Origin of the sequence: Echinicola marina, assembly GCF_020463795.1 — a bacterium.
GTDB lineage: Bacteria > Bacteroidota > Bacteroidia > Cytophagales > Cyclobacteriaceae > Echinicola > Echinicola marina.
In genome coordinates this window covers 3,724,630-3,782,300 of the sequence record NZ_CP080025.1, presented here as the reverse complement: position 1 = coordinate 3,782,300, position 57,671 = coordinate 3,724,630, and the positions used below count along the sequence as shown (strand labels likewise).

General features: G+C 39.0%; 40 protein-coding genes (2 of these 40 only partly in view). 6 read left to right on the top strand and 34 right to left on the bottom strand.

Going from position 1 to position 57,671, the window contains the following annotated elements; all coding sequences use genetic code 11:
* The 8 genes from KZP23_RS15255 to KZP23_RS15220 form a co-directional block, all read right to left on the bottom strand.
* Positions 1-642, bottom strand: partial view of a DUF4982 domain-containing protein gene (locus KZP23_RS15255; protein WP_226332652.1) — the start only. 1,797 nt of this gene lie to the left of the window's left edge; only the first 642 of its 2,439 coding nucleotides appear in the window; it begins with the start codon at positions 640-642; the stop codon falls past the left edge of the window.
* A 274-nt stretch (positions 643-916) separates the two neighbouring features.
* Complete coding sequence (locus KZP23_RS15250; protein ID WP_226332651.1) at positions 917-2,083, bottom strand: AGE family epimerase/isomerase; 1,167 nt, start codon at positions 2,081-2,083, stop codon at positions 917-919.
* Positions 2,084-2,273: 190 nt separating this feature from the next.
* Positions 2,274-3,809, bottom strand: coding sequence for a sulfatase family protein (locus tag KZP23_RS15245; protein WP_226332650.1), 1,536 nt, complete (start codon positions 3,807-3,809; stop codon positions 2,274-2,276).
* Positions 3,806-5,374 carry a sialidase family protein gene (locus KZP23_RS15240; RefSeq protein ID WP_226332649.1) on the bottom strand — a complete coding sequence of 523 codons (1,569 nt, stop codon included), beginning with the start codon at positions 5,372-5,374 and terminating at the stop codon, positions 3,806-3,808. Before KZP23_RS15240 ends, KZP23_RS15245 begins: the two co-directional genes overlap by 4 nt.
* A 24-nt stretch (positions 5,375-5,398) precedes the next feature.
* Positions 5,399-8,107: a sodium:solute symporter family transporter gene (locus KZP23_RS15235; RefSeq protein ID WP_226332648.1), complete on the bottom strand. Its 2,709-nt coding sequence runs from the start codon at positions 8,105-8,107 to the stop codon at positions 5,399-5,401.
* A gap of 45 nt (positions 8,108-8,152) precedes the next feature.
* A complete protein-coding gene (locus KZP23_RS15230) occupies positions 8,153-9,073 on the bottom strand; it encodes a dihydrodipicolinate synthase family protein (protein WP_226332647.1) in 921 nt (306 codons plus the stop codon).
* A 198-nt stretch (positions 9,074-9,271) separates the two neighbouring features.
* Complete coding sequence (locus KZP23_RS15225) at positions 9,272-10,741, bottom strand: RagB/SusD family nutrient uptake outer membrane protein (RefSeq protein WP_226332646.1); 1,470 nt, start codon at positions 10,739-10,741, stop codon at positions 9,272-9,274.
* Positions 10,742-10,781: 40 nt separating this feature from the next.
* Entirely contained in the window at positions 10,782-13,913 is a 3,132-nt protein-coding gene (locus tag KZP23_RS15220) for a SusC/RagA family TonB-linked outer membrane protein (protein ID WP_226332645.1), read from the bottom strand.
* Positions 13,914-14,310: 397 nt separating this feature from the next.
* Between KZP23_RS15220 and KZP23_RS15215 the strand changes: the two genes are divergently transcribed.
* Positions 14,311-18,546: a hybrid sensor histidine kinase/response regulator transcription factor gene (locus tag KZP23_RS15215; protein ID WP_226332644.1), complete on the top strand. Its 4,236-nt coding sequence runs from the start codon at positions 14,311-14,313 to the stop codon at positions 18,544-18,546.
* Between the two features lie 67 nt (positions 18,547-18,613).
* Here the strand turns inward: KZP23_RS15215 and KZP23_RS15210 are convergent, their stop codons facing one another.
* The gene (locus tag KZP23_RS15210) at positions 18,614-20,992 is read right to left on the bottom strand and encodes a TonB-dependent receptor (protein ID WP_226332643.1); all 2,379 of its coding nucleotides are present in this window, start codon (positions 20,990-20,992) and stop codon (positions 18,614-18,616) included.
* Between the two features lie 372 nt (positions 20,993-21,364).
* Between KZP23_RS15210 and KZP23_RS15205 the strand changes: the two genes are divergently transcribed.
* On the top strand, positions 21,365-22,009 hold the full coding sequence (locus KZP23_RS15205; protein ID WP_226332642.1) for a carbonic anhydrase: 645 nt from the start codon (positions 21,365-21,367) through the stop codon (positions 22,007-22,009).
* Positions 22,010-23,080: 1,071 nt separating this feature from the next.
* On the opposite strand, the gene KZP23_RS15200 is transcribed toward KZP23_RS15205, so the two are convergent.
* The 9 genes from KZP23_RS15200 to KZP23_RS15160 all read right to left on the bottom strand — a co-directional run bounded on the left by KZP23_RS15200 (position 23,081) and on the right by KZP23_RS15160 (position 37,527).
* Positions 23,081-24,463, bottom strand: coding sequence for a glycoside hydrolase family 88/105 protein (locus KZP23_RS15200; protein ID WP_226332641.1), 1,383 nt, complete (start codon positions 24,461-24,463; stop codon positions 23,081-23,083).
* Between the two features lie 72 nt (positions 24,464-24,535).
* Positions 24,536-25,825 (bottom strand): DUF4861 domain-containing protein, encoded by a 1,290-nt coding sequence (locus KZP23_RS15195; RefSeq protein WP_226332640.1) that lies wholly within the window; start codon positions 25,823-25,825, stop codon positions 24,536-24,538.
* Between the two features lie 5 nt (positions 25,826-25,830).
* Positions 25,831-27,609, bottom strand: coding sequence for a hypothetical protein (locus tag KZP23_RS15190; protein ID WP_226332639.1), 1,779 nt, complete (start codon positions 27,607-27,609; stop codon positions 25,831-25,833).
* 106 nt (positions 27,610-27,715) lie between these two features.
* Complete coding sequence (locus KZP23_RS15185; protein WP_226332638.1) at positions 27,716-29,317, bottom strand: RagB/SusD family nutrient uptake outer membrane protein; 1,602 nt, start codon at positions 29,315-29,317, stop codon at positions 27,716-27,718.
* Positions 29,318-29,329: 12 nt separating this feature from the next.
* Complete coding sequence (locus KZP23_RS15180) at positions 29,330-32,449, bottom strand: SusC/RagA family TonB-linked outer membrane protein (RefSeq protein WP_226332637.1); 3,120 nt, start codon at positions 32,447-32,449, stop codon at positions 29,330-29,332.
* Between the two features lie 449 nt (positions 32,450-32,898).
* Positions 32,899-34,479 carry a solute:sodium symporter family transporter gene (locus KZP23_RS15175; RefSeq protein WP_226332636.1) on the bottom strand — a complete coding sequence of 527 codons (1,581 nt, stop codon included), beginning with the start codon at positions 34,477-34,479 and terminating at the stop codon, positions 32,899-32,901.
* Between the two features lie 281 nt (positions 34,480-34,760).
* On the bottom strand, positions 34,761-35,804 hold the full coding sequence (locus KZP23_RS15170; protein WP_226332635.1) for a LacI family DNA-binding transcriptional regulator: 1,044 nt from the start codon (positions 35,802-35,804) through the stop codon (positions 34,761-34,763).
* A gap of 301 nt (positions 35,805-36,105) precedes the next feature.
* Positions 36,106-36,810 (bottom strand): hypothetical protein, encoded by a 705-nt coding sequence (locus KZP23_RS15165; RefSeq protein WP_226332634.1) that lies wholly within the window; start codon positions 36,808-36,810, stop codon positions 36,106-36,108.
* 129 nt (positions 36,811-36,939) lie between these two features.
* The gene (locus tag KZP23_RS15160; RefSeq protein ID WP_226332633.1) at positions 36,940-37,527 is read right to left on the bottom strand and encodes a hypothetical protein; all 588 of its coding nucleotides are present in this window, start codon (positions 37,525-37,527) and stop codon (positions 36,940-36,942) included.
* Positions 37,528-38,019: 492 nt separating this feature from the next.
* Here KZP23_RS15160 and KZP23_RS15155 point away from each other — a divergent pair, with 492 nt between their 5' ends.
* Positions 38,020-38,199 (top strand): histone H1, encoded by a 180-nt coding sequence (locus tag KZP23_RS15155; RefSeq protein WP_226332632.1) that lies wholly within the window; start codon positions 38,020-38,022, stop codon positions 38,197-38,199.
* A 353-nt stretch (positions 38,200-38,552) separates the two neighbouring features.
* Here the strand turns inward: KZP23_RS15155 and KZP23_RS15150 are convergent, their stop codons facing one another.
* Both KZP23_RS15150 and KZP23_RS15145 read right to left on the bottom strand, forming a co-directional pair.
* Positions 38,553-39,032, bottom strand: a complete 480-nt coding sequence (locus KZP23_RS15150) for a YbhB/YbcL family Raf kinase inhibitor-like protein (RefSeq protein ID WP_226332631.1) — start codon at positions 39,030-39,032, stop codon at positions 38,553-38,555.
* Between the two features lie 431 nt (positions 39,033-39,463).
* Positions 39,464-40,474: a hypothetical protein gene (locus KZP23_RS15145; protein ID WP_226332630.1), complete on the bottom strand. Its 1,011-nt coding sequence runs from the start codon at positions 40,472-40,474 to the stop codon at positions 39,464-39,466.
* A 214-nt stretch (positions 40,475-40,688) separates the two neighbouring features.
* On the opposite strand from KZP23_RS15145, the gene KZP23_RS15140 reads away from it, so the two are divergent.
* Positions 40,689-41,147, top strand: a complete 459-nt coding sequence (locus KZP23_RS15140; RefSeq protein WP_226332629.1) for a hypothetical protein — start codon at positions 40,689-40,691, stop codon at positions 41,145-41,147.
* 13 nt (positions 41,148-41,160) lie between these two features.
* Entirely contained in the window at positions 41,161-41,622 is a 462-nt protein-coding gene (locus KZP23_RS15135) for a pyridoxamine 5'-phosphate oxidase family protein (protein WP_226332628.1), read from the top strand.
* A 19-nt stretch (positions 41,623-41,641) separates the two neighbouring features.
* Here the strand turns inward: KZP23_RS15135 and KZP23_RS15130 are convergent, their stop codons facing one another.
* From KZP23_RS15130 to KZP23_RS15095, 8 genes are all read right to left on the bottom strand, one after another.
* Complete coding sequence (locus KZP23_RS15130; protein ID WP_226332627.1) at positions 41,642-42,706, bottom strand: response regulator; 1,065 nt, start codon at positions 42,704-42,706, stop codon at positions 41,642-41,644.
* Positions 42,707-42,984: 278 nt separating this feature from the next.
* Positions 42,985-43,212 (bottom strand): BON domain-containing protein, encoded by a 228-nt coding sequence (locus KZP23_RS15125; RefSeq protein ID WP_226332626.1) that lies wholly within the window; start codon positions 43,210-43,212, stop codon positions 42,985-42,987.
* Positions 43,213-43,330: 118 nt separating this feature from the next.
* Positions 43,331-43,789, bottom strand: a complete 459-nt coding sequence (locus KZP23_RS15120; protein WP_226332625.1) for an Hsp20/alpha crystallin family protein — start codon at positions 43,787-43,789, stop codon at positions 43,331-43,333.
* 79 nt (positions 43,790-43,868) lie between these two features.
* Positions 43,869-44,087 (bottom strand): YgaP family membrane protein, encoded by a 219-nt coding sequence (locus KZP23_RS15115; protein WP_226332624.1) that lies wholly within the window; start codon positions 44,085-44,087, stop codon positions 43,869-43,871.
* A gap of 126 nt (positions 44,088-44,213) precedes the next feature.
* Positions 44,214-45,782, bottom strand: a complete 1,569-nt coding sequence (locus KZP23_RS15110) for a sensor histidine kinase (protein ID WP_226332623.1) — start codon at positions 45,780-45,782, stop codon at positions 44,214-44,216.
* A 130-nt stretch (positions 45,783-45,912) separates the two neighbouring features.
* Positions 45,913-46,770, bottom strand: a complete 858-nt coding sequence (locus KZP23_RS15105) for a glycerophosphodiester phosphodiesterase family protein (RefSeq protein WP_226332622.1) — start codon at positions 46,768-46,770, stop codon at positions 45,913-45,915.
* A 7-nt stretch (positions 46,771-46,777) separates the two neighbouring features.
* Positions 46,778-46,996 carry a hypothetical protein gene (locus KZP23_RS15100; RefSeq protein WP_226332621.1) on the bottom strand — a complete coding sequence of 73 codons (219 nt, stop codon included), beginning with the start codon at positions 46,994-46,996 and terminating at the stop codon, positions 46,778-46,780.
* 49 nt (positions 46,997-47,045) lie between these two features.
* Positions 47,046-47,312 (bottom strand): hypothetical protein, encoded by a 267-nt coding sequence (locus tag KZP23_RS15095; protein WP_226332620.1) that lies wholly within the window; start codon positions 47,310-47,312, stop codon positions 47,046-47,048.
* A 107-nt stretch (positions 47,313-47,419) separates the two neighbouring features.
* On the opposite strand from KZP23_RS15095, the gene KZP23_RS15090 reads away from it, so the two are divergent.
* Positions 47,420-48,760 carry a PhoPQ-activated pathogenicity-related family protein gene (locus KZP23_RS15090; protein WP_226332619.1) on the top strand — a complete coding sequence of 447 codons (1,341 nt, stop codon included), beginning with the start codon at positions 47,420-47,422 and terminating at the stop codon, positions 48,758-48,760.
* 162 nt (positions 48,761-48,922) lie between these two features.
* Here the strand turns inward: KZP23_RS15090 and KZP23_RS15085 are convergent, their stop codons facing one another.
* The 6 genes from KZP23_RS15085 to KZP23_RS15060 all read right to left on the bottom strand — a co-directional run.
* Complete coding sequence (locus KZP23_RS15085) at positions 48,923-51,640, bottom strand: cation-translocating P-type ATPase (protein ID WP_226332618.1); 2,718 nt, start codon at positions 51,638-51,640, stop codon at positions 48,923-48,925.
* A gap of 71 nt (positions 51,641-51,711) precedes the next feature.
* The gene (locus KZP23_RS15080) at positions 51,712-52,539 is read right to left on the bottom strand and encodes a universal stress protein (RefSeq protein WP_226332617.1); all 828 of its coding nucleotides are present in this window, start codon (positions 52,537-52,539) and stop codon (positions 51,712-51,714) included.
* Positions 52,540-53,133: 594 nt separating this feature from the next.
* Positions 53,134-54,591 (bottom strand): sulfatase family protein, encoded by a 1,458-nt coding sequence (locus KZP23_RS15075; protein ID WP_226332616.1) that lies wholly within the window; start codon positions 54,589-54,591, stop codon positions 53,134-53,136.
* A gap of 250 nt (positions 54,592-54,841) precedes the next feature.
* Positions 54,842-55,525: a RagB/SusD family nutrient uptake outer membrane protein gene (locus KZP23_RS15070; RefSeq protein WP_226332615.1), complete on the bottom strand. Its 684-nt coding sequence runs from the start codon at positions 55,523-55,525 to the stop codon at positions 54,842-54,844.
* Positions 55,494-56,504 carry a RagB/SusD family nutrient uptake outer membrane protein gene (locus KZP23_RS15065; protein ID WP_226332614.1) on the bottom strand — a complete coding sequence of 337 codons (1,011 nt, stop codon included), beginning with the start codon at positions 56,502-56,504 and terminating at the stop codon, positions 55,494-55,496. Before KZP23_RS15065 ends, KZP23_RS15070 begins: the two co-directional genes overlap by 32 nt.
* 11 nt (positions 56,505-56,515) lie before the next feature.
* Positions 56,516-57,671 carry the end of a SusC/RagA family TonB-linked outer membrane protein gene (locus tag KZP23_RS15060; RefSeq protein ID WP_226332613.1) on the bottom strand. The gene runs 2,225 nt beyond the window's last position, so only the last 1,156 of its 3,381 coding nucleotides appear in the window; its start codon lies off the right edge, out of view; it ends in the stop codon at positions 56,516-56,518.

The following is a 57,671-nucleotide window of genomic DNA, read 5'->3' as shown; positions in this document are numbered from 1 at the left end:
AGCCAAATCATCACTGATATAAGGCGTGGTGATAGAGTGCCCCCAATGCTGGAAACTTGTCTGATCTTTTAGGATCAGTTGAACTTTTCTGTACAGACCAGCTCCTGGATACCAACGGGAAGAAAATTCCTGGTTTTTAAGCCTAACTGCTACAATATTTTCTCTAGCAGGTCTTATATAATCTGATATGTCAAAATAGAAATAACTGTAACCATAGGGCCTATTTCCTATCTGTTTTCCATTCACAAAAACTTCTGCATTGCTCATGGCACCATCAAAAGTCAGCAACACTTGCTTGCCCAAATCCTCCTCAGAAAGCTCCAACATCGTCCTGTACCAACCTACGCCTGTAAAGGGTAATGCTCCCGTCCTTCCGGTTTTTTCTGTTGCTTCTTTTTCATTGTTCTGCTCAATCCTAACGGTCTGCTTGTCCACTTCCTTGTCAAATGGACCATAAATTGCCCAGTCGTGTGGAACGGTGACAGTTTCCCATTTAGAATCATCAAAGTCAGTCTTGAAAGCATTTATGTTTTCACCCTTGAAAAATCTCCAAGATTCAAGTTGCCTGATTTCTCTTGTTTGGGCATTTGAATAATGGAAACAAAACATAAACAGTAACAGAGCTAAACTATTATATTTCATAGATTTTCACGTATCAGGTTTATAAGCTAGTAAATGTATTTTTATACAGTTAATGCCAAAATAAATCAATTGTGGATTGTTAACAGCTTTCGAAGACATCTTCGAGTCTATTAAATATAAATACTTCCAATTTATTATTTGGTCGGGTGCATACTGGTCGGGCGATCCTTGATATGATATCCGTTCCACCCTTCCCAAGCACCACAACAATAACCAGCTGAAAAACAAATTTTTACATCTTAAAATTAGGACTGAATACTGTTTCCTATTTTTGCTACTTTTCCAAGGTCTTCCATACTTGTAACAAGGCCCTTGGAACATGAAAACATCCTTTCCATTTGCCACCTTTAAGGTCTAGCAACACTTCTCCTCTCCGGTTCAAATAGCCAAACCACTCGCCGTTTTCCTTGTCATAAAACCGGTTCCATGCATATTCATGAACCTTTACAAACCATTTGGCACAGCGCGTATCACCGGTCATTTTATAGCCCTTGGCCAAAGCCACCAAGGTTTCCAAATGTACCCACCAAAGCTTTTGATCCCATTCCAGTTGTTGGAGAGGGTGCCCTTTTGCATCCAAGAAGTAATATATCCCACCAAATTCCCCATCCCATCCATATTCCAATTGCTTAAGCATAACTTCAACTGCTTTGACTGCAAGCTGTTGGCTGCTCCTTCTCTTGGCTATGTCCATCATAAACCACATGGCCTCAATGGCATGACCAGGATTCAACAGTCTCCCTTCAAAACTATCCGAAAAACCATTTTCCATGGTCCTGTTTTCATATACCAGTAAAGTATCATTGTCAAGGAAATTTTCCATTACTTCATTGATACAATGATCTAAAGTTTCTTCTACTTGACTTTTGTTCAGCAGAGATTCGAGCTCCAAGCAAAGATTGCTTAAGATCATGGGCAAAGCAAAATTCTTCAAAGGTCTCGTTCCTGGAAATGCTTTATTATAAATCCCCTTGGGGTTTTCTTGTCGAGAAAGAATCTGATTAAAAATATCCACTGCTCTTTCAGTACATTGCAAATCACCAGAAACCAAACCATATTTCCCAAAAGCCATAGCAGCAAAACAGTCTGAGAAGATATTGTACGGTTGCACTAAAGGTTTACCTTCCCTGGTCAAAGAAAAGTAAAACTGACCATTATGATCACTACCATATCTATCGAGAAAATCAATCCCCAATCGGGAAAGCTCTAACCAATCTTCCCTTGGTTCAACTTTCTGATAAAGAGAAGCAAACATCCAAGCTTGTCTTCCCTGAAGCCAGACAAACTTGTCTGTATCAAAAACCTTTCCCCTCCTGTCCAAACAAGTAAAATACCCACCATTTTTCCTGTCTGGAGAATTTTGCTCCCAAAATGGAATGATATTTTCCAAAAGTGCCTCTTGATAAAACTGACTATAGTGTTCTAATTTATCCTGATCCATTTTATATAATTTTGTTTCGATTGATGATTGAAGGGGTCGTAAAGAAATCCTAAACTTAGGACATAGGAATTCCCCCAGATGTTTTTAACCCAAACACTGGTCAAGAGACTTCCTGCCTTTTTCCCAATCCCCTTGAATAAGGGAAGGTGCTAGCCAATAACTAATTTTAGAAAGTTGGTTTACTTTAGTGCTATTTGAAATATTTCAGGTAATTCCACTTGAAGCCCTTAACTTTTGTGTAGGAATGATTCGGATAGTTGGCGTTTACCGAATCCATTTCTGCTACAAATCGCTGTAAAACTTCGGGTTTTGCCAAAGGGTCATTTGTTTCGATTTGCCAATTCTTCAAAGCCGCTATTAATTCTTCTTTTACCATTTGAAAATCACCTTCATCAATCAAGTTGTTAAACTCATAGGGATCGTTTTGAAGATCATATAACTCAAATTCCGGAGGTTGTTTCCAAGTTGCGTAGGCTGCTTTCACCCTTGGAATTGCATTTTCAAGCTCTGTTTCTTCCACTCCACCAGCAAAATGTTCATTGAGATGATTGGCATAAAATAAATATTTCGGGTTTTCCCTAGTATACAATAAGTTTTGAATCAATTTATACCGCTGATTTCTCACACTTCTCCTCGGATAAAAAAACATAGAGGTAGAACCATTTCCGCCTGCAAATACATAATCTCTCCATTCCCCCTTTATATCAGCTTGCAATAAGGGCATAATAGATTTGCCCGATAGCCCATCAGGCTGTTTCACGCCAGCTATATCCAGAATGGTCGGAAATATATCCACAGAAGAAATCAACTCCTTCCTAACCAAACCAGCGGATTTGGGGGTGAATGGATTTTTTATGATCAAAGGAACTCGCAAACCAGCTTCATAATTGGAACATTTGGCCCTTGAAAACTGAGGACCATGGTCCCCCATGTAGATGATAATGGTATTATCCAATAAATTTTTCTCTGCCATCTTATCCATAAGCATTCCCACGCCTATATCCAATCTGTTCATGCTGTTATAATAATTGGCCGTAAACTCTCTCAACCTTGGACTTTCCAAGCCCATAAAAGGCAAAACCCCATCAATATCATCTGCATCCAAGGGATTTTCTGGAAGCCCATCAACTTGCCTTTGCAAAGGAAAATGAGCATCAGGAAAATTCACCATAAGGAAAAACGGCTTGTCAGGACCTGCTTCTATAAACTCCAGTGCTTTAGAGGTATAATCACCAAGGTTTTTCTTTTCAAAATTTGAGCCCTTTATTTCCTCATAGTCCCAGAAAAAACTAGCGGCGGGGTTCACATGTAGTTTTCCGATAATTCCCGTCTTATAGCCTACCTCCTTCAAATAAGTAGGCAAGGTTTTGAGTGAATCATACATACTGAATTTATGTGTGGCTAGTCCGATCTGTCCATTCTGATGACTATATAAGCCGGTAAACAATGTAGCCCTGGAAGGACTACATACAGAATAAGTGACAAAAGCATGCTCAAATTTCACCCCTTCCTTTGCCAACCGATCAATATGAGGGGTGCTTACATTGGTGTTTCCATAGCAACCCAGTTCAGGCCCATTATCCTCCGATACAATGAATAGAATATTGGGCTTACTGGCCTGAGCAGTGGTCTGTCCATTTTTTCTCTCCTTTGAACATGAAAAAAAGACCAAGGCAATACATAACCATCCACAAGGGATCAACTTACTAAAATTAAAAGGTATCATAAGCCTAACTCTTTAATGGGAATTATCTGAAAGGTCATATGCGCCTGACTACTTTCATAAAGAATTCCTAAATGATCTTCATCAATCACGGTAAGGCAAGAGTAGCCCCAGCCCTTTCCAGCATCCAGCAATAAGCCTTTTGACCAAGTCAAGCCTTGATCACTGCTCTCTTTAATGGTCATATTGTACCTACCATCAGTAACAGCAGGATTAGAAAAGAATAATTTGGGGGCATCTTTCTCTACCCTATTTTCCGGAAAAGTGATCAAACTGGCCATACAAACGGGTTCAGGCAAGGCAGACCTGCTGGAACCATGCTCTTCCCATGTCTTCCCCATATCTTTGGTAATGGATACAGAACGCGCCCCTCCACGGTTATCCCGCATATTAAGCATCAAACTACCATCATTTAATTCCACTACCTGAGCCTCAGTAGTATTGGACTTGGCACCAGTTCCAATCTGCCAGGTTTCTCCTTTATCCTTGCTGTAAATAATGGTGCTGTGGGGCATATCATTTTCATCCTTAAACTGGCCTGCAAAAACCAAAGTACCATCCCTCATGGTGATCCCTTTTCCAGGACCGTTAAACATCAGTTTCCATTCCTTTTTCTTAATCTGCGAGGTTATATTGATAGGCGGGGACCAAGTCTGCCCATCATCTTCGCTTTTCACCAATATCAACTGGCCAGTTTCTTCTGGACTAAAGCCTTCTCCAGAACTGAACCACGCTCTTTCCCCCGGTTTTCCATGTGCCCACAAGGCTGCCACATAGATGGTATTGTCACTATGGTCCACCAATACAGCCGGATCGCCTATTCCGTTTTCTATTTGAGGCTTTCCACCCCATTCCCCCATATCCATAATGATTTTCATAGGCTCCCAGCTTTTTCCACCATCTGTACTTCTACTCATCCCCACATCTATATCTTCCTGAAGATCCACAGAACTATTATATCTAGCATCATAAACAGCGATCAAAGAACCCTTGACCGTAGTTGCCAGTCCTGGAATACGATAAGCAGCTATACCATCATCCCCTGCAGTCCTCAGACTAGTTGCCAATCTAAAAGATCGATTTTCTTCAAAGGGCTGAAGAATAGTCTCGGCCTTCTCAAATGCTACCTTGCTTGGGCTTATATGAAATTGTTCCAATAAAGAAGCTTCCTCTTTGGGCTGAACATTGATCAAGAGCTTGTGGGATCCTGCTGCAAAAACATTGTCCAACTTTATTTTTGCATTCTTGCCCACCTCTACCAATGCAGCCACTGGTGACCGCTGAACAGCTTTCCCTTCACCCGTGACTTCATAAACCAGCAAAGATTCCAAAACATGAGCCCCTTCGATATGGAATGTTAATTCCTTTAACCGCTGTTCTTCCTGCAGGTCAAATGTCAAAGAAACCACATCGTTATTTCTCCCTTTGAGCACTGGGATATAGTGCTGCTCTGCCTGTACCCTAATTTCATTTTCTTGACTTGGATACAAACCGGCGCAGCCTGTCAAAAACATGAACAATAAAAAACCAGCCAATAGGGCACTGTTAATTTCCTTGTGTTTAATCATTATTTTGAATAGTTAATTTCAACTTCACACTTTTTCTAGTTCCTCTTTATGTGACAATTTTTCCTTGCCTAATGTATGAATAGTCAAACCTGTCAAATCCTTCTGATCATCAAATAAATAACTGCATAAATAACTGCATAACATGGCACTTATTAAACCCGTAAGGGCATATAAATGGATACTCAAATCACTTGAATATTTCACCGTAACTTGCACCACCGCACTTAACAAAAGTCCCAACAAAGCCCCTTTTCCATTTACCTTTTTGGAAAGCATCCCAATCAAAAATATACCGCCCAAGCCCCCAGCAAAGAGACCTATGATCATATTAAACTGATCCCAAAGCGATGGCAGACCCAAACTGGCCATAATCAATGCAAAGCCTGTCCCAAACACTCCTACAATAACGGTCACCCATCTCGCAAATCCCAAAGTATTTTTTCCTTGGTTATCTTTTGGGAAAAGCTGCTTATAAAAATCCGTGGTCACCACCGTGGCCACGGAATTCATGCTACTGTCCAAACTGGACATGGCCGCAGCAAAAACCGCCGCGATCAACAACCCAGAAATCCCTTGTGGCAATTGAGTGACAATATAAAAGGGGAATATACTATCCGCATTTTGGACTGCTGGACTAAGTTCTGCCGGGTGCAACTTATAAAACAAATAAAGAGCTGTCCCAATACTAAAGAATATCAAGGCAGATGGAAGGGCCATCAATGCTCCCGTTGCGATGCCATTGGCAGCCGTTTTTTCATCCTTTGTCGTCAGATACCGCTGAATCACAGTCTGATCACTTCCATATTGGACAATATTGGAAGCTATTCCCCCAATAAGCACTACCCAAAAACTTGTCCCCGTAAAGTCAAAGTCCATATCGAAGATCTTGGTTTTGTTATTATCCTGTATCATCGCCCATAAGTCCCCCGGGCTTTCATTGATTTCAACAAATATAAAAGCCAAACAAACCATCGCTCCTCCCAATAGTACGACCACCTGAATCACATCTGTCCATATCACCGCCTCTATTCCTCCTAATACTGTATACAGTACACTTAGTAAGCCCATGATCAAAATACACAGGCTCACATCAATGCCCGTAACTACCGATAGTGCCAATGAAGGCAATAATAGCACTATCCCCAACCTCCCTAATTGCAGACCAATATATATCAGACTTCCCACCAATCGAACCATTCTATTGTATCGCAATTCTAAATATTCATAGGCCGTGGTGATATTCAATCTCCTAAAAAAGGGTAAAAAGATATAAATGATCACCGGAGCCACCATGATAATGGTCATTAGTAGGAAAAATAAAGTCCAATCCGTAGAAAAAGTTTTAGCAGGGATAGCCATGAATGTAATGGCACTTAACTGTGTGCCAAAAATACTGATTCCTGCAGCCCACCATGGCACCCTACCACCAGCTTTAAAGAAATCATCAGTGGAATGCTGCTTACCGGAAATCAAGATTCCCATCAAGACCAAAGCAGCTAAATATATCCCCAAGACGGTATAATTGATCCAACCAAAGGCCGCTTCCTTTTCAAAAGCCACCTTGTGGATTTCCGGCGTTCTAATCCCTGGGGCAATTTCCCCTGAAGGTAGGATCACATCCGTCCCCCATTTTACAGCAGTGGTAGTCACCGGTGTTTTGAACGGCAATTCCCCCATATTTTGCCAGCTGTCCGTCACCGTATGGTACAATAAAACACTTTGATCAAATCCTGAATGGTTTTCTAAAACCGAATCCCTTTGCTCAATTATTTGACTTATAGTCAAGCTATCGGTAGCAGACTTAAGTATTGCTGCATAATGCTCCAGTTGATTAAAGGTTTCTCCCTTTACCCCTCCATAAAATACAATATGACCTGCTCCCTGTGCCGCTGCTGTACCGGCAGAAAAGCTCAATACCTGCCCATTTCCATCCTGCAGCGGACTAATTTTTTTCCATTCTGCCCTGATTGGATCATAACAAAAGGCATTGCTGTATAAGTCACTGATGCCATTTCCCTTCTTATTTCTTCCTCCAAAAAAATAAAAACACTCATATTCTCCATTACTTTGGACGGCTGCCATCGCGTGGGAACGGGCCTCTCCTGGCCAGCTTGTTAGCTGCTCCCATATCAGTTTTTCTTCTTCCAGATCTAAACTCAAAAAAGCGTTAGAAACTTCCTTACCTTCTCCTCCTGCCAAAAAAACCCGATTGCCAATTAAGCCGCCAGCGGCATTACAGAGTGCCAAAGGTAAATCAGGTAAAAACTGGAGTTCAACCTGCCTACTTTCACTATTCCATTTTAATAGAAAAACTTCTTTGAAAACAGAATCTTGATTTTGCCCACCTATACACAAAAGCCCCTCAGGTGTGCTAATACTCGTGCCATAGGCTACGGGCGTTGCCAATTGCAGGTTGATGCCTTTTACCCAACGGTATGTCCCGTTCGATTTCTCCAGCACATGAACTTTTTGTGAATAATACTTGGTCCCTCCCTTCCAGGGTGCTGTACCTGGAAAATTGGCACCACCAGCTAGGATCAATACGTCTTCATGAACTCCTGCAAACATACCAGCTTGACCCAAAGATGGCCCTCCTTCATTTTCTGCTGGTAATTCAGGTAATGTCCCATAGGCAAAACTTCCCAAATTACCATTGGAAAAGCTTTGCCCAAGGACATTTATCCCGCAAAACAAAAAAACTAGAATACAACTTATATAGACACTTGATTTCATGAACAACTAATTAATTGGTCCTTTCAGTTTTGAGCGTTTTTAAGACTAAAAAGTCTTTATACTAAATTCAAAAAAACCTATTCTTTCTAAATCCGATTGTAAACTGCTATAATCCGCCTCAGTCAATTGCTTCACGGGGAGTCTGAATTGACCACAGTTCAACCCGCATAATTTCATAATAGCCTTCCCACAGGCTGCTCCACCGTATTTTCCGAACAGGCTAATCAGGTCTATGGACTTTTCTTGCAGGGATTTGGCCAATACGATGTCTTTCTCATCAAATGCCTTTAATATGCTTTGATACAGAGGCGCCGCATAATTATAAGTACTCCCCACTGCTCCCTGTGCTCCCATTGCCAAACCAGCCAGCATGGTTTCATCCCAACCCCAAAGGATATCGTACTTTCCACCAGCAAACCGGAGACACCTGTTGAATTCCATCAGGTCATTATGCGTATATTTGATACCCACAAAATTAGGAATACGAAGGCCGGCTTCTCTCAAAAATTCCTCCATTGGAAGTTCCACCTTGCTGAGAAGGGGAATGTGATAAAAATAAAAAGCCTGATCAGGAGCTACTGCTGCAATAGGCTCAAAATAATCCACCAATTGCTGTACCGAATTTGGACGCATATAATAGGGAGCGGTAAGTGAAATACCATAAAGTCCCAATTGATGAGCGCTTTCGGCTAGTCTTATGGCTTCAACCTGGTTGGTTCCTCCAAGCATGGCCATTACCTTAAAGTCTCCATTGGAGAATGGTGCCCAAGCAGCCATTAGGGCTAATTTTTCTTCCAAGGTGAGCGCAGCTCCTTCACCAGTAGTTCCTGCAATAAATGCGCCTGCAATTTGATGCTTTAGCAGTGATTTGGCCTGTTGCGGCACCATGCTTGTATTTAGCTGACCATTTTGATCGAATGGTGTGAATGTAGCAGCTACAAGTCCTTTTATTTTATCAAATTTCATAATATTAATCAGGGATTAATGGAGGCTGTCTCAATATATATTAAGTCAATGCAAAGCTCTCTGCCGAAGGAAGGTTCAACGAAGAAGGGATTGACAGTCTCATATACCATGTATGATCCTGCTTCCCATTTCGGCATTACGACATGTTCAATGTCCAAATACTTACAACTTAACACATTTGCGACAGCCTCATGGTATTTAATTTCCGTAACCTGGGTTTTGGGTAATTTTAGAATTTAAACTGATGGTATTGAGCGAAATAGGCCATAATAACAAGTATTGGCTATTTTCCCTTCCTTGTAAAGAAGGAACCAGCTCAAATGCTTTGTCAAAGCGGACCAGGTCCCACCACCTTTTACCTTCAAAAGCCAATTCCAGCAAGCGCTCCTGTAAAATCGCCTCATCATTGGCCTCTTTTCCCATATCCACAAAACGGTGGGCTTCAAAATCATCACCATAGGCACGCTGTCTTACCAAATTGATCTCGGCTGAAGGATCCTGTCCAAGTGCATTTTTTGCCTCTGCAATCATCAACAGCACATCGGCATATCGATAAATCACCACATCATCCAAAAACCTTCTTCCTGAAGCGTCCACATAACCTCTCAGCTTGGTCACCACCCGCGCATAGGATTCCATTTGTCCTCCCTCGCCAGGAGTAGTGATATTCAAAAAAGTGGCATTCTTTCTTTGATCTTCAGCGCTGTAAGCAGATGTGACCAAGGCTGAAGGTCCCCACCTGTTAAGGCCCCCTCCTTGTCCCAAGATCTCCAATACTTCTGAACTCGCATCATTGGGAATTTGTTCATCTGGGATGTACATATTGTTATTATAATTGGTACCAGATTCCAAATCCCTAAAATGTACGGCCATAAGAACCTCATCGTTTCCTTTATTATCATATCGGAAAATATCATCAAAATTCTCCTCTAAGCTAAGTGCTGTTACATCCGCTTCCTCCAAAGCAGTTAAAGCGGTTTGAATGTCAGCATTTCCTCCATCCAATCTCTTGGCTGTCCATAGATAAACATCTCCTTTGAGCGCATTCGCGGCTGGTTTAGACCAACTTGCTTTACCTACTGATAGGGAATTATCAGGATAAAGGGACAAGGCATTATTAAGGTCCTCCTTTATTTGTACAAATACATCTTCTACAGCTGCTCTTTCCCTAAAAGTAGTTTCCGCATCATACCCTTCTGTAGGGGCTGTTACCAATGGCACTGCACCCCATGTCTTGGCCATGGTGAAATAAGCATAAGCCCTCATGGTATAAGCCTCTGCCAACATCCTGTTTTTATCTTCTACTACTGTAAAATCTATTCCAGGCACATACTTGATGATCAGATTGGCATCATGAATTACAGTGTACATCCTTAGCCATTGAGGTCCGGAAAAATTCGGATCCAAAGTATTTTCAAAATACCGCTCCAATCCCTGTGAAGCCTGTAGGCCATAGGAAAGCGTTCCGCTCCGGCTTTCTCCCCACATGAAGAGATTATCTGCTGCCTCATCCCTAAAGCGAACGTACATGCCGTTTAAGGCTCCTTTGGCATTATCCTCCGAAGTCCAGAAACCGGATACCGTAATGATACTAGTCGGAGTCAACTCCAAATTATCTGTACAGGAAGCCGTAGCAAATAAAAGGCCCACTCCTGCTAATCCTGTCATTATTATATTTTTAAGAATTTTCATTGCTTTGCTGTTTGGATTAGAAATTAACATTCACACCGAAAAGAAAACTTCTGGGAATAGGATACCTGCCAGAATCGGTTCCTCCATCTTCAGGGTTCAATCCCGTGTAACTCGTAAAATAATGCAGGTTAGTCCCCGTAAAATAGGTTCTTATATGGCCAATTTTCAGTTTTTCCGTCCACGCTTTGGGAAGATTGTAACTCAGTGTAAGCTCCCTAATCGCCAAATAATCCCCTTTTTCATAGTAAAAAGTATTCCCACGGAAAGAATTGTTCTGCGCCAACTGATCAGCCCAATAATACCTAGCGATATTGGTCACATCACCTTGCTCCTGCCAAGATGTAGTAGTCTCTTCAAGGATACCAATATCACCTTGATATTGGCCATTAAACCTTGCACGAGACTCATGATAAATGGTATGACCCAAAGCAAAGTCTGTACGCAATGTCAATGAAAGGCCTTTGTAATTCAAAGTATTGGTAAAGCCTCCGGTCCATTTTGGATAAATATTTCCGGCATATACTCTGTCACGACTGTCAATGGAATCATTTTGGTCCAAGTCTGCCCAATGGGTATCTCCTCCAAACTTACTTTTATCTGTCCCCGGTATCAAGGCATCATAAGGTGCTTCTGCAGCTTCTTGGTCTGTGGCGTAGATACCTAGCTGTTGATAGGCAAATAGATCACCTAATCTGCCACTTTCCTGCAGTCCACCTTTCCATGTATACTGTCCCAATACAGGATCATAGACCAATACTCCACCAATTCTATTGTTTTCATTGCCATTTTCTGGAAGTTCCACCACCGTATTGATATTATAAGAGGCATTAGTAGAGAGGTTCCAAGAAAAATCTTTGTTTTGGATAATCGCAGCAAAAATCTCCATTTCTACACCTTCATTTCTCAAAGAACCTAAATTGGTCAAGATACTGCTAAAACCAGTTGACTGTGGCAATTCCAAATTGGTCAGCAGGTTATCTGTCAAGCGGTTGTAATAGTCGGCAATCAAGGTCACACGGTCATTGAATAATCCCATGTCTAAACCAAGGTCAAATGTACCCGACCGTTCCCATTTTAGGTCTTGGTTGGCCATTCTGTTATTTTGGATGGCAGCTTGGTCATAATAGCGGTTTCCCACTGAATAAAGTCCTTGGGCGTGAAAATCAGACAGATTACCTATATTTCCATTTACCCCATAGGAAGCACGCAGTTTTAAAGAGGATAACTGTTCTGGCATATTGGACCAAAAGTCTTCCCTGTGCAGGTTCCAACCGGCAGAAACTCCAGGGAAAAATCCCCAATAGTTATTGGCTCCCAAATTGGATGCTCCATCATATCTAGCGGTAAAGGAAAAGAGGTATTTCTTATCAAAATCATAATTCACCCTTCCAAAATATCCAATAATTACCTGCTGACTCAAAGAACTGCTAACAGCTGTAGGTTCTGCTGAAGCATTTAAAGTAGGGACCAGGTCAGAGGCTGCTCCTCTGCCAGAGGCAGACGCGCCATAATCCTTTCTGTCAAAATAAGACCCTCCTAGTTTAAACTGGAAATTATGCAGTCCTATGCCCTTATGATAGCTGAACACTCCGTCAAATTGCTTTTGCCAATAGATCGAGTTGGAACTTGAAGCTTCCCTTGAATCCACAAATTGGGTGGGACCGTTATAGTAGGATTTCTGGAAACTATTATTGGTCGCCTGAACAAAGTACAATGAAGCCATCGGTTCAAAGGTGAAATCCTTAAAGATTTCCCAGTTGGCCCCTCCAGAGAGTGTTGCCCGGTTGGTGACATTCAAGGCCTTTCTCCTATTGAGATGATACATAGGATTTCCCATGCTCCTGTTCCGTCCTGGAGCCAAAGAACCATCTTCATAGTATAACTTGGTCGTAGGCGGCAATCCCAGGGCCCGTTGGAACAATTGATTCTCACTGTACACTTGGTTATCAGAGCTAGAAGAGAAATTCAGCCTACCATACACACCTAGTTTATCATTCACCTGAATATCTCCATTCATTCTGGTGGTAAATCTTTTGAAGTCGGTATTGATGGCCACTCCTTCATTGTCCAAATATCCAACACCAAGATCAAAACGGGCTTTTTCGGAACCACCACTGACATTGATATAATGGTTTTGGCTGATTGCGGTTTGAAATAAGACATCCTGCCAATCCGTCTCAGCGAAAATGATGGTCTTGGAAGGATCCACTGGGTCGGGCATTTGCTGCCAGCCCTCATTGAGCTTGTATTCATTTTCAGCGGTAAGGTATTGGGGGGTGAATGCCGTATTATTGCTCAGGTCATTACCCACACCAAAACCACTGGCCAAATCAAGTCGGAAAAGATGCTCTGGGTGCTTTTCAGCAGTTGCTAAAACCCCTTTCCTATTGAAATAAATATAATCCCTTGCGGAAGCCATATCATAGCGGTTCCACATTTCTGAAGCACTGATATTATAGCGATATGTCACCGAGGTCTTGCCCACTTTACCTGTCTTTGTGGTAATAATAACCACTCCATTGGAACCTCTGGCACCGTATATGGCTGTTGCAGCAGCATCTTTTAACACCTGTAGTGATTCAATATCATCAGGATTAAGATCAGTCATCCCATTTCGAATGACCCCATCTATAATATATAGAGGTGTGGCTCCATCGGGATTGTTGATAGAAGTACCTCCTCGTACAATAATCCTTGGAGCAGCTCCAGGCTGGCCCGTGGTCGTTTGTACCCTTACTCCTGAAACGGTTCCCTGCAAGGCAGAAGCAGCGTTGGCAAAAGGCACATTTTCCAATACCTTCTTATCCAATTTGGCCACTGATGAGGTTAAGGTTTCCCTTGACTGTTCACCATATCCAATGACCAGCACTTCTTCCAATTGCTTTGAATCCGTTTCCATGCTGACAGTTAGTGTAGTTTCATTGGCTATAGTGATATTTTGGGAGACATAACCTATATAGCTAAATACCAGTACCTGTCCCTTATCTGCGGTAATATCAAAATTGCCATCCAAATCCGACACGGTTCCCTTGGTACTACCTTCTACCAAAATATTCACACCGGGAATACTCTCACCAGTATTGGCATCTATCACTGTTCCTTTAATATTTATCTCCTGCGCCATCACATGGCCGGAAAAAAATATCATAAACAGTATCAGCCACTTTTTAATGTAGTTATTCAGATACATATTTTTGGGGTTAAGTTGATTGTTATAAATAAAAACTCTTTTACATATCAAGTAGTCAGCTGTACAGCAAGAAATGATATCAATAACCTTTACAACAAAGCTAGATAATGTATTTACCAAAGAGATAAAGAATCATCCGGATAAAGGGTAAAAATCATCCGATCAGGGATATAAAAGTCCGAAAAGCGGGAAAAAATCGTCCATTTCCTATATTATCCAAATTTGATTCGGAAGATATCAACGGAAAAAATTAGATTAGAATTCTGAATTAATACCCATGATTTTCCCTAATTGTTTCATTGATCAAAAGGCTGTAAGTATTGGCAAAAGGAAAGACTACTGCATAAATTCCTTTATGGCATTACTTTGTATTTTAGTTTCGACATTCTCTCCTAACGCCTGGAATTTACAGGCACAAGGAACTGGACATCCTTTTTATAAATTCACCCACTATACCTCACAGGATGGCTTGCCACAAAATTCCGTTCTGGCCATCATGCAGGACCAAAAAGGATTCTTATGGTTTGGGACCGATGACGGCCTGGCCAAATACGATGGTTACCAATTTACCATTTTTAAACATACCCCTAATAATAATACTAGCCTGAGAAATAATGTGATCAGGGATTTGGTCCAAGATAAACATGGATTCATTTGGATCAGTACGGAGGGTGGTGGCATCAATATATTTGATCCCAAAACCGAAGAATTTTTTCCCCTAAACGAACAGCGTCCAATTCCCGATTTGACTAATTCTGCAAAGACCAATAATCTCATCATCGATAAGAGTGGAAATATATGGGTAAGTACATTATCTGATGGAATCTATAAAATATGCCCTGAAAAACACATTAAAGAAATCACTTTACACAACTATCTTAAAACACTAGAATTCAATTATTTAAATAAGTTTAATTCAAGTATTAATGATAATAAAATTTGGCAAGTTTTTGAAGATAGTAAAGGAAATATTTGGATAGGTACCTATGAGGCAGGTATGCAGGTTTTGGCACCAAATGCAAGCAAATTTATTGAAGTCCCCATTCATCATCAAGGAGAAAAAATCAAATCCATCAAAGCATTTTATGAAGATAGCGAAGGTACCATATGGGTAGGAACAGAGAAGCACGGTGTCTTCAAACGATCAAAAGATGAAGAAATATTTCAACAATTTATTCCTGTGTCCCCTTCCCTATCTCGCAAGATGGTCAAAGAAAACATTACTGGTTTTTTGGAGGATCAGCAAGGGCATCTATGGATTGGGACCCTTGGTGGTGGCCTCTTTGTTTTAGACCAGCAAACAGATAAAATGTTTCATTATGTGGACAATCCCTCCGACCCATATAGCCTAAATGGACGATCTGTCTATAAGCTATTTGAAGATAAAGATGGCAATATATGGATTGGGATGTATTCGGGGGAAGGGCTTAATAAAATCAATCCGAAAGCACAACATTTCGAACATTACCGGCCACAAAGCAATCATCCAGGTAGTCTTTCTGGAAAAATGGTTAAATCCATTTTGAAGGACAGGGAAAGCCATCTTTGGGTGGGAATGTTTAACGGCGGTTTAAATCTAAAAAGAAAGCAAAAAACTGAATTTGAACAAATAGCACTACCGGAATATGGCAGCAATAAACCTGAACAGACCAATGTACAAGTCATCTTTGAAGACCAGAATGGAAAACTGTGGATAGGCACAGATGGTTCCGGACTATACGGCTACCATCCTGCTACAGGAAAATTCAGTACCTATTTATATCAAGAAAATGATCCTACTTCACTAAGCAAAAATGAGGTGTGGGCCATAACAGAAGATCAGGAAGGTCATCTGTGGATTGGGACTGCCAATGGAGGTGGTCTCAATCAATTTGATCCCAAGACAGGAAAATTTAAACACTTTTTATATGAAGCCAATAACCGTAAGACACCAAGTTTTAATGATATAAGATCGCTGCTACTCGACAGGCAAAACAGATTATGGATAGGGACTTATGGAGGTGGCCTGAACCAGTATAATTTCAGCAACGGCCATTTTACCTATTACCAACATGATCAAAACCAAGCCAACAGTATCAGTCACAATATCATCACCAGCATCTATGAAGATAAAAACGGCTATTTATGGATAGGTACTTTTGGGGGAGGCCTCAATAGGATGGACCCTAATACGGGACATTTTTCACATTTTAGGGAAAAAGATGGTCTTCCAAGCGATGTGATCAAGGCTGTATTGGAAGACAATACCGGGCAATTATGGATCAGCACGGTAAAAGGACTTACCCTTTTTAACCCCGAAAAAGGAACTTTCAAAAACTTCACTGCGGATGACGGACTTCAATCTGATGAATTTAATCTCGGGGCTGCCTATAAGGATGAAAACACAGGTAAATTATATTTTGGTGGCACCAATGGATTCAATGCCTTTTTGCCGGATCAAGTAAGACAAACCCAGGTACCTAAGACACCTGAATTAACGCAGTTAAGGGTTTTGAATCACTTGGTCAGCCCAGGAGATACTGTAGAAAACAAAATACTTCTGCAGAAAAGCATCAGTTTCAGTGACAAACTTGTACTAAATGATGTACATAATAGCTTTGAATTGGCTTTTAGTTCATTAGAATTCAATGGGCAGGATAAAATCCAATATGCCTATAAATTGGATGGTTTTGACAATAATTGGATCTATACGGACGCTGATAGAAGGTATGCTCCTTATACCAACCTAAAAGCTGGTGAATATACCTTTAGGCTAAAAACCACTTCAGAAAACAAGCTACAGAGTTCTGAAGAAAGAATATTACAATTGATTGTGCTTCCTCCCTGGTACCAAAGTACTCCGGCCTATTTGGCTTATATCTTACTGGGCATTTTATTAGCTTACATCATTAAATCCATCATTAGTTTCCGAATAAAGTTAAAAAATGATCTACGGTTCGAACGCTTGGAGCATCAAAAACAAGAAGAAATCAACCAACTTAAACTTCGCTTCTTCACCAATATCTCCCATGAGTTAAGGACTCCGCTCATGTTGATCAAAGTCCCCTTGGAGCAGTTATTATCCAGGACGGATATATCTCAGCAAGTACATTTTCAGCTCAATTCCATCCATAATAACGCCTCCAGATTGTTGCGGCTGATCAACCAATTATTGGAATTTAGGAAGCAAGAAACAGGGCATGTAAAACTCGAGGTCCAAGAAATTGATCCGAAGCAATTTTCACAAAATATTTTCACATCATTTGAAGCAATGGCCAAACATAGGAATATTGACTTTAGTTTAAATTGTGCCCCCCATCTTCCTGCAACGGTTTGGTTTGATTTGGATCAAATGGAAAAAGTCTGCTATAACCTGATCTATAATGCTTTTAAATTCACCTCCGATGGAGGAAAAATAGCCATAAATCTGTATAAGGGGTCTTTACCTTTCAAGGAAGAAAACTTAAGCGCATTGGCCCTAGAAGTAGAAGATAATGGCAAGGGAATCCTGGCAGAACATCAGGATAAAATATTCGAAAGATTCTTCCAAGTACAAAATGGAGATGGAAAATTAACTGCGGGTACAGGGATAGGCTTGGCATTGAGCAAAAACATCGTGGAATTCCATCATGGACAAATTTACATGGAAAGTCAGCCTAATAAAAAAACTACTTTTACGGTTTTGATTCCTTGTGGAAAAGCGCATTTTGCTCCACATGATTTTAAGGAATTCCCTAGCCATCAGGAGTCCAAAAACCTACCGATAGAGCAAGAGCTGAATAGCATAGACCGGCACTTACTAAGTTCCCTTGAAAATACAGGCACATCGATTCAACCAGATCCCAGCTTACTGAGCAAAAAACTCTTATTGGTTGAAGACAATGTGGAACTGCTCTCGCTGATGAAAGGAGTGTTGGCCCAACATTTTCAGGTGATCACCGCAAAAAACGGAGAGGAAGGCTTAGAAATGTCCAAGGTGTATCAACCTGACTTTATTATTTCTGATGTTATGATGCCCAAAATGGATGGTGTGGCCATGTGTTCCTTACTCAAACAGGACCTGATGACTAGTCATATTCCAATTATACTGCTTACGGCACGCAGCGCTTACGATTATCAAAGAGAAGGCTATGCTTCCGGGGCTGATGATTACCTCAGTAAGCCCTTCCCATTGGACCTGCTGATATCGAAAGTCCGCAATTTGCTCAACACCAGACAAAGTTTAATCGATACATTTAAACAAAAGCCTGATCTGGAACCTTCGGGCATTGCTGTCTCCAATAAAGATAATGAATGGATGAAAACTGCCATTGAAGTGGTCGAAAATCATATCGATGATGCTGATTTCGATATCGCCGCTTTTGTAAAAGAAATGGGGCTAAGCCGTACCTTATTATTTGAAAAGATCAAAGCCATTACCGGACATACCCCAAATGATTTTATAAACATCATCCGGTTAAAAAGAGCCGCTCAATTATTATTACAAGGAGATTTCAAGGTGGCTGAAATCAGTTATATGGTTGGGTTTAACAATCCCAAATACTTCAGCAAATGCTTCCAAAAACAATTTGGATGCAGTCCATCAAAATATAAAAGCCAAGTACCTTACTAATGGATTTTTCACTGGTTCTAGCGGAGGGCTTGTCATGTGACAAGCCCTCAAATTGTTCTATCCATACTTAAAAATCCAATACCAATCCTATGGAAGGCAGTACAGATCCACTGGAAATAGCAGGAATCTCCTTAAGTGTCCTTGGTTCTGTGATATTTCCTTCATCATCACGATCCAATCCATAAAGTGGTTCGGAAGGAGTATCTTGACCAAAAAGATTTTGGAATTCCAAAAAGGCATTAAAGGTGAAATTATTGAAATTCCACTTTTTGTCCACCCTTAGATCAGTCTGGTTAAATGGATTAAGAAGAATTTCACCTTGCCTGTTATAGTCTTTGATAATAGCAGGATAACTTTCCAAGGTAGCCTCTTCATCCACTGGTGCAATTGGTGTTTTTCCCAAATACCTTATGCGTGTACTAATTTCCCAATTCTTTTCAAACTTATAACCTCCTGTAAAGGTCAACAAAGTCCTATTGTCCCAGGAAGATGGCAGGTAAACATTTTCGTCCAAACCAGTATATTCACTTTTATAAAGTGTCAATGCCAAAATCCCATAAAAATTTCGGGTAAACTTTTTTTGTATAAGTAACTCGGTGCCATAGGTCCTTCCCTTACCTACACTTGCCACTGGTTCATTTCCCAACACTGAAAAATCTCCACCCAAATTGGCCAAGGAAACATTTTTGCTTAAGCTCACTGGATAGTTATCATACTTTTTATAAAAGCCTTCTAAGGTAATCCTTGTGGATGGATTGATCAAATACTCAAATCCTGCCACATAATGATCACTTTGAATATATTGGGTGTTTTTATTGACAAACTTTCCAGCTAGATTTTGGAAGCCCAGAACAGTATAGGGCGGAATTTTATAATATCTACCTATGGAACCGTTAAAACTCCATTTCCGAGCATTATCCAACACGTATCCAAAGGAAAACCGGGGACTCCAAGTCTTATACAGCTTATTTCCTTCATTCATAAAATCATTACCATCCATCCTGAAGCCAGCAGAAAGACTCAATTTTTCTTGAAAAAAATTACGCGTCAGCTGAGCATAAAAACCATAGCGAAAAAAATCCAGCTGAGATTCATAAGCAAAATCGTTCACCAAGTCTACTGAACTGTTTTTATAATCTGCACGCTGAAGGATAGCCCCTGTACTTAATGTCCATGCTCCTATAAACTTGGTCAAATTATACCGAAGCTTGGTCTCCTGTTCCTGAGCATCATTGGTAAGGTATTCCCCTTCTTCATTGGCCACATCTTCAAATTGCCTGAAATTATTATTCAGTATATTATTGCTCAAAGCAGTGGTCATATATCCACTTCCATTTTTGAATCGTCTTTTCCACACCGCACCATGTGTACTTGACCATTGTTTAATAACGGGAAGCTGATCAAGCGTGGCCTGTTGTTCCTCATCGATATCATCAGGTTGATTAATGGCAAAATCATCGATAGAACCTAGTCCAGTAAATATCAAACTATTATACCTATCAATTTCGTGGGAAACTTTATATTGAAAATCCCAATAATCAGGTAAAAAAGGTAATTCCAGTGCTTTGAACAAAACCTGTAAATAAGACCTTCTCACTGAAGCAATAAAAGAAGTCCTTGAATCATCTTTGTCCCCTTTGAATAAAGGCCCTTCCAAAGTCAAAGCAGCCTCACTGCTGCTTACACGAACATTAGAATGAAACTTCCTGTTATTGCCGTTTCTTTGGTCAAATTGCAGGACGCCTGAAAGCACATTATCATAATTGGCCGTAAAAGCACTGGTAGACAGGCTTACGCCTTCAAAAAAGGAGACATTGAGCAAGCCCACAGGACCACCCGCACTACCTTGGGTGGAAAAGTGATTGATATTGGGTATTTCAATGCCATCGAGGTAATACACATTTTCGTTGGGGGCTCCTCCCCTGATGATCACATCATTCCTAAAACCTCCTACAGATCCGGACACACCTGGCAATGCCTGTACCACTTTGGCGATATCATTATTTCCGCCAGGATAAGTTGCTATTTCCTCCAGCGAAAGCCTATTTACTGACAAAGGAGTTTCTTCATCTTTACCAAAGGCATTGGCAACTACCACCACTCCTTCCAATTCACTGACTTCTTCCTCCAGAAAAATGTTCACATCTGGATTTCCCCCTGATCTTACCGCTAAGTTAAAGACTTGTTTTTTGGTAAAACCTATATAGGATGCTTCCAAAGTATAGGTTTTGGGCGGGACCTCATTGATTGTAAAAAAACCATTAATATCTGTCACCGCGCCCAGTTCAGTTCCCAATAGCTTTACAGCCACTCCTATCAGAGGTTCTTGGGTTTTGGCTTCTCTCACATATCCTGCTACTGTTCCACTTGGCTCCTGGCCATGCGTAGGGTAAACCATAGCAAAAAATAATATGACTAAAAAAGTGCTAATCAATAATTTTTTCATGTATCCATCTTTATCTATAATACAAGACAACCCTATAATGGTCTTTATGTTTAAATCACAATAATATATTTTGATTTAATTTCAACTTTATCAAACAATGAAAGTCTTCAACCCCATATACCCTATAGATAACAACCTATATATCAATCGGTTTTGATGATTTTAGATTCATTGAAAAAATTAGGCAAAAATCAATACTTCCTAATTGATCAAAAGGCATTTCAGAAAATAATGCATTGACTAAATTATATTTTGAGATGCATTCAAGTAATTATTTGACTCTTGATCTACATAAAACCAAACTAATGATCTTTGATATTAATAATTTAGTATATCTTCAAAGAAAATTTTGTCGAAGCAAGCCCAGTCCCCATGAACTTATACCATCAGATTTTCAGAAATAATCAGGAATGGATCAATAGCAAAAAAGCCACTGAGGAAGCATTTTTCGAACATCTAGCCAAAGGACAATCCCCTGAATTATTATATATAGGCTGTAGCGACAGTCGGGTTACGGCTGAGGAAATGACCGGAATCCAACCCGGCCAAATGTTTGTTCACAGGAATATAGCTAACCTGGTCCCTAATAATGACAGCAGTTCTGCTTCCGTCATTGAATATGCGGTGACGCACCTTGAAGTCAAACATATAGTGGTGTGTGGGCATTATTCCTGCGGAGGGGTCAAGGCCGCCATGGAGTCCAAAGATTTGGGCTTGTTAAATCCGTGGTTGAGAAATATCCGAGATGTGTACCGCATGCACAGGAATGAGCTTAATTCAATAAAGGATCAAACCGAAAAATATAACCGTTTAGTAGAAATCAATGTCGAAGAACAGTGCCTGAATGTAATCAAAATGGCCTGTGTTCAGAGACATTATCTCAACAGAGGATTTCCTACTGTTCATGGATGGGTATTCGATATACATACCGGTAACCTAATTGATTTAAAGATCGATTTTTTTGAGAAACTCAAGGAGATTCAGGAAATCTACGATCTGGGCATGAAAAACAAATGATCTTACTTGAATTTCAAACTGTATCCAACTTTAGACAAGATTAATTAGACCAAGTCGAAAAGCTGGGGGAAAACTATCTATTTTGGCTTTGATATGCGCTAGTTATTAAATGCCATTTATTTATGGATCCAGCTTGCAAAGCTGGACCAGAAAGGGAGTTTATGAACAAAAAAGAGGGCTAAACCCAGCTTTGCCCCAGCTTTGATATAGCTTTGCCCCAGCTTTGGTATTACTTTGGTATTAGTTTGGGGCAAAGTTGGGCCAAGCCGAAAAACTAGGGAAAAACAGTCTATTTTAGCTTTGATGTGCGCTATTTATTAACCACAGATGGATAAAGATGAACACGGATATTTATTTATTATGTATATCCGCAATTGCACCAGTAAAAGTTAAAAGCGAATCGAAATGTTCGTTTTAATTAAAATATCAACTCCTTCGGTCTTCAGTCTTCAAACTCCCAACCACTTAAGCAAAGGATTTAAGGTTACTGGCATCATTGCGGATAATCAGATTATTTATAATACATCTGAGTTCATACTTTTACGCAATTGACTGTCTAGGCAGGCCTGTGACTTAAACTACGCTTAATCTGGCAAGGGGAGACAAAATTTAAGTTTGAAATTATTCACCCCCAGAAAATATTGCCTGATCCACTTTTAGGACTGATCCGATTAATCTAGAATAAAAAAAGGATCTTTCCTCTATAAGAGAAAAGATCCCCGTCTATAAACCCCAATTTCAATTTTATCCTTTCTATATCTTTTACAAATACCCATATAATTACAATTGCTTTTATAGGCTAGTAAAATTGCAGCGTTTAGTCCGCTACTCTTGCTCGATATATACTCCAAAGAAATACTTAAAATATATGCTACACAAATCTATTTATGCAAAGGTTTGCACATACGCTCCATAATTGGTCTTAATAATTTAAACAAATTATTATTTCGACATATTAGCATCAAATCATAGTAATAAGTCAAAAATCAAGTTTTTACATCATTTTTAAAAAGGCCCCATATGATATCCGGACCTTCCAGTGATCATAAACATTTAAATGTAGGAGAAAATTTATTCTGTAAATTGTATAGCGGTTTCTTCTATCTGGTAAGGCGTGTTTTTTAGCATTTTGATGATTTCGGCTCCTGCCAATAGTACAGGGCCATATCCATGGGCAGCATAGACATTTACAGGCCTGTAATAATAAAATCCGGGGTCAAATCCCATGCCCGTTCCCACGCAAGTTCCTTCTATTTGACCAATATCATTAACTTTAGTAGATACAGCTGTCCAAGCCAATACGGTCAATGGACCGAACACCCTATGGTCCAACCACCCATGATTGATCGCTTTTGCATAACAATAGGCATATATGGCCGTGGCCGAAGTTTCTAAATAACTATCTGGTCTGTCTATCAATTGATGCCAAAAGCCAGCTCCTGACTGGTATTGTGCCAAGCCCTTAGCATGAGCCAAAAAATAGCTCATCATTTTATCATATTTAGGGTGATCCATCGGTAAAACATCCAGTAATTCCACTAGCGTCATGAATGCCCAACCATTGGCCCTTCCCCAATGAAACTGAGGGAAATTTTCTGCTCCTTCCACCCAGCCATGCATATAAATACCTTTGTCCTTATTGAACATCCGTTCCCTAAACAACTCCACCTGCTTGGTCGCCTCATCAAAATATTTTCTATCACCAGTTGCCTTCCCCATCTGCGCTAGTGCAGGAACACTCATAAACAAGTCATCCAACCATAATGTGTTTTTCAATGGTCTGTTCCTCGCCAAAGTACCATCTTCCAAGCGGTACTGCCTATTCATGATAAAACCGATGAAATTATCTACCATGGCCGTGACATCCTCATCCAAGCCTGCATTTCTGGCCTTGATAATGGCGGCACAAAGGGCTCCTGCATCATCTAAAGCATGGGGATGCAAGACCCTATCAATAGGACTGGAATTTTCAGCTGATAGGGATTTCTTAGCGTAATGATTAAATAAAGTGTTTAAAAATTCCAAACGGTCAAAGGTATAATCTCTAAACTTGGCATCTCCTGTAGCCTCAGCCGCAGATAACATACCAGCATAAGTCACCCCCCATTCATAACTTAACAACCTAAAATCTCCTTGAGCCAATCGAACATCACCGTTTGCCTTAGAAATGTTTTGAACAGGAGTCAACCCTTCGCCTTCTACCAGTTTTGCAGGTGTCACTTTGTTCAAATACTCATAAACCCTGCTCAAAGTCCGTTCTGTTTCTTCTTGACCAACCTGACCATAAGGAACAGGATAATCCGGTTTTATTAGGTGTAATGGGGTATTGGTATCGGTGATTTTCTCTTGCGCAGACAGCTTGATAACAGAAAGCACAACTACCAGCCATACAAGAAAGACTTTTCTAATCATCCATAAGCTTACACTATGCTTAAAGTACTTTATATATTTCATGTTTTATTTTTTCTAATCTAAATGAATCAAGACAGGTGCCTTGAAGATGCAAGAGGACAAGACTAGATTTTCCTATTTTTGGACCTCTACCTTCACTTTTGCATCCAGTTGTTTTGCCAACCCTAAAATATATTCTTTAAAATAACCTTGCTCAGTAAACCCTGAATCTGATAATTCCCACGAGGCTACTGCATAATAACTAATCGGCTTATTGTTTTCGACCTTCATTCTCGCTAGGAATGTATCGGTGATTTGCCCAGTTGAAGGAGCTTCCATCCATCCCAAATAAACATTCTTAGGAAGTATCAGTCCCAAGCCCATATACCAGACTTTATCATAGGTCTGCTTATCATGGGTAAATAGCACCACAAAGTCTCCCACTTCTAAAATCCCCAATTCCTTATCTGTCTGGTTATTGACCAAGCCAATAATGGCCTCTTCATCACCTTGCAATCCTGTCATTGTGAAAGTATTCTTAAAAGCATACATTCCCGGCCAAATTTCTGTCTCCTCATGAACCTGATAATTCCGGTCAGTTCCTTCAGGTTTCCAGTCTTTGTAATCATAGTGCATGAGGGAAAAAAGCGGTCCACTTTCTTTTACACTAAAGGTGGTTTCAGATACATTATTGAGACTGTCCTGTTGGGTAACTCCCAGTCTGAGCAGATCTTCTCCTACCTTCAAAGAATATCCTCCCAAACCAAGGGATTTTTCAACAGATAAAATATCCCTGCCCCAATCTTCCATCACATGGTAATTATCCTCTGTTACTCCTTCTTCATTGATCCCTACATTAACCGGAGACATTTCTTTGATCTTTTTGCCAAAAACGTCCTTTGAGTTTCTTCCATCCAAATAATGTCTAAATCCTACTTTATCATTTTCCCATGAAGGGCCATCCGTTTGATAAGGTTGATATCCCATCACTCCGGGCAACATATCTGGGTAAAAGGTGTCTGTCTTTGCAGGTCTCACGGTATCGTTGACTGAGGGTCGAACACCAAATCGAACATAAGTACGCTGGTCTATTTCTGCTGGACTTTCTGCCCAATCAAGTCCTAATTGCTTCTTTTCTCCTGACTTAAGGTCAATTAAAAAAAATAGCTCATCCAAATTCCCATCTCCATCATTATCAATTAATTGGCTAGGGACAATTTGCCCCCGCTCATCGCTGAGCCTTGGAAATTGATTGGAAAGCCCCTCCTCACCCAATTCTTCCAAAGAAACTTTTATTGACTTCTCTGTCAAGTCAATATTTGATAGATTTTCTACTGATAATTGCCTAAGTTTTTCTTGATTTTGCTGACAAGAAAACAGCAAAGCGCCCATTCCGAAAAGTAATACTTGCTTAGTTTGATTCATAAATTTTATTCAAAGGTTAAAGTATGAGTAAATGGTGTTATGCCTGTAAGATACACATGATTTCCTTCAGTTCTTAAAGTTCCGAAATGTACACTGTACTTTTCACCATCCAAATTCCTAATTCTTTCATGCATTTTCACCCCAGGACCAAATGTGATTTTATCCCCACCATTTTCAAAACTTCCACTTCCATTGGGAAGAAAATAGTTTTCCCCATCTGCTGTTTTTTCTACTCCTTTTAATTGGCCATGCTCATCAAAACACAATTCGATCGTAACAGTTACTCCTTCTAGTCCCCCGACATCAAAATGAACATCCACTTTGCCAGCATTTTCCTCAATGGTCACCGTACTTTCTAATGTTTTCACATTGCTCACAGGTCTTTTATCAAAAGCCATTTTGCTCCAAAATCTGTCATTAGTACTTGGCGTATGTGCATAATCTCCTTCCTTATTCCTTTCTTCCTTGGGCAATGGTTGGTAATAAGGCACATCCAACTTTTTATGAAGGATATATTTATTACCTTCTTTTCTTAAACCTTCACTTCTAAAATGTCCCATACTGAAGAAATTGGCAGACATGCGCATATACCATAGTATGGCTTTTCCCTTTCTATAACTAAAAAAATTTGGGCTAACAGATCTCCCAGATGCAATGATCAGTGGCCAGTCTACCCCTCCAAAAATAGTGGCAGTGGTGTCTTCTCTGCGTATCCTTGCCAGGCTGCTGGTTTTGAAAAGCTTCTCAAAATTGGTGGGAACCGATTCTAACTGGGGTAGCTTTTCCTGAAGTAACTCATTATCCATAAAGCTGTAAAGCTCCTCCTCAATGATCAATTCCTCAAAGCCCGGAAAGCCCTCAATCATTTTAACAATCTTCGCAAACTTTCCGTCTTGGTCCAAAATCGCCAAATGCCGGTAATGAAGATACTGTACGATTATACTTCTATGGGAATATTGATCCTGTCTTCTCGAATCAGTGGTGACCAAATCTCCATTTGGTTCCATATAATAATAGGTCATTTCCAAGCTCTTTCTTGGTGCTTCATAAAGCTCGGGTCTATCCAAAATCCTTCCCAGGGTTAAAAAGGCACTATTCTCCACATCGGAATAATTCATGCTGCGTTCAGGATAATGCCCATCTTCATCCATATAAATCCCTTCGTCCAACCAGTCATCAATCCGGTCTATATACCTTTGGTCAGGATACAGCCTATGGATCATCGCCAAAACCTGACAAACTACCCATCTGTGGTTGGGCGTATGTATCCCTCCCACTACAAGCGCTTCACCAGCATCTTGAATAAATGTTTTAATTTTTGCTTTTACCTCATCCAGGGCTTTATCCTTCTTTTGATTTAAAATATATACCCCAGAACAAAGTGGCTTCATGATAAATCCTGTATCTGGCGGGGATTCCAAGTTTCCCGCATTGATGGTACCATCAGGCCTTTGACTTGCAATCAGTTTATCTGTAGTTTCCAACAATGCTGAGATAACATCCTTATCCTCATAGAACTTAGAATCCTTACAACAGTAAGCTGCTGAAAATTTGGCAAAATTATATCCATTGCTTCTTCCTCCATGACGGTTGGCTGCCTCTCCCTTTGTCAACAGCGCATGAACATGATCATCATTGGCTTTGATCATCTCATCCATTAATGCAGCACTATTTAAATTCCTTGCTTTGGAAAAGCCTGGAATACTCATGCCTGGCATGAAGTACAATGCAGTCCCAATTCCAAAAGATTGTTTCAAAAATGTTTTTCGGGTTATATTGTTCATTTTGCTTCTTTCTAAAATACGATGATTAAACTATAAAGATTGAATGTAAAATACGAAAGGAACTTTTTTCCAAAAGAAAAAAGTTCCTAGTTTATAAACCCCAATCTTAATTATATTCTTCGTTTTGCGAAATACTACCGCCACTAACATCTACTTCGCTTTGCGGAATAGGCCTTAAAAGGTGATATGGTTTGATGGCATTGTTTAATGCCGCATGGGGGTTATGGGCCAAAACCCTTTCGATCAGCGTCCCATTTCTTTTCAGTTCCATCCATCTACTGATTTCCCCTCCTAGTTCCTTTGCACTTTCGTCCATTATAAGGTCAATATCCACTTCATCAGTCTCAACCATTTCCTCCAAGCCTGCTCTTAATCTCAAAGCATTGATATGCTCTGCTGCCTTTGCGACATTTCCGCTCTGGAGGTAAGCCTCCGCGGCAATAATCCTAGTTTCTCCAGAACGCATGATCATTGCATCGCGCTCCCCATCAGGATTGATACCTGGATTGGTATAAGGCACACCTGGGTCATCAAATTTCTTAAACATAGGGTAATGCACTTGGGTAATACCATCTGGAACAAAATATAGTGAAGGATTAATGACAGTATAATCTTTACTGGCAATGACTGTTTCTGACCAAGCAGTTTTAGGAAAATAAATACTGGTATCACCAGCCTGTATTACACCATCAGGCCCATCCACTTCAGCAAGCATCAACCTTCTAATGGTAGCAGACTCTCTCTCATCTCCTTCTTCAAATAATGAGAAGTAGTAAGGTGTAGGTGCCGTTCCAAGCCCTCTGTGGTACAAGGTAGAACGGGTCTGTCCAGGATAGACATCATAACTGAATTTAAACAATAAGTGCCTGTTATTTCCTAATCCCCTTGACACAGGATTACTTCCATATAGCAAAGAGAAAATGACCTCTTCATTTCTCTGGTTTTCCTCATCCATCAACAAACTGAAGGTCTCTTCTAATGGATGGTTAGCAATCACCGTTTCAGCGATGGAAGCAGCCTCTGCAAAATCCTGCGAACCACCGAAACTTTTATATCCTTGGGTAAGCAATACCTTCGCTTTTAGGTGTCTCACAGCATCTTTAGTCACACGACCAAATTCATCGGTACTTTCATCCACTGCTCCAAGCGCTTCTTCAATATCCTGAAGGATTTGCAGATATACTTCCTGCTCTGAAGCTCGGGTAAAGTCTGATTGTGCACTTCTTATTTCATTCAAGACCAAAGGCACACCTCCAAAATTTTCTACCAAATGAAAATAAGAAAATGCCCTCAAAAACTTAGCTTCACCTATTCCCCTGTCTTTGGCAGATTGTGATAGTCCCTCTATTTCATCTGCTCGATCTATTGCTGTATTGGCCGCGGCAACAACAGCATAATAATTGGTCCAATAGGTTCTAACAGATCCATTGGCAGGTCTAAGGTTCACATAATCGTTCAATTCACTGATTCCGGAGATAATATCTCCTCTGGTAAACACATCTGTACCTTGGTGATCAAGGTCGTAGAAGGTGGTGGCCAATCTTAGCTTATCATATCCATTTGCCACTAATTGATTAAAAGAAGCAGGATCTTTAAATAACAATTCATCAGTAAGTGATTCCCTGTTTTCTTCATCTAAGAAGCTACTGCATGACTGTAAAGCTAATGTGAAACCAGCAAAAAGGGATAATATCTTATATCTATTCATGATTATCTCAGATTAAAATTTAACATTTAGACCTCCCATAAGGATTCTGGACATATAGGCTGATCCCCAACTATTTCGGGCAGCATTTTCCGGATCCCAGCCTTCATATTGGGTAAAAGTGAATGGATTTTGAGCGGTAAAGTATAACCTAAGACTACCGATTTTAAGTGCCTCCAAAACCGCATTATCAAAATTATAGCCCAAAGTGATATAGCCTACCTTTACAAAAGACACATCGTGATAGGTCAATGCCTCTGCAAAGGGGCCATTATTGCTTGGCTGATACCATTCATTTGAAGGATTGTCTGGGGTCCAATAATTAGTCTTAAGACTGTTAAACCTGGCAGGTGTAGCATCAAATCCACCAGAATGGGAAATATGGAAATAACTTGGCGAAATAGCTCCTTGACTCGTTCTTACAAAAAAAGTAAAGTCCCAGTTTTTGTAGTTGAAAGTATTGGAGATCCCCCCAGTCCAATCAGGCATATTTGCGCCAAGTACAGTTCTGTCATCGGCATCTATTTGACCGTCATTATTGATATCCTTTACTTTTACTTGGCCTGGCTGCTGCCCATAACTTTGCGCCTCCTCGGTTTCATCCAATTGCCAGATCCCATCAAATTTATAAGCATAAATAGAACCTACCGGCTCCCCTACCCTATGAATAAAGGAACCTGCCTGAACACCAAATAATATTTCATTCAAGTCACCGTATAATTTGGTCACCTCATTTTTATTCATGGCAAAGTTCAAGGAAGTAGTCCATTTAAAATCCTTTCCATCGAAATTCACTGAATTTAATCCCAGTTCAATTCCCTTATTGGTCGCCTCACCTACATTTTCAAACACTCCAGTGAAGCCTGTTACCGTCGGCGTAGGCCTAAAGAAGATAATACCAGTGTTTTTCCTGTTATAGATATCCAATGACCCGTAAAGCCTGTTATTGAAGAAACCGAAATCCAAGCCAAAGTTGATTTCTTTGGTCTTTTCCCAAGTCAAATTTTGGTTGGCTAAACTGCTCACAAAAGCTGTTTGAGTCACATTCCCTCCCAAATTAGTAAAACCATTGCCGATCAATGACTGGGACCCTAAAGGCCTAAGTCCTCCGCCAGCACCATTATTTCCAGTCTGCCCATAACTGATGCGTAATTTCAGTTCATCAAAAAGGTTTTGTTGTCCCATAAACCCTTCATCAATCACTCTCCAAGCAAAGGCGGCAGAAGGGAAGAATGCCCACTTATTGTCCTCTGCCAATATGGAAGATCCATCATACCTCCCTGTCAAGGTCAATAGGTATTTGTCCCTAAAGGCATAATTAATCCTACCAGTATATGATTCAAGCGTTTGTTTTGAAAAACCGCTTTCTACATTTCGGATATCGGAACCAGCATCAATATTATAAAACAGATAATCGTCCGTATTGAAATTTCTTCTTTGCATCCTGTAATTCTCATACCGGTCCATAAATAGGGAATAAACAAAGGTGGCATTGATGATGTGATCTTCACTGGCCTCCCATTTATAGTTCACAATATTGTCCCATGTATAAGAAATCCTATTGCCATTGGTCACATCCGCCCGTCTGTTTTCAATATTCCCACTAGTTGATTTGGCATATCTTCCCCGATATTCTCCGTAGCGGTTAAATTCTATATTTGGAGAGAAATTAGAGCTGATCTTAAGGTTTTTGACAGGGGTCACTGCCAAAGAAAGATTACTCAAATAATTTAAGGTCCTTGTTTCTCTGGTAATATTATCAGGTTCAAAAAGTGGATTGGTAATAAAGGTCTCGCCCTCCAATGGAAAAAACTGTGGGTCTCCATTTTCATCATATGGACTACCTGTAGGGCGAAGTCGATAAGCACTTCTTAGACCTTCACGGCTTCCCTCATTTCTGATGGAAAATGAAGCATAATTACTCATGCTTAAACTCACATAATCAGATAATTTACTACTTAAATTACCTCGAATCGTATATCGCTCATAATCTTCCCCTTCAAAGGTCCCTTCATCTTGTGTATAAGCCACACCAATCCCATAAACCGTTTTGCTGTTACCGCCATTTAAACTGAGTGTATGGTTTTGCTGCATCCCGTTGTGCTTGACCAAATCTATCCAGTTTACATAATCATTATTGGCAATGTTTTCCAGTTCATTGGGGCGCATATAATCAGCCAAATCCACATCATCCCTAGACACATCAAAATTTCCTGATGCATAGAAATTTCCAACTACGGCATCCTTGAAATATTCCACAAACTCTTCTCCCTGAAGCATATCTGGAATATTATAAGCTTGTTTTACCCCTATATAGTTGTCATACTGAACGGTCATTTTACCTTCACTACCCTTCTTAGTTTCGATGATTACCACGCCATTACTACCTCTAGAACCGTAGATAGCTGTGGCGGAAGCATCTTTCAGTACATCCATTCTTTCTATATCCGCTGGGTTCAAAAAGGATATATCATTCACAAATATTCCATCCACGACAAATAAAGGGTTTTGACCAGGGTTAAAACCTCCTTGCTCCACTGTTTCATTGGCGTTAATGGTATTGGAACCTCTTATCCGCACATTGAAACCTCCTCCAGGCTTATTATCAGCTGCCTGAATATTGACACCGGCCACTTGGCCTTGCATGGCCTGAAAGGCATTCACCTTATTGGTTTCCTTAATGGATTCACTTCCCATAGAAACAACGGAGCCGGTCAAATCTTTCTTTTTGGTTTCACCGTAACCCACTACAACTACCTCATCCAATTGGGCTACATCTGGTTCTAAAGTGATATTAATCTGGGATTGATTATTGATGGCTACCGACTTGGTGATATAGCCAACAAAGGAAAATGAAAGCTCAGAAGTAGAAGCATCTGGGACACTAATGGAATAGTTACCATCTAAATCCGTTACAGTACCATTAGCAGTACCCTTTACCAATACCGTTACGCCAGGGATCGGTTGTTCATCCTCTCCAGAAATTACTTTGCCGGTGATATTGCTCTGTGCGAAACTGAATTTTGCACAAATGACGAATAAAATCATCATTGTGACTTTCTTCAAATGACCTATCATCATTCCCTTTAGGGACTTATTTAGCCATTTGGTTTTTTGGAGTGAAAATTGGTTCATAAAATGTTATTTTGGATTGAAACAGATAATTTCCCTATGCGATTCACATAGCAGGAAAAACAAACTTTAAACTACTTTAATAGTAATTATTAATATTTGATTCTGCATTTGAAATATTAACAATATTGTTATTCTGTAAATAAAAAGTGTTAAATCGACGTTTACAAAAATATTTGCGCAAACGTTTGCACGGATTAGAAAAAGAAATTTTTAGGGATTTTTAAACAATTATATATGGTCAAAAAACTCATCCGAAAATAAAGTAGCGACTTTCGTAAGACCCAAAAAAGCACTAATTATAGCTATGACCCAACCAACAACCTTAAACCTGAACAATCGAAAGATACACTAATGAAAAACAAAAAAAATCTCACAAAACAACTTGAAAAAGTCAAAAAATAAGAGAACGAAAAAAGGCATAAAATACCCCTTTCTTTACCAAATAGAATCTAGACATTTCCCAACCATATATATATGGTCAAGGTAATGATCACCAAACTAATGGACACGATCCCAGCATACTTCCATTTGTAAAAATTTCCCCCTTCACGATCTTCCGTCACTTCTTTTACCGCCTTGGGCCAGAAATAGGAAATCAAGAACATAATTCCCATGTTCAATAGAAATTCAATTCCCCAAACATGTACAAAGTGAATATTAATATCCAATATAAAAGTCGCTAACACATAAAAGATCAAGCCTGTCACCAAGGCCACCTTGGCAGCAGTTGCAGTAATATTTTTGGTAAAAAACCCTGCAATCATAATCGAAGCAATAGGAATGAAGAATATTCCGTTCAGTTGTTGTAGTAACTGAAATAAACCTTCTGGAGCATTGGCTACCATAGGAGCAGCAACTATAGAAGTCACTGCTAAAAAAGTAGCGGACAGTTTACCTGCAAGCACCAATTTATGTGGACTGGCAGAAGGTTTGATAAGCCGCTTATATATGTCAATGCTGAATATCGTTGATGCGCTGTTCAGTACACTATTGAATGTACTTAACACTGCTCCCATAATTACTGCCGCAAAAACTCCAGTTAAGCCTACTGGCAAAACCTTTTTGACCAATTCAGGATATACCATATCCTGGCTATCAAAATACTGGTTTCCAAAATAGTAATAAGCTATGACACCCGGTAAAACAATTATAAAAGGAACCAGGAGCTTCAGAGCACCTGTGTACAATAGTCCTTTTTGTGCTTCCTTCAGGTTTTTTGCCCCCAAAGCTCGCTGTATGATAGTTTGATTCATACACCAGAAATACAGCTGATTGATGATCAATCCCGTGAATAATGTACTAAACGGCAAAACAGAATCCTTTGCTCCAATGACATTGAACTTCTCCGGGCTATTTTCAAACACTTTTGCCATTCCACTAAAGGGGTTTCCATCACCTATCATAAATAATGCAATCAAAGGCACCAGCAATCCTGCAATCAGCAAACCATAGCCATTAATGGTATCAGACACTGCCACAGCCTTTAAACCACCAAAAATCGCATAAATAGAACCAATTCCTCCCACAACCAATACGGTATACCAAAGTCCTGTTTCCCTGCTTACTCCCAATACTTCGGACACATTAAATAGACTTTCTAAATTAATAGCTCCTGTATAAAGTACAATGGGCAACAAAGTCACAGCAAAAGAAACCAATAAGAATAGAGCCACCATTGAGCGTGTACCTGCATCATACCGGGACTCCAAATATTGAGGAATAGTGGTCAAGCCCATTTTCAGGTATTTAGGCACAAAATAAACTGCAGCAACGATAAGTGCCAATGCAGAAGTAACTTCCCAAGCAATGATCACAAAACCATTTCTATAAGAAGAGCCATTCATTCCTACCAAATGTTCGGTGGAAATATTGGTCATAATCATAGAACCAGCTATGACCACTCCCGTGAGGCTTCTTCCACCTAGAAAATAGCCATCTTCCGTATCCAAATTTTCTTTTCTGGTCTTGCGCCAAGCATAAAATGCCACAAAAAGTGTAAAGGCAACAAATGATAAAACAGAAGTCAACATGAGGCAAACAGGTTTATTTTGGGTGTATTGCTCGGCCTAAAATGACAAAGCAATGATCAATATTTGTCCATCACAAAGGAGGAATTGGTTCAATCAAGAAACCAATGAGATACTTTGAAATAGACTCCAAACACTTATGTATCCCAATAATCAATTAATTTGACCTGAAATAAAAGTGTTACACAATTTATCATTACGCAAAGGTTTGCACAAAATTAATTTTACTAGATTAGTTTAAAAAACCATATTTTCTTTGCTCTTGCACTTTTATCTGCAACTATCTATAGCCTATAAAAATCTGGCAAGGGTTTAGATGATTCCCTTATGACCAATTCGGGCTTTAATATTTCATAACGGTAATCATTATCCTCCACCTCCTTATCCAACTGGTTCATCAATATTTTTGAGGAAAGCATTCCTAGATCATAAACCGGTTGCCATACGGAACTGAGTGAAGGATGAAAATATTTGCTATAGGGCTCATCATCAAAACCAACAATGGAAATGTCCTCAGGTATTCGAAGTCCACGCTCAAAAATCGCTGACATGGCCCCAATGGCCACTGCATCATTAATCGCAAAGATAGCATCGGGAGGATTGGGCAAATCCAAAAGTGCTTTGGCTGCTTCCTCTCCAAATTCCGAGGTAAATCCCCCCACAGTTTGGATAAGCTCTTCCTCAATATCCAAATTATTCCTCTCCAAGGCTTTTAAATAACCTGCTTTTCTATGTTGACTCGTGGTCAAGCTCTCTGGACCAGCAATGTGTGCAAGCCGTCTACAACCTGTTTTTACCAAATAATCCACCGCCTGATAAGCCCCATCAAAATCATCCACCAAAACCTTATCTGCTTCAAAATTGGGACAATCCCTATCAAAAACCACTATGGGAATACCCGAAGCACGTAGCTTTTCCAGATGTCCGTAACTCATTGTTTTGGAAGATGGAGAAATCAAAAAACCATCTACCCTGCCCAAGGAAAGTGTTTCTATCAGTTTTTCCTCTTCTTCAAAAGATTCATTGGATTGGCTAATGATCAATTTATAACCCGCCTCATCCACCATATCCTGTACGCCGTTGATCACCATGGCAAAAAAATAGCTTGTTATTTCTGGCACAATCACCCCTATGGTTTTGGTTTTCTTTTTCAAAAGACTCAAAGCCAACATATTCGGTTGATAATTGAGTTCTCTGGCCAATGACAGCACCTTGTTTTTTGTTTCTAAACTTATGGAAGGATTATCATGCAGGGCCCTTGAAACGGTAGAAGCGGAAATATTTAGGGCTTTGGCAATATCGGTAATGGTGCTGGGTCTCTTTTTCATGCTCACAAGCAATTTAGGAATAAATTCCAATTCCAAAGGATGCATAAATCATTTATTTCTGTGAATTACAGCTGCTGTATTGGGGAATATATTTACAAATGGTACCATAAAACTCCCCAGTTTTTTCCTGTTAAATAAGAAAACAGGTAGGTGCGGATCAAGAAAAAAATCCTAAAAGACATAATAAACAGTCTTGTCATTCATCCCATTGAGACAAAAAAAAGAGCCAGTACAAACTGGCTCCTCCGTGATAAATCTACATCAAAAAATACTTGGTGATTAACTAAAAGCACTACTATAATTAATTTTTAAATTCTCCGTCCTTTAAGAATAGCGCTGATTCTATATTGGCCATAAAGCTAGCATATGTTTCATCATTGCCATCTTCACCATAAGGACCAATTTCGATGGTTCCATCGCCATCACCATCTGAAATGATACTTGGATCTACTCCTTCAAAGAATTTGTCTAGATAAAGTCCAAATACGACTTCTTGGGCACCATCTACTTCTATACCTTGTGGATATAAAATCTTAAAGGTCTCTTCCAAATCGATATACATGGTAGCAGGTGTATCAAACCAATCCCCCTTAACTAGTACCGATTTCCCATACATTTCGTCATCTTCAGGTACATTCATGGCTTTCACTAGATCAAAATCAAGTTTACCATAGATACCATTAGCAGCACTCACACTTCCCAGAGGACTTACCATAACCTCCCCGTCTTCAACTAACTTGATGATTTTTTGTCCATTACTGTTCACATGGACAATAGTTGGTTTTTTACTGTCTTCGCTAGTTGCTCTCAGGTTAAGAAGTACTCTATCCACTGACATGGTAATGTCTGAAATGACCAAATTACCATAACCTAAACTAGTCATTCTAGCATTAGGATCTGAACTGTTGGCCACGGTGGCTGATACAGTCACCTGGCTCTCTTGTGTGTCAGGCATTTCATCATTTTGTGAACATGATGCCACAAATGTGGTGATTGAAAATGCCATCAATAGATGTTTAAAAGTGTTTTTACGCCTCATAGTTGTAAATTTTAGTTGATTTATATAAAACTTGGTTGAACTATTACAATATTGATACCTGATTTTTTCAGGGTTTATTCTTGGACCATTGATTCACTATTTTTTCCATTTAACATCTTCAAACTTTCCCTCGGTCACACTGATACGGAGTCCTTTCTCATCATCTAATGCTTCAAAGGAAAAAATACCTGAAAATGTTTGTGCTTCGTGATCCACTGCTGTTATTTCCAAGGTAATCTCCTTGGTATGGTTGGAACCGGCTTTATAGATACTTTCATCACTCTGAACAGAAGGACGCTCTTCCACTGCTCCCATGGCTCCTACAAAATTCCCAGGACTGCTTTCTAATTCTTCCCATGAATCATAAACATTACCTGCTTGTAATTCTTCAATAGATGATCCACCTATCTTAAATCCCACAGCCTTGGCACCACCATTATCCTGTAATTCAGCGCCATAAACTGTCAAAAGAAAATATTGTTCCTTTTCTATAAGCTCTCCTTTCACTAAATCAAGCATGGATTCATTGTTATCAGCGGCAAAATCTGCTCCATCTAGCTTGCAGGTGATTTTCTCCTCTTTATTATTGATAATATCAATATCAAATTCAGGTATACAGCTTGTTGTACCCAACAAATAAAACACGAATAAACCCGCTGAAAATATGCTATTTCTTCTCATCATTATAAAAATTAATGTTTAAGCCATCTTGTCTAATTCTATTTTCACATTGTAGATTAAAACCACAGTTTATTCTACAGATGACAATCTATACATTACTTTCAATGACACTTTAGGCCCTTATACCTATGATAAAGCCTATTAATAAGTATCTTTATTCCTATCGTTTCATATACCATGCCATCGAGAAATAATAGAATTGAAAAAATGGTTACGAAATAAATAAAGATCGATAAACTGCCCTTAGTCTTTTGCCAATGACCAGGCTATAAAAAAAACTATCATGTGAAATTTTGATTTCTTCTTTATCTTGAGCTAATTAAATGGAGAAATAAAAATTGATATAATCATCGAAATACAGATGATATTTTTCCTGTGAATTATAATATTTAACACATTCACTTGTAGTTATTAAAAAATTTTACCTGAGATTATTTATAAATTGAAATACTTTTTAAATATATTGGAATTTTAAAACCAAAAATATCAACAAAAATGAGCAGATTTTCAGAAGCAAAAGAACTAGTAGAAGCTTTAGAAGCAGATTTCACGAAATTTTATGAGCAAGGTAACAAAGCCGCAGGAACCAGAATCAGAAAAGGAATGCAAGACCTCAAAAACCTAGCTCAAGATGTTAGGAATGAAGTAAGTGCCATTAAAAACGGTGAAAAATAATTATTGCTGAAAAGAGGCTGTCCCAGCATTTATCATTTTGGTCATAGAAGGAGTCTAATACTGCTCTTTATTGAAAGACAATTAATTGGTAGTATCTCCCATTAGATATGGAGACTAAGCTTTGAACCTGATCATCCTGTTAAATCATATATCCAGCACGGACTTATGAGACAGCCTCTTATATCTGTTAAGCAAAGTATTGCAAAACATATCTGGGCTTTTTTCTTTTCACAACTATTACTTTTAAATTAATATTCGTATCCGTAATGGTGCACGGAACCATACAATTTAGGTCATAGTTCTTGGTTCTTTTATTCAGCTATTTCATCCTGATTTTGGAACAAACACGTTATTTATCCGGCAATTTTTACCAAATTAAACTGCTTAGATCTTTTATAATAGCCTATCAGTTCCCCATAGCCTACAATATGATATCTAATGCCTTCTTCTACGTCCAGACGTGAAACATTTTCGTGGTAGAAATATAAAAAATCATCCAAAGCATAAACCCTAAACAAGTATTTATGTAGACCATGATCCGGACAAGGTCCTGTATAACATTTTTGGTTGAAATCATTCAGGCCATATAAACAGTTTTGCTCATTTTCATTTATCATTCCCGTGGCGGGAATATTATAGGCCAGCCAATGAACAGAGCCTGCTGCGGACATTTCTTTGTCTTCCATAATCACCGCTATGGATTTGGTCTTTTTGGGTAAATTGCCTGTCTTCAAGGGAGGGTTGATATTCTTTCCATCACAAGTATAGATGCCAGGAATTCTTTGATCATTCAAAATTTTTGAACATGAAATATTTAGGGCGTGTCTTTTCATGGTTAGCAGGGTTTATAATGGTCAATATGAAATAAAGGTACGCGCTTAAAAAATGTTTTAATATGATGAATATCATGTAATTAACACTTTCTAATTTATACTATTATTTTATATATTCAAATGCTCCCCATGCGTCTTTTATTCCTTTATCGATTTACCTAAAAGCAAAAGACAGAAAATATTTATATAAGTTTACCGAGGTCTTTATTTTATCAATAAATCTCCAAAATACATTATCTGATTATCCGCAATGATGCCAGTAACCTTAAATCCTTTGCTTAAGTGGTCGGGAGTTTGAAGACTGAAGACCGAAGCAGTTGATATTTTAACTAAAACCAACATTTCGATTCGCTTTTAACCTTTACTGGTGCAATTGCGGATATACATAATACATTAATAAAAATGATCAACTTCATTACAACTAAAATCCATTAATCCCCAATATCAGAACTGATCTGTGCCCTATAATGGCGCATTAGATTCCAATATCTCAATAATAAGCCTTCCTCAACCAAGCAGGATGACCTCGATATAAGCTGCTTTGCCCTAAGTCCATGAATTTTGGCCCTAATATTCGCTCTCAAGCATTTATAATAAACAAAAAGCAAATGGTCGTTTACTCCCCGTATCACTGGGGTATGCCTACTGTACGCATCCAAAAAACAATCGGATAAGTCTTCTCTTCCTACTGCTTCCAAATCCATACAAACGAACGCTATTTCGTACAAAACATCAATTTGCCTGAACACATCATTATATTCTATACAATCAAAAATAATAGGCTCATGCTCCAGAAACACATTTCCTAAATGCAAATCACCATGAACATCCCTATAAAAACCATCTTTAATCCTTCCTTGAATATGTCTGGAATGTTGGCGGAGAAAGTGTCCACTCCAATTAGAAAAATCATAAATTTCTTTTTCTGAAATCATGGTATTTGGAATCAGTTCCTCTATATCATCAAAAGTACCCATAGCTTTCTCCAGATCAAATGGTCGTTTGATAATTTGGGCAGTTTGGTGAAACTGGGCGATCCTATCTGCCAATTGCATGATTTGACCGGCATTTAAGTCCTCTTTCATAAGTAAACAATCCATTTTCCTACTTTCATCCAAACGGATCATTTTCACCGCATAATCGACCAACAGGCCCTTTTCTTCTCCTAAAAACCATTTTCCATTATCAAAATACACAGGACATAAGCCCAAATAAATATCCGAATACCGACTATTAAGCTTAATTTCTTTTTGGGCATTTTCTTTTCGTTTATCCAAACTACTGTAATCCAAAAATGAAAGTTTTAGCGGTTTCTTAATCTTAAATGCATAACCATCAGACAAAATCACCCAAGAAATATGGGTTTCTACCAATTCCCCCTCCAGAGGTTTTCCATGAAATTTCCCCTCCTTTGACAATAATAATATTTGATCTTCACTCATATTTCCTTTTTAAAAATTTTCTCGTTTATGTCCCATTCCCTTCCCTGATTCATACATCCCATTCTTATATACCAAATCACTTGAATATCACTGAAGAGCACCTATTATTCCATCATTTGGCTATATCAATTCAAGTGATAACAATCATATTATCCCCATGATAGCCAACATCTTAATTTAAAGAAATTATGGGTATTATCGTCTTATGGAAACGATGGAATATAAAATCCAACTTAAAAAGGAATTGCTGGAAGAATGTAGAAAAAAACAGCAATCCTTGATCGATGATTTTCAGTTTCGGTTACATGAACTCAAAGGAATCAGGGACTTGGATGATGAAGATATCAATAGTGGCAATAGAAGAGCCTTTGATCAATCAGAATATAATTCCCTTTTTCAAGCTTTGGACTTTGCTGAAGCAGAAATGGGAATATTATCTTATCTATCGTCTAAAGATGAAAAGCTATGCGAAGCAATTGAACTTGGTTCGGTAGTGGTCACAAATTTGGCTACATTTTTTGTGTCCGTAAGCATAGAACAATTTTCATCAAATGACATAGATTATCTCGGTATCTCTACACATAGCCCTTTATTCATCGCTATGCGAGGCTTAAAACCCGGAGACCAATTCCAATACGAAGGAAAGGAATACCGCATCAATGATGTATTTTAAAATTGAATGAATCATGATAGGAACATTAACAAACGACCAAATCAGTCATGTACTGTATGGACAGAATATAGGCCGAATTGCCTGTCAAAATCAGGGTAAAATATATATGGTCCCCATTTCTTATGCCTTCGATAAAGGCTATATCTATGGACACTCCAAATTGGGTAAGAAAATTAAAATGATGCGAGAGGAACCGAGAGTATGTTTCCAGGTAGATTCCATCGACAATATGACCAATTGGAGAAGTGTGATCATCTGGGGAGAATATGAAGAGCTATCAGATGAAGGCAGTTATCAGTACGGTATTAAACTCCTCGAAGATAAACTTGCCCCATTTATACCGAGCACTGCAGTTCAATCTCTCCCTGAAAAAGAACATAGCCAACCCGAAATTATGGAAAAAAGTACCCGGCCCATCGTTTTTAGAATTAGAATACTAGAACAAACTGGCAAATATGAAAAACACATCCATTAATGCACCTAATAAGGGATCATTATTGATATTGTATACGGATCAACTTTTCTCGATCCAACATTGCCAATCCCTCTACCCTTATATCTATTAACTTTTCATCCTTAAAATCCGCCAAAGTACGATTGAGGGTTTCAGTAGTCGTCCCTACAATATTGGCAATGTCCTTTCTGGCAATCTTAATGATATATTCGCCTCGATTTCCAGCAGTCTCCTGACTGAGCAGCAGCAGCACACTGGCGACCCTCTGCCTTACAGAATGATAGGCGATTTCCAATAACCGTTTCTCTAGTTCATCTATTCTGCCTGAAAGTAATTTGAAAAACCTTTGGGCTGTCTCCTTGTGGCCATATACCATTGTCAAAAAATCTTCCTTGGAGATAACGTCCAATTCCAGCTCTTCTAGTGCCTCCGCATTTTCCACATAGCTTCCGTTTTCCAGTAATGCCACATATCCCAAAAAATCTCCTGGTCGATGAAAACCGGTTATTAGCTCCTTGCCAAAGGAATTTATTTTGAATGTCTTCACACAACCTTTTCGGATCTGGAAAAGCACATTGGGATGCTGACCTTCCATATATATCAGGTCTTTCTTCCTGAACTTCCTACTTTGTAGTTTTACTGATAAATCCTCTAAATTTAGGTTTACTTCTTTCGAAGTTCCTGCTATTATTTGCTCATCCTTACCTTCCTCTTCTGGGGATAACGAAGCATCTCTCTTTTTCAATCTCATTTCGACCACCTTCAAAAGGTCCAAACCTTCAAAAGGCTTGGTGATATAATCATCTGCCCCTAGGTTCATCCCTTCCCTAAAATCTTTTTTGTCCGCCTTGGCCGTGAGAAAGATAAAAGGTATATCAGCCGTTTTGGGGTCGTGCGATAAAATATGCAACACACTGTACCCATCCAATTCTGGCATCATAATATCACATAAAATCAAATCAGGTGGGGACTTTTGGGCCATCTCCACTCCTGATTTCCCATCCTTTGCCACCTCTACCTGATATTGGGCAAATTGCAAGATACTTGAAATATTTTCAGCCATCTCCATATGGTCTTCTATCAAAAGAATTTTGTGATTCATCATGCTTGTTTTTTGACTTCAAAACAATTTAAGCAGGATTTGATGAACAAATCATGACTTTGGTCAGGTATTGGCTGATGATTCTGGGTTCTTATTCGATTGAATTCCTTGGACTTACCTAATATAATTTAAGCAATCACGGCAAATTAAGCAAGACACAAATAATTCACAGTAAAAGTCGTATGCCTCAAAAAATAAAAATCACATATATTAATCCATAATTACAGCTGGGAAGATTACAAACTAACCTAAAAAATCATTTCCCCACTGTAAAGTCTATATTAATCTGACTGAGGAATGACTTTTACCTCAAGATCATTCACTATAGATTCTATACCTGGAATACTTCTGACCGAATCTTCGATATTGTCCCTATCCATCCATGATTGCACATAGCCTTTTAGGAATAAATTTCCCTCATTGATCTCAATATGCACATAGTTTGGCTCTGCCAAATTGAGGGTGCCCAGCATTTGAGCGACTTGCCTCTTGGTTACTGCATTTTCCATTTTCAAATTATATAACTGATGATACAAATCATGTTTTCTAGCAGTATCAATAAAAAAAGGACCAGTCAATACCTTAATCTTGGAACTGATCCTTTTTCCATTGTTACCAGATTATCACTTATTTAACTTCTATCTTATGAACTGGTTTTGCTGGAGTTTCTTTTACTTTTGGAATGGTGATTTTCAAAACACCCTTATTGTATTTTGCCTCAATTTTTCCTTCATCTATATTTTCAGGCAATGCAAACGACCTGGAAAAAGAATTAAAGGAATATTCCTTTCTGGAAAATTCTTCTTCTTTTACATCCTTTTCCTCTTCCCTTTCTGCGCTGATACATAATGAACCATTTTCTATTTCGATATTGAAGTCTTTTTGCTCCAATCCCGGTGCTGCCAGGTCAATCCTGTATTCTTTTGGTCCCTCTGTGATATTGGCAGTGGGCATATTGATGCCTAATCGGGATGGCATCAAACTGGTATCAAAGTCAAACAGGTCCCTATTGAACCAAGATAAGGGCTGTAATAGGTCGGAGAAAACCGAATGACTTCCATTGTTTTTCTTCAGTGCATGTAACATGACTACCTCCTTGTTTTAATAATTTAATTGTTAAATGATTTTAAGTGTACCTGACAAGTGATTTTTTTATTTTAAAACTTCACCTGCTTTCTGTTTTCCCTCTTGCGCAGCTAGAAATACCCAAAACTGAATAAAGGGGACAGTATCCAAATGCTCCGGTAAATAATAATATACCTCCAAGGATAATCAGTATGGTGCTCCAAAAGCCAATAACAAAACCTCCTGATGCCAGTATGATAAGTACAATAGCTATGGACATCCTGATTCCTCTATCTAATATTCCCATGTTAGATTTCATGATTTTTTTATTGAAGATAGCGCATAATCCACTTTAAGTCAGTGATCAACAACACGGTCAATTGATGATTTTAATCAAAGGGAATGATATGAAAAGTGATCACATTGCTTGTCTTAAAAAATTGGTTCATGTATAATCATGTTGCTCATGTTGCAATGGAACCTGAACTTTGAAGACCGTGCCCTCATCCAGTTTACTCTCGACCTGTATTCGCCCTTTCAATATTTCCACATACCTTTTGACTATACTAAGTCCCAGACCGGTCCCTTCTATATTGGTGGCATTTTTAGCCCTAAAAAACCTGTTGAACAAATGTTTCATGTCCTCCTCGGGAATCCCAATCCCTGAATCTTTTACTTCCAGTTCTAAGTAATTATCCCTACAATATACTTTCAATTCCACCTTACCGTTTTTGTCAGAAAATTTGATCGCATTGGACAGCAAATTAGTGATGATATGCCTTAAACTCTGTTGATCGACTTGCAGTAGAGATTCTAAATCTTTATAATCTACCATAATTTCCTGTCCTTTTTTCTTAATGTTTTCAACGTCCTCCAATACGCCATCGACAAACTCTCTGACATTGGTGTCGCTTAAATGAGGGACAATACGCCCCTCATCCAACTTGCTCAAGGAGAAAAAATCATTGAGAATAGCAGTCATGTTATTGACCGATCTCCTTATCCTTTGTAAGTGGATTCCCTTATCATCTGGATTTCCTTCCTTTACAAAATTTTCCAATAAAAACACAGATGAAAGTATGGTACTTAGAGGGGTACGAAACTCATGGGAAGCCATGGTCATGAACCGGGATTTTAACTCACCCAATTCGCGTTCTTTCTCCAAGGACTTTATTAGTTCCACCTCCATCTTTTTAAATTCCTCATTATTTCCCTCTAAAACCCTCAAAGCATCTTCCAAATCAGCAGTCCTTTCCCTAACCTTTGATTCAAGCACAGCATTTATTTTTTGCAACTGTGTTTCTGCTTGTTTCCTTGCCGTAATGTCTATGATAAAAGCAATTACCTTAGTCCTGTTGTTTTCTCTGAAATAGCCCAAGCTTACCTCCACAGGGAAAGCTACCCCTTCTTTGTCTAGGCCAAAAAGCTCCAAGCCTTCCCCCATTGGTCGATTCTTTGGCGATTTTAAATATTTCCTTCGGGCATATATATGACTTTGGGAATATTTGCCCGGGATCAGAACCTCCACCGGTTTACCCAGCAATGCGGCCTCATCATATTTGAATAATTTCAAGCAATGTTTATTGGCCATTTCTATTTCGCCTGCTTCATTTACCATAAGAATAGCCTCTGAAACATTTTCAAACATAGCAAACAGTCTTTTTCGCTCTTGCTGTATGTTTTGGATTTTCTTTTTGTAATTAAAGTGAAAATAGAGAACCATAAATATCAATATGATCCATGTAAATGCAGGATAAAGGGCGACAGCTTCTAAACCATTTTCCTCATACATCCACAGGTAAGCGATAAAAATCACTGCGCTTGAACTAAGGGCATAAATACCAAAATGACGCTTCTTAGGCGGTATCCATACAGGATAAAGCAGCATCAAAAAGAAAAATGCATACCAAGGTTGCTCAGTTTTTCCAAAAAAGACAATAGCAAGTAGTATCAGTAAATTGAGCATAAGCCCAACTAAAATATGTTGATACCATCTTTTCTTTTCTTTAAACATTTCTTTCCTCTGTGCTGCACAAAAATATAATCAGTTCATATTTTGCACATTAGCCAAAGGAATTTAGCAAAATATATTGAGTAATATATTTTTATATGGGCTAAGAAACAGCTTAATTCGAAAAACAGGACTAATATGCTGCTAAACTGGAAGCTTTTGAATTGATGCCCACCCAAAAGGCGGGCAGATCTGTCTGGACGATATTGGCACCTTTGCTGATCCATGCTGCTGCTTTTTCCTTATCTTTGGATTTATCCAATTCCTGGTCCAAGTCCCCAAGAGAATTGATCCAGATTCTCAGCTGGTATTTATCGGCCATTGTTATGGTCTTGGTACTATAAAAACTGGGATCTATATGAATAACGCTTGGCTTGAACTTTTTGGCCAGTTTCTTGATATCTCCCGCTTTATATGCTCTTGGCATCAATATAGCTTCGGGAATGGATGCTTGTATGGCTGCCAATATTTCCCAATCTGAATCAAAAAATATCAAATCCTCTTCCATCTCCAGTTCTTTGACCACCTCTAATACTGCATCAACCTGATCTGTTTTCATATCCATATCCACCATTATATTACCTTTACAGACCAGCAAGGCCTCTCTCAGAGTAGGGATTTTGGCAGAACTTGGTGTCCCATCAAATTTAAGGTTAAGACTTTTCAGATAATCCCAATTCAACAATTCCACATCTCCAGTTCCTGTGGTAGTCCTGTCCACTGTTTGGTCATGCATGATCAAAGGCATGCCATCTTTGCTTACCCTTATATCAAGTTCTACAATATCTACACCCAAGCGGATAGCTTCCTGAATAGCTCCCAAACTGTTTTCTGGATGGTACCGATGTGCAGCCCTATGCGCTGCCACCATCAATTCATCTGACTTATGAAAACGCTCCTTAATTGCCTCTACTTGGGCCTGACTGGAACATACGATCAAAAACGCAAAAAAAGATAGCGCGAGTCCTCTTAAATTTCTAAGATTGAGCATAACAAAATTATTTTATCACTAGAATTCTTTCCGTTGTTCTTGGTATATGATCGACCAATTTTTTTCTTACAGAGGATTCTTTCACCAAATCAAAAGCATCGAATAGTTCCCCTGTAACTGTAAAAGCTTTAAACGCTAGTTTATCATCACTTACTTCCTCCCAATGAAAAAGTGGGGTGTCATAAGCTCTCCTCTCCATCCAAGGATCATCGCCTATATCGTACATTTATGGTCCACTTACTGAAACCACATACATGGGCCCATCTCCTAAAATTTCATTGCCCCATCATAAAACACCCGCCACGGGCATAGGCATGACCTTGTAATACCAAATCTACATTAAATTCTTCAATAATTGGACGTATAAAGTCCTGCATATCATCATTATTATAATCTGGTTTTACATCGGGCAGCATACGGGCATTATCCTCATGGACCAAACTGCCTTCGTAAAATGTTTCTTGTTGATCAAAAGCAAAAAGTTCACTTTCGCAGCTCATCATCAAAAAAAGACCGAATATTAACAAAATATAATATTTCATAACGGTTTTTTTATGTTATTCAAAAGACTATTACCTATATTTATTGAAGATTTTTTCGATTCACCAAAATATAATTTAAATGGACTATTGGATCATGTTAACAGATAATGAAAATGCTTAAACCTGCTTTCAAATTAACTTTTGTCATTCTTTTCTTATTTTCCATCAAGGCAAAGGCTCAATACCCTGACCAGGCCATTGATAAATACCTCAACAAAGCCACCCCGGAATTCTATGCGGAATGTATCGAAAAAATTGATTTAAAAAACCACACTCAGTATGAATTAACACTTACTTCACAAAGGTGGATGGATTACACTTGGAAACATCGTTTGGTTATCCTTGCCCCTTCAAACATCAATTATGATAAATCCCTGTTATACATTGGTGGCGGAAATCTAGAAGATGGAGAACCCGTAAAAAGTGACCGGGAAAATCAAACCATAGAAAAACTAGAAAAAATAGCCCATAAAAATGCATGTGTGGTAGCTGCTGTTTTTCAGGTTCCTAACCAACCCCTCTTTGACGGAAGAATCGAAGATGAAATCATCTCCCTTACCTTACATCAGTTTCAAGAAACCGGAAATGAAGAATGGCCACTATTATTCCCCATGGTAAAATCAGTCCAAAAAGCCATGGATGTGGTCTCAAAATTCTCCCAATATCAACTGGGGGTTGAAATAAATGATTTTGTCCTCACAGGCCTATCCAAAAGAGGCTGGACGACCTGGCTCACAGGAGTAAAAGACAAAAGGGTCAGTGGGATAGCTCCTATGGTAATTGATGTACTGAATATGGCCAAGAGCTTGCAATACCAAATTGAAATGTGGCAAAATTACAGCCCAGAAATCCAGGACTATGTGGATTTGGGCATCCCTCAACAATCCAATACCCCCGCTGGACAGTCCATCACCAATATGGTTGACCCATTTGCTTACAAACAATTCCTGACCATGCCCAAAATGGTCTTTATGGGCACCAATGATCCTTACTGGCCCATCGATGCAGCAAAAAATTATTGGGATGAGATACCTGGGGACAATAGATTGATCTATATCCCCAATGTAGAACATGGTTTGGGGAACGGTCAGACCGCTTTCCAAAATTTAAGCGCATTCCTTGAATATCAATGCACCGGGGCAATTTTACCTCAACCGGCCTTATCTGTAGAAAAATCAAAAGAGAACGAAATCATCTTAATAAATATAGCTGGAAATAAAAAAGCAGACTATATCGAATTTTGGGAAGCTTCCTCTCTGGAAGATATGGATTTTCGAGAAGAGGTATGGAAATCCAGAAGAATAAAAAATGACCAGATGATCGTTCCTTTACCAAAAACAGGCCAAAAAGCATTTTACCTTGCTTATCATTATACAAGTCCTGAAGGGAAAAGCTATTACCTATCTAGTCAGGTCATCCGCTGTGACCAAAACGGTATTATCCCTTGAGCCAGGTCTTTGTTTCCGGCCACGTATAAAAGAGGTTGTTATAAAAAATCATAGCAAGAAATTGCGGAGGAGCTGTCAATTTCCAAAAACACGGTTAAAGACCAAATCATGAAAGAAAAAGTACCACTGCGAGCACCCTTCAATTGATTGATCTTGTGCCGCTTAATGATATAAGCTACCAATTTTATTGCTTGGATAGCGTTTCCTAAATAGTTTGTATAATTCTCCAACCCAAAGTACGGATGATGAAATCAAAATCAAGCCCAAAAATTCAAGGAAGCCTAAATGAACAAAATCGAATATTCTTTGGAAAAATGGAATTTCAATAATCAACACTTCAACTGCCAAAGACAATATAAAACTTAAATGCACCCATCGATTACTAAAAAAACCAATACTAAAAACAGATCTATCGAGCGATCTCATATTGAACAGGTTAAATAACTGGGTAGTGGACATGGTTACAAATACCGCTGTCCGGACTTTTTCTATGCCTTCATTCATATTCCAAAAATAAATCAATATACACAGTCCCACCATGATAATTGACATCATCAATAGAAATGGGAGCACTTTCTGGTTAAGGATATTTTCATCTTTAGAAATCGGATTTTTTTTCAATTCATCCCCATGGCCTTTTTCGGCGGCCAATGCCAAGTCACCAAATCCATCTGTCACCAAATTGAGCCAAAGAATCTGGATAGCGGTCAAGGGTAAGGGATAGCCTAATAAGATCAAAATAACCATGGTCACTACCTCTGCAAAATTGGTCGTTACCAAAAAGAAGCTGGTATTGCGGGCATTATTAAAGACTATTCTTCCCTCTTCTATCGCACTGACAATCGTACTAAAATTATCATCTACCAAGACCATTTTTGAGGCTTCCCTGGCCACATCGGTTCCCATGATGCCCATAGAAACACCCACATCGGCCTTTTTGAGAGCTGGAGCATCGTTAACCCCATCCCCGGTCATTGCGATCAGTTCCCCTGAATCCTGAAGGCTTTGGGCTATTTTCAGTTTCATCAATGGGCTGAGTCGCGCAAAAACATTCACTTCCTGTATTACCTTTTGAAAATCTCCTTCATCCAATTTTTCCAACTCAGTTTCTGATAAGGCCAAGGTTTCTCCTCCCCTTTGGTCTGTGATCCCCGCAGCCCTTGCAATGGCTGTAGCTGTATTAATATGATCACCTGTGGCCATCACCACCCTTATTCCCGCTGCTTTACATTTTTGGATAGCCTCATGAACCCCAGGCCTAAGTGGGTCTACTATTCCAACGATCCCAACAAATATCAGCTCATCCAATACTTCGGGATTTAGCGCTGTAAACTGGGCTACCTGCCCTTTATACGCGACACCGATTACCCTCATAGCTTCACTGGACCAAATATTGATCTTTTGGTTGATGGAGTTTTTCTCCTCAGTACCGAGATCATCTATGCCTTCACTGCGTAAAACACTATTGGATAATGCTACAATTTTTTCTGCTGCCCCGACTACAAAAAGCTCATTGGACGCATCTACCTCACATAGACTTGCTCTCAACTTATTACTTGAGTTGAAAGGAAAATCCTTAAGTTGCCTGATTGAACCAAATTCATTGGTATCCAGCATCCCGGATTTTTTTGCCAATACCAATAAAGCTCCTTCTGTAGGATCACCTATAATCTCCTCCGCATCTCTTGATCCATTTTCTTTGAAAGCGGCGTTATTACAAATTGCTACTACCTGAATCAGCTTTTTTAGTTGTTGATTGGACATATTACCAGCTCCTTGACTCGAGGTTAAACGCCCTCCTTTAGAAGTCCACCCATCTCCTTCCACCATAAACTCCTCTTGCCCAATCATATATATTTTTCTAGCCGTTAAGGTATTTTGGGTCAAAGTACCAGTTTTGTCCGTGATGATCGATGTTACAGCCCCTAGGGTTTCCACTGAACTTATTTCCCTTATGATGGCATTTCTTTTGACCATCCTATGCGAACCAATGGCCAAAACAATGGAAAGTACAGCCGGTAAGCCTTCAGGTACAGCAGAAACCATCATGGCCAGTGAAACCATCGCTAGATCTCCCAACTCAAAATCACTAAAAAAATAACCTACAAAAAAGAGAAACAGGGTGCCTCCGATTGCTAACATGGCCATTTGGCTGGCCAGCTTATCTGTCTTTTTCTGGAAATTGGTTTTTTCTACTTTTATCTCAGAGATCGTCTGGGCGATTTTCCCCAACTCAGTTTTACTCCCTATTTCAGTTACAACCCCCATTCCAAAACCTGCAGACACAAATGTCCCCTTCCAAAGCATATTATTTCTATCGGGGAGAACAGTACCAGCAGGCAATACACCAATGACTTTCTCCACAGGTATGGACTCCCCAGTCAAAGCTGATTCATTTACCCTTAAACTATTGGATTCAATTATCCGAGCATCCGCCGCAATACTCCCCCCCTCCTCCAAAATCAAAATATCCCCCGGAACCAATTCCCTTGAGGGGATTATTGAAGTCTGACCATGCCTAATTACCCTGGCCTGTGGTACTAACATTTCCCTGAGGGAATGCACCGCTCTTTCAGCCCTGAACTCCTGTACAAATCCAATCAGTGCATTCACCAGAACTACAAATAAAATCACATAGGTATCTATACTATGGCCTGTTAAATAAGATATGGCCGCTGCGATAAGCAAAATAATGACCAGCCAACTTTTAAACTGCTTGAAAAATAAACCTATCAATGAAATCCTTTTCCCTTGAGCAAATTCATTCCAACCATAGATTGCTCTTCGATTTGAAATTTCTTCTTCGGACAGGCCTGAGTACTGGGAGCTGTTCAGTTCCTTTAAAACTTCATCGGTCGAAAGTTGGTGATAATATTTCATATCAGCATTTGCTGTTTATTCCTAAGCAAAATACTGATTTTATCCATTCCATTTTATCACATAATGATCTATCATCCAGCATGTAGACTTAAAACAGGAAGCGCTGTTTTAAATAACACCGTGTCGGTAACGCCTATCTGATAGCTACTGTTTTCTCCCTTATGATCTGAAACAATCGTAATCCAACCTATATTTCTAGACTTACAAAAGTCCACTATTCCATTTTCGACTTGGGGATGATTATATATATGCTGATGTACGGTAAATCCATTGAATTTTTGGGCCAATTCCTCCAATAAAATTTCTGTTTTACTATCTGCCATAAAGTGTTCCGGTGTGTTGATATACAGCAGGTGGAGCGAAGGATGAAAACCATCGAAAAGAGGGATCAACTTATCCAGATTCTCATCAAGTTGGCTATTCAAAGAGGTAGTGATGGCCATTTTCCTCCAAGAATTACCGTCAAGTGCATGCTTCACGGCCAAAACAGGACAAGAGGCTTTCCTGATGACTTTTTGGATATTAGAACCTATAAATTTCTCTCCTTCAGTACCCCTACCATATGCACCGATCACAATCAATTCAATTTCCTCTTTTTGGGCCAATGACAAGATTTCCTCAAAAGGCACTCCTACCTTAATGACTATATCAACAGGAACTTTTCCTATATGATGGCCTTGTACAAAAGCCTCCAATTTTTCTTTTGCCTCCACTTCTTGGTCAATGATATCCTTATATTTGGTCTTTTCATCCGTCGAAAGTTTATCCCATTCCAACATGGTGTTGACCACATTCACCAAACTTAGCCGGGCATCCAGTTTTTCGGCTATTTTTAAAGCACTTAAAAAGGCATTTTCTGAATATTTAGAGAAATCAACAGGAACAAGTATCTTTTTCATGATTATTAGGCATATAATTAGACATTCAAGCCTTAAAAAGTTGATTGAAACTACTATTCTTCATCAACCTTTTTGCTTTAATAATTGCTAATATCAAAAAGTTATGAGAGAGAAAAAATGACCAATTTTGACATTATTGATGACCTTTATCATGCTGCTTCAGTAATGTCTAATTAACAAACGCGTAAATCGGCCTACTAAATATTGATTTCTTATGTCCAGAATTCTTATAAAAAAAATTCCCGGAAATACTCCCGGGAAATTTAACCTTTTCAAACCCTAATTATAACCTATTAAACGATTCTATAACAGCAAATTAGGCAATTTATTAGGACATTTACACTAATTTATTTACCTAAAACCAATACTAAATTTGCCTAAAGCAAAAAAGTGATCAAAATTTGCGCAAATCTATTATCTCTACAAGCTTCACATTAGCCCTTCACCTTATTTTTGATTTGCACTTGGTCGATACTCATAAGATCGCTTGAGTTTTTTATGTATTACTTTCATCATATAAATCCTTTGACATAAGTAAACTTTGAGTCTCAAAAATTAAGATTTCATCTTCGATTAATAACTCAGTAAGCAAAATTAACTGGAAATATTCTCATTGAGTTTGTCCATCAACTCCTTAATTTTTTCAGGCATCTTACTGGATAAATTATTCTTTTCATTAGGATCTTCTTTGATATTATATAGTTCAAAATCCCAAGATCCATCCTTATTGGATCTATGCGGAATTATTTTCCAATCACCATCTGTTAAAGCAAAGCCTCCCGAATAAGTATGATGAACCATTTCCGTCCTTTTAGCAGGCGCTCTTTCATTTTTCAATGAGGATAAAAAACTTATACCGTCACCATTAGGATCCTCAGTACCTAAAACTTCTGATAAGGTAGCATATATATCCATTAAGCTTATCATTCCATTGTTTTGGGTACTTGGTTTAACTTCACTAGGCCATCTTACAATAAAAGGCACCCTATGTCCTCCTTCATTCAAGGAAGCCTTGAAACCTTTTAAATCCCCACAGGAATTATGCCCGTAATTTTTACCATCATCACTGGTCGGAGTTGCACCATTGTCGCTCGAAACAATCAGTATCGTATTCTCAGCAATTCCTAATTCTTCTAACTTTTCCATAATTTGTCCTACTGACCAATCAAACTCATAAACCATATCTCCTCTTTCTCCTGCCTGACTTTTGCCTTTGGCAAAATCAGCAGGGGTACAAGGTCTATGAGGAGCAACTGTTGGAAGGTATAAGAAAAAGGGCTTCCCTAGTGCTGTATTTTCTTCAATAAATTGAAGTGATTTTTCTGTAAGTGTAGGACCTATCTCCGTATCATCCCAGCCTTCAACCATCCAGCCTTCATGTACTTCACTAGCCGAAATCCCTTCTTTGGACGGCTGTCCCTTTTCTCTCCATATTGTAGGCAAACCATAGGTATACCGATTTTCTATAAAAACATGAGGTTCCATATTGTGGCCTCCTCCTGATCCAAAAAAATAGTCAAAACCTAAATCATTTGGCCCACCGTATGAAGGGTTCATAAAATTCACATCACGCGTACCTTTCAATCCTTGTTCATGCCAATCTTTAGCTTGAACATATCCAAATCCCTGATTTTTAAGGAAATTTATTCCTAGATGCCATTTTCCAACCACCGCCGTAGCGTAACCCTGATCTTTAAGCATATCGGCAATGGTCACCTCTGATTTATCGATCAAAGGGTCATTATAGGTGGACCAAAGCACCTCCCGCTTCAAATTTGACCTCCATGCATATTTACCGGTAATAAAACTATACCGTGAAGGGGTGCAAACCGATGAGGCTGTATGAGCATTCATAAACATCATTCCTTCACTTGCCAAACGGTTCATGTTTGGCGTAGGTATTTTAGAATCACTATTATAGCATTGGGGGTCTCCATACCCCATATCATCAGCCATAATAAAGATAACATTGGGTTTTGACTGCTTTTCCTTTTGCGAAAAAGCGTTTATTGAAATCCCAAGAAGCAAAAAGAACAACAAACTTTTTTTCATGTGTAAATTAAAATGATTTTGAAATTTATGGTATTAGTTTAATTAAGAACCTTTTTAAAGACTGTAATATCTTTTTACTAAAACATTTGGAATCATCTATTCCTTGATAATATTCAACAACCCTATCTACTTGCGAACAACAAAAATATGTATAAACCCACTTCTTTATATAAAAGGAGATTCATACATATTTGGACCTTTCATTCTGTAATTAAAAGGCCAGCCTTAATAGTTGGCTGACCTCTTTCCATCAATATCCTGGATTTTGTTCCAGTACTGCTTCAGTGTTACGCTCTATTTCACTTTGAGGAATCGGCCACCTGTTGTGCTTTTCCGAAACGCCATGATTTGCATATTTCCCATTATGCATCGGGTCTCTTTCTTTTACTTTTTCTGCTAGTTTTCCCAAACGCATTAGAGTCAAGAGTCTAGGTGTCTCAAAATGCAACTCTCTTGCCCGTTCATCCAATATATAATCTATATCAACATCCGAAGGTAATACTGGTTCCGCATTTGACCTAGCTCTAATGATGTTAATGTCATTTGCAGCATTTGCCATATCTCCCTTTCCTAGATATGCTTCCGCCCTTAAAAGATAAGTTTCAGCCAGTCGAAATATATAATGATCTCTGTAAGTGAAAGCAGCGCCTCCTGAGACGAGCCCAGTAGATTTATCAAGTATTACTTCATCTGGAAAATTATTAATGGGGGTCGTTTTGGCAAATATGGCGGACCACCACCTACTTAAGGCATTAGGAAAAGAGTTTATTGCACCACTTTCAACAATATTTTGTCCATAGTATTTTGAATCTGGATTATCAGCTTTTATATCCCTTATAATATTATTTGTAGAGTTTCGCACATCATTTTGACTTGAAGACCATACTTCATGTAAAAGATAATCAGTTGCACCCCCCCCCACCATCTCCTCCATTTTGGGAAGTTGGTCCAATAAATAAGGACTTGCCATCTTCATCTTTTAATAAAGGGTAATTGGGAACATATACCCATGTTAGACGATAATCTTGTCCTCCACCTTCTACCAAATATTCATATTGCTTGACCCAGATACTTTCTGTATTTCCACTACTCTTTCGATTTTGATTGCCTCTTCTAAACAAATCCCAATAAACATCTCCTTCCTCATTTTGTCGAGTACCAAATCGTGTTTTCATCAAGGCATAATTGGGATCATCTATTACAGCAGTCGCTTTCTCAATAGCTTTATCATATTCGCCTTTGGAGATATACACTTCTGCTAATAAATGTCTAACTGCAGCCTTCGTTAATCGCCCATCCTCTTCCAATTCGGTCACGTTAGGCAAATTCTCTTCAGCGAAGAGCAAATCACTAACTACCAAGTCCCAAATTTCTTGTTCTGAAGCTCGAACAAAGTCTCTCTTTGGGGCCCGAATTTCCTCAGTAACCAGCGGGACTCCTTTAAACAAAATATTTAAGAAGCGATAATTATAGGCCCTGAAAAACATGGCTTCTGCCTTTAATGCATTTCTAGATGCTTCCGAAGAAAACTGGGTATTCTCACCTTCTATCCTGTTAATAATTACATTGGCATCATAAATATTTGAATAAAATCTTTGCCAATAAGTACTAACCATAGTTGCTTCAGGAATCAATTTATCTTCATAAGAATTGAGCTGATGAGTAACTGAAATGGCGTCATATGCAATATCAGACGTATAAAAAAACGCGTTCCCTAAATACGGGGGCCAAAAGGTGTAAAAAGGCTCTACTTTCTCATACAGTCTTGCTACAGCAGCATTAAACTGATCCTCAGTATTATAAGAATTATTCGCTGAATAAAAATCAAAAGTCTCTTCAGCAAGCCAATCAGATTCATTACATGAAACAGTAACCATCAAGATCAAAGCAAATATATATAGTGTTTTTTTCATAGCTTCTGGAATTAAATATCAAGATTAAGGCCTAGGGTATAGCTTGTCATAACAGGGCGTCCCGGCACAAAACCAACACCTGTTTCAGGATCCCAACCGTCCCACTTCGTAAAAGTGAAAAGATTTTTGCCACTCAAAAAGAGCTTCAAATTTTTCACTCCAATTCTTTCTAAGATAGATTTGTCAAAGGTATAAGACAACGAAACGTCCTGAACCCTAATAAAATTTCGTTGTTGGTGAGGTCCTGCATACTGTCCCAATTGAGAATAGGTATCTGGTCTTCTAAATTTCGCATTAGGATTTTCTGGCATCCAATAATCCCAAGCTCCCTTTGGCGGGTTGGAATAAACTAATTGATCAAGTTTATGCCATGGATTGGTTCCAAAACTTAGATTTGCTTGATAATAATTCTTTCCTCCTTGGATGGAATTAATGAATACATAGAGGTTAAAGTTTTTGTAAGTAAAATTATTTGTTAGCCCAACTCTATATGCAGGGTCTTGATAGCCCAAAATTTTCCGATCATCAGAGGCACTTATTTTTCCATCTCCATTCAAGTCTGCAAGTCGGTAAGTTCCAGGCAAAAACCCACTAGGAATATTACCAGCCTCTTGATCTGCTATTTGCCACATCCCTTCAATTTCATAATTATAATTAACACTTTGAGGCTGGCCTATAAACAATCCATTGGCCACTAAATCATCTTCCTTACCATCTCCATCATTATCGTTAGCACTTCCAAGGATAGAAACTATTTCATTCCTATTCCTTGAATAAACTAAACCGGCTTTCCATTTAAATTTTTCTTGGTTAAGAACGGTTGCATTTAGTCCCAATTCTACTCCCCAGTTATTTACTTTACCAATATTCGTAGCAATAGATGTAAATCCAGTAGCTACCGGCAACTGAACATTGTAAAGAATATCTCTAGTATTGTTATTGTAATATTCTATGTTACCATTGATTCTAGAGCCTATAATACCAAAGTCTATCCCCAAATTGAGACCTGTCGTAGTTTCCCACCCTAATTCATCATTTGCAAGGGTTGTAATCCACTGACCTTGTGTAGCTGAACCTCCATCACCAAAAACCACACTAGGATGTGAATCTACCGTTGACTGCGTCTGATACCTCCCAACACCTCTTCTTCCAGATTTACCATAAGAA

Excerpts from the sequence above, each read along its gene's own strand:
- KZP23_RS15250 (WP_226332651.1), bottom strand. The coding sequence starts at position 2,083 with ATGGATCAGGATAAATTAGAACACTATAGTCAGTTTTATCAAGAGGCA.
- KZP23_RS15245 (WP_226332650.1), bottom strand. The coding sequence starts at position 3,809 with ATGATACCTTTTAATTTTAGTAAGTTGATCCCTTGTGGATGGTTATGT.
- KZP23_RS15240 (WP_226332649.1), bottom strand. The coding sequence starts at position 5,374 with ATGATTAAACACAAGGAAATTAACAGTGCCCTATTGGCTGGTTTTTTA.
- KZP23_RS15235 (WP_226332648.1), bottom strand. The coding sequence starts at position 8,107 with ATGAAATCAAGTGTCTATATAAGTTGTATTCTAGTTTTTTTGTTTTGC.
- KZP23_RS15230 (WP_226332647.1), bottom strand. The coding sequence starts at position 9,073 with ATGAAATTTGATAAAATAAAAGGACTTGTAGCTGCTACATTCACACCA.
- KZP23_RS15225 (WP_226332646.1), bottom strand. The coding sequence starts at position 10,741 with ATGACAGGATTAGCAGGAGTGGGCCTTTTATTTGCTACGGCTTCCTGT.
- KZP23_RS15220 (WP_226332645.1), bottom strand. The coding sequence starts at position 13,913 with ATGATATTTTTTTCCGGCCATGTGATGGCGCAGGAGATAAATATTAAA.
- KZP23_RS15215 (WP_226332644.1), top strand. The coding sequence starts at position 14,311 with ATGGCATTACTTTGTATTTTAGTTTCGACATTCTCTCCTAACGCCTGG.
- KZP23_RS15210 (WP_226332643.1), bottom strand. The coding sequence starts at position 20,992 with ATGAAAAAATTATTGATTAGCACTTTTTTAGTCATATTATTTTTTGCT.
- KZP23_RS15205 (WP_226332642.1), top strand. The coding sequence starts at position 21,365 with ATGAACTTATACCATCAGATTTTCAGAAATAATCAGGAATGGATCAAT.
- KZP23_RS15200 (WP_226332641.1), bottom strand. The coding sequence starts at position 24,463 with ATGAAATATATAAAGTACTTTAAGCATAGTGTAAGCTTATGGATGATT.
- KZP23_RS15195 (WP_226332640.1), bottom strand. The coding sequence starts at position 25,825 with ATGAATCAAACTAAGCAAGTATTACTTTTCGGAATGGGCGCTTTGCTG.
- KZP23_RS15190 (WP_226332639.1), bottom strand. The coding sequence starts at position 27,609 with ATGAACAATATAACCCGAAAAACATTTTTGAAACAATCTTTTGGAATT.
- KZP23_RS15185 (WP_226332638.1), bottom strand. The coding sequence starts at position 29,317 with ATGAATAGATATAAGATATTATCCCTTTTTGCTGGTTTCACATTAGCT.
- KZP23_RS15180 (WP_226332637.1), bottom strand. The coding sequence starts at position 32,449 with ATGAACCAATTTTCACTCCAAAAAACCAAATGGCTAAATAAGTCCCTA.
- KZP23_RS15175 (WP_226332636.1), bottom strand. The coding sequence starts at position 34,479 with ATGTTGACTTCTGTTTTATCATTTGTTGCCTTTACACTTTTTGTGGCA.
- KZP23_RS15170 (WP_226332635.1), bottom strand. The coding sequence starts at position 35,804 with ATGAAAAAGAGACCCAGCACCATTACCGATATTGCCAAAGCCCTAAAT.
- KZP23_RS15165 (WP_226332634.1), bottom strand. The coding sequence starts at position 36,810 with ATGGCATTTTCAATCACCACATTTGTGGCATCATGTTCACAAAATGAT.
- KZP23_RS15160 (WP_226332633.1), bottom strand. The coding sequence starts at position 37,527 with ATGATGAGAAGAAATAGCATATTTTCAGCGGGTTTATTCGTGTTTTAT.
- KZP23_RS15155 (WP_226332632.1), top strand. The coding sequence starts at position 38,020 with ATGAGCAGATTTTCAGAAGCAAAAGAACTAGTAGAAGCTTTAGAAGCA.
- KZP23_RS15150 (WP_226332631.1), bottom strand. The coding sequence starts at position 39,032 with ATGAAAAGACACGCCCTAAATATTTCATGTTCAAAAATTTTGAATGAT.
- KZP23_RS15145 (WP_226332630.1), bottom strand. The coding sequence starts at position 40,474 with ATGAGTGAAGATCAAATATTATTATTGTCAAAGGAGGGGAAATTTCAT.
- KZP23_RS15140 (WP_226332629.1), top strand. The coding sequence starts at position 40,689 with ATGGAATATAAAATCCAACTTAAAAAGGAATTGCTGGAAGAATGTAGA.
- KZP23_RS15135 (WP_226332628.1), top strand. The coding sequence starts at position 41,161 with ATGATAGGAACATTAACAAACGACCAAATCAGTCATGTACTGTATGGA.
- KZP23_RS15130 (WP_226332627.1), bottom strand. The coding sequence starts at position 42,706 with ATGATGAATCACAAAATTCTTTTGATAGAAGACCATATGGAGATGGCT.
- KZP23_RS15125 (WP_226332626.1), bottom strand. The coding sequence starts at position 43,212 with ATGGAAAATGCAGTAACCAAGAGGCAAGTCGCTCAAATGCTGGGCACC.
- KZP23_RS15120 (WP_226332625.1), bottom strand. The coding sequence starts at position 43,789 with ATGTTACATGCACTGAAGAAAAACAATGGAAGTCATTCGGTTTTCTCC.
- KZP23_RS15115 (WP_226332624.1), bottom strand. The coding sequence starts at position 44,087 with ATGAAATCTAACATGGGAATATTAGATAGAGGAATCAGGATGTCCATA.
- KZP23_RS15110 (WP_226332623.1), bottom strand. The coding sequence starts at position 45,782 with ATGTTTAAAGAAAAGAAAAGATGGTATCAACATATTTTAGTTGGGCTT.
- KZP23_RS15105 (WP_226332622.1), bottom strand. The coding sequence starts at position 46,770 with ATGCTCAATCTTAGAAATTTAAGAGGACTCGCGCTATCTTTTTTTGCG.
- KZP23_RS15100 (WP_226332621.1), bottom strand. The coding sequence starts at position 46,996 with ATGTACGATATAGGCGATGATCCTTGGATGGAGAGGAGAGCTTATGAC.
- KZP23_RS15095 (WP_226332620.1), bottom strand. The coding sequence starts at position 47,312 with ATGAAATATTATATTTTGTTAATATTCGGTCTTTTTTTGATGATGAGC.
- KZP23_RS15090 (WP_226332619.1), top strand. The coding sequence starts at position 47,420 with ATGAAAATGCTTAAACCTGCTTTCAAATTAACTTTTGTCATTCTTTTC.
- KZP23_RS15085 (WP_226332618.1), bottom strand. The coding sequence starts at position 51,640 with ATGAAATATTATCACCAACTTTCGACCGATGAAGTTTTAAAGGAACTG.
- KZP23_RS15080 (WP_226332617.1), bottom strand. The coding sequence starts at position 52,539 with ATGAAAAAGATACTTGTTCCTGTTGATTTCTCTAAATATTCAGAAAAT.
- KZP23_RS15075 (WP_226332616.1), bottom strand. The coding sequence starts at position 54,591 with ATGAAAAAAAGTTTGTTGTTCTTTTTGCTTCTTGGGATTTCAATAAAC.
- KZP23_RS15070 (WP_226332615.1), bottom strand. The coding sequence starts at position 55,525 with ATGGAGGAGATGGTGGGGGGGGGTGCAACTGATTATCTTTTACATGAA.
- KZP23_RS15065 (WP_226332614.1), bottom strand. The coding sequence starts at position 56,504 with ATGAAAAAAACACTATATATATTTGCTTTGATCTTGATGGTTACTGTT.